Source organism: Acinetobacter sp. TY2, assembly GCF_046269225.1.
Classification (GTDB): domain Bacteria; phylum Pseudomonadota; class Gammaproteobacteria; order Pseudomonadales; family Moraxellaceae; genus Acinetobacter.
The window spans coordinates 1-49,561 of the sequence record NZ_JBJZOR010000026.1 but is presented as its reverse complement, the minus strand read 5'-3'; the positions used below and the strand labels follow the sequence as shown (position 1 = coordinate 49,561).

At 36.8% G+C, this 49,561-nt stretch carries 62 protein-coding genes and 3 pseudogenes; 11 read left to right on the top strand and 54 right to left on the bottom strand.

Annotation, left to right across the window (positions count from 1 at the left end; genetic code table 11):
• Positions 1-67: 67 nt before the first annotated feature.
• Positions 68-685, top strand: a pseudogene (locus tag ACK1JC_RS14220) (MFS transporter); the annotation flags it as partial.
• An 848-nt stretch (positions 686-1,533) separates the two neighbouring features.
• Here ACK1JC_RS14220 and ACK1JC_RS14215 read toward each other — a convergent pair.
• Positions 1,534-1,698, bottom strand: a complete 165-nt coding sequence (locus ACK1JC_RS14215) for a hypothetical protein (RefSeq protein WP_409512527.1) — start codon at positions 1,696-1,698, stop codon at positions 1,534-1,536.
• A 351-nt stretch (positions 1,699-2,049) separates the two neighbouring features.
• Here ACK1JC_RS14215 and ACK1JC_RS14210 point away from each other — a divergent pair, with 351 nt between their 5' ends.
• Positions 2,050-3,036, top strand: coding sequence for a site-specific integrase (locus tag ACK1JC_RS14210; RefSeq protein WP_409512526.1), 987 nt, complete (start codon positions 2,050-2,052; stop codon positions 3,034-3,036).
• A 414-nt stretch (positions 3,037-3,450) separates the two neighbouring features.
• On the opposite strand, the gene arsH is transcribed toward ACK1JC_RS14210, so the two are convergent.
• Genes arsH through ACK1JC_RS14195 form a run of 3 tightly spaced genes read right to left on the bottom strand, consistent with a single transcriptional unit; the run spans position 3,451 to position 5,526 of the window.
• A complete protein-coding gene (gene arsH, locus ACK1JC_RS14205) occupies positions 3,451-4,155 on the bottom strand; it encodes an arsenical resistance protein ArsH (RefSeq protein ID WP_409512525.1) in 705 nt (234 codons plus the stop codon).
• 4 nt (positions 4,156-4,159) lie between these two features.
• The gene (gene arsB, locus ACK1JC_RS14200; RefSeq protein ID WP_409512524.1) at positions 4,160-5,200 is read right to left on the bottom strand and encodes an ACR3 family arsenite efflux transporter; all 1,041 of its coding nucleotides are present in this window, start codon (positions 5,198-5,200) and stop codon (positions 4,160-4,162) included.
• 2 nt (positions 5,201-5,202) lie between these two features.
• Positions 5,203-5,526, bottom strand: coding sequence for a metalloregulator ArsR/SmtB family transcription factor (locus tag ACK1JC_RS14195; RefSeq protein ID WP_409512523.1), 324 nt, complete (start codon positions 5,524-5,526; stop codon positions 5,203-5,205).
• 84 nt (positions 5,527-5,610) lie between these two features.
• On the opposite strand from ACK1JC_RS14195, the gene arsC reads away from it, so the two are divergent.
• From arsC to ACK1JC_RS14170, 5 genes are all read left to right on the top strand, one after another.
• Entirely contained in the window at positions 5,611-6,039 is a 429-nt protein-coding gene (arsC, locus tag ACK1JC_RS14190; RefSeq protein WP_409512522.1) for an arsenate reductase (glutaredoxin), read from the top strand.
• Positions 6,040-6,344: 305 nt separating this feature from the next.
• A complete protein-coding gene (locus ACK1JC_RS14185; RefSeq protein ID WP_409512521.1) occupies positions 6,345-6,992 on the top strand; it encodes an SOS response-associated peptidase in 648 nt (215 codons plus the stop codon).
• 81 nt (positions 6,993-7,073) lie between these two features.
• On the top strand, positions 7,074-7,688 hold the full coding sequence (locus tag ACK1JC_RS14180) for a LexA family protein (RefSeq protein ID WP_409512520.1): 615 nt from the start codon (positions 7,074-7,076) through the stop codon (positions 7,686-7,688).
• On the top strand, positions 7,685-8,980 hold the full coding sequence (locus ACK1JC_RS14175) for a DUF4113 domain-containing protein (RefSeq protein WP_409512519.1): 1,296 nt from the start codon (positions 7,685-7,687) through the stop codon (positions 8,978-8,980). Before ACK1JC_RS14180 ends, ACK1JC_RS14175 begins: the two co-directional genes overlap by 4 nt.
• Positions 8,981-8,996: 16 nt before the next feature.
• The gene (locus tag ACK1JC_RS14170) at positions 8,997-9,242 is read left to right on the top strand and encodes a hypothetical protein (protein WP_409512518.1); all 246 of its coding nucleotides are present in this window, start codon (positions 8,997-8,999) and stop codon (positions 9,240-9,242) included.
• Positions 9,243-9,544: 302 nt separating this feature from the next.
• Here ACK1JC_RS14170 and ACK1JC_RS14165 read toward each other — a convergent pair whose 3' ends face one another.
• The 50 genes and pseudogenes from ACK1JC_RS14165 to ACK1JC_RS13920 form a co-directional block, all read right to left on the bottom strand.
• Entirely contained in the window at positions 9,545-9,742 is a 198-nt protein-coding gene (locus ACK1JC_RS14165; protein WP_409512517.1) for a hypothetical protein, read from the bottom strand.
• Positions 9,743-9,807: 65 nt separating this feature from the next.
• A complete protein-coding gene (locus ACK1JC_RS14160) occupies positions 9,808-10,035 on the bottom strand; it encodes a hypothetical protein (RefSeq protein ID WP_409512516.1) in 228 nt (75 codons plus the stop codon).
• A gap of 96 nt (positions 10,036-10,131) precedes the next feature.
• Entirely contained in the window at positions 10,132-10,347 is a 216-nt protein-coding gene (locus ACK1JC_RS14155; protein ID WP_004649268.1) for a cold-shock protein, read from the bottom strand.
• A gap of 548 nt (positions 10,348-10,895) precedes the next feature.
• Positions 10,896-11,447 carry a lysozyme gene (locus tag ACK1JC_RS14150; RefSeq protein ID WP_409512528.1) on the bottom strand — a complete coding sequence of 184 codons (552 nt, stop codon included), beginning with the start codon at positions 11,445-11,447 and terminating at the stop codon, positions 10,896-10,898.
• 245 nt (positions 11,448-11,692) lie between these two features.
• Positions 11,693-12,007: a hypothetical protein gene (locus ACK1JC_RS14145; RefSeq protein WP_409512515.1), complete on the bottom strand. Its 315-nt coding sequence runs from the start codon at positions 12,005-12,007 to the stop codon at positions 11,693-11,695.
• A 68-nt stretch (positions 12,008-12,075) separates the two neighbouring features.
• On the bottom strand, positions 12,076-12,813 hold the full coding sequence (locus ACK1JC_RS14140) for a hypothetical protein (protein ID WP_409512514.1): 738 nt from the start codon (positions 12,811-12,813) through the stop codon (positions 12,076-12,078).
• Between the two features lie 2 nt (positions 12,814-12,815).
• Positions 12,816-14,501: an SGNH/GDSL hydrolase family protein gene (locus tag ACK1JC_RS14135; RefSeq protein WP_409512513.1), complete on the bottom strand. Its 1,686-nt coding sequence runs from the start codon at positions 14,499-14,501 to the stop codon at positions 12,816-12,818.
• A gap of 48 nt (positions 14,502-14,549) precedes the next feature.
• Positions 14,550-17,357, bottom strand: a complete 2,808-nt coding sequence (locus ACK1JC_RS14130; protein WP_409512512.1) for a host specificity factor TipJ family phage tail protein — start codon at positions 17,355-17,357, stop codon at positions 14,550-14,552.
• The gene (locus tag ACK1JC_RS14125) at positions 17,354-17,674 is read right to left on the bottom strand and encodes a hypothetical protein (RefSeq protein WP_409512511.1); all 321 of its coding nucleotides are present in this window, start codon (positions 17,672-17,674) and stop codon (positions 17,354-17,356) included. Before ACK1JC_RS14125 ends, ACK1JC_RS14130 begins: the two co-directional genes overlap by 4 nt.
• Positions 17,674-18,162, bottom strand: coding sequence for a DUF1833 family protein (locus ACK1JC_RS14120; protein ID WP_409512510.1), 489 nt, complete (start codon positions 18,160-18,162; stop codon positions 17,674-17,676). Before ACK1JC_RS14120 ends, ACK1JC_RS14125 begins: the two co-directional genes overlap by 1 nt.
• The gene (locus ACK1JC_RS14115; protein WP_409512509.1) at positions 18,159-18,626 is read right to left on the bottom strand and encodes a hypothetical protein; all 468 of its coding nucleotides are present in this window, start codon (positions 18,624-18,626) and stop codon (positions 18,159-18,161) included. The genes ACK1JC_RS14120 and ACK1JC_RS14115 overlap by 4 nt, the downstream gene beginning before the upstream one ends.
• Positions 18,626-22,498 carry a tape measure protein gene (locus ACK1JC_RS14110; protein ID WP_409512508.1) on the bottom strand — a complete coding sequence of 1,291 codons (3,873 nt, stop codon included), beginning with the start codon at positions 22,496-22,498 and terminating at the stop codon, positions 18,626-18,628. Before ACK1JC_RS14110 ends, ACK1JC_RS14115 begins: the two co-directional genes overlap by 1 nt.
• 67 nt (positions 22,499-22,565) lie before the next feature.
• The gene (locus tag ACK1JC_RS14105) at positions 22,566-22,724 is read right to left on the bottom strand and encodes a hypothetical protein (protein ID WP_409512507.1); all 159 of its coding nucleotides are present in this window, start codon (positions 22,722-22,724) and stop codon (positions 22,566-22,568) included.
• A 223-nt stretch (positions 22,725-22,947) separates the two neighbouring features.
• On the bottom strand, positions 22,948-23,295 hold the full coding sequence (locus ACK1JC_RS14100) for a hypothetical protein (RefSeq protein ID WP_409512506.1): 348 nt from the start codon (positions 23,293-23,295) through the stop codon (positions 22,948-22,950).
• A 90-nt stretch (positions 23,296-23,385) separates the two neighbouring features.
• A complete protein-coding gene (locus ACK1JC_RS14095; protein WP_409512505.1) occupies positions 23,386-23,937 on the bottom strand; it encodes a hypothetical protein in 552 nt (183 codons plus the stop codon).
• Between the two features lie 129 nt (positions 23,938-24,066).
• A complete protein-coding gene (locus ACK1JC_RS14090; protein ID WP_409512504.1) occupies positions 24,067-24,411 on the bottom strand; it encodes a hypothetical protein in 345 nt (114 codons plus the stop codon).
• Between the two features lie 16 nt (positions 24,412-24,427).
• Positions 24,428-24,733 (bottom strand): DUF4236 domain-containing protein, encoded by a 306-nt coding sequence (locus ACK1JC_RS14085; protein WP_409512503.1) that lies wholly within the window; start codon positions 24,731-24,733, stop codon positions 24,428-24,430.
• 7 nt (positions 24,734-24,740) lie between these two features.
• Positions 24,741-24,911: a hypothetical protein gene (locus ACK1JC_RS14080; RefSeq protein WP_409512502.1), complete on the bottom strand. Its 171-nt coding sequence runs from the start codon at positions 24,909-24,911 to the stop codon at positions 24,741-24,743.
• A gap of 343 nt (positions 24,912-25,254) precedes the next feature.
• Entirely contained in the window at positions 25,255-25,731 is a 477-nt protein-coding gene (locus tag ACK1JC_RS14075) for a hypothetical protein (protein ID WP_409512501.1), read from the bottom strand.
• Position 25,732: 1 nt separating this feature from the next.
• Complete coding sequence (locus ACK1JC_RS14070) at positions 25,733-26,644, bottom strand: phage tail tube protein (protein ID WP_409512500.1); 912 nt, start codon at positions 26,642-26,644, stop codon at positions 25,733-25,735.
• Between the two features lie 90 nt (positions 26,645-26,734).
• A complete protein-coding gene (locus ACK1JC_RS14065) occupies positions 26,735-27,166 on the bottom strand; it encodes a hypothetical protein (RefSeq protein ID WP_409512499.1) in 432 nt (143 codons plus the stop codon).
• 1 nt (position 27,167) lies between these two features.
• Positions 27,168-27,578, bottom strand: coding sequence for a hypothetical protein (locus tag ACK1JC_RS14060; RefSeq protein ID WP_409512498.1), 411 nt, complete (start codon positions 27,576-27,578; stop codon positions 27,168-27,170).
• Positions 27,575-27,955 carry a hypothetical protein gene (locus ACK1JC_RS14055; RefSeq protein ID WP_409512497.1) on the bottom strand — a complete coding sequence of 127 codons (381 nt, stop codon included), beginning with the start codon at positions 27,953-27,955 and terminating at the stop codon, positions 27,575-27,577. Before ACK1JC_RS14055 ends, ACK1JC_RS14060 begins: the two co-directional genes overlap by 4 nt.
• Before the next feature lie 27 nt (positions 27,956-27,982).
• Positions 27,983-28,357, bottom strand: coding sequence for a glutamate 5-kinase (locus tag ACK1JC_RS14050; RefSeq protein WP_409512496.1), 375 nt, complete (start codon positions 28,355-28,357; stop codon positions 27,983-27,985).
• Complete coding sequence (locus ACK1JC_RS14045) at positions 28,358-28,729, bottom strand: hypothetical protein (RefSeq protein WP_409512495.1); 372 nt, start codon at positions 28,727-28,729, stop codon at positions 28,358-28,360.
• Between the two features lie 2 nt (positions 28,730-28,731).
• The gene (locus tag ACK1JC_RS14040) at positions 28,732-29,109 is read right to left on the bottom strand and encodes a hypothetical protein (RefSeq protein WP_409512494.1); all 378 of its coding nucleotides are present in this window, start codon (positions 29,107-29,109) and stop codon (positions 28,732-28,734) included.
• A 3-nt stretch (positions 29,110-29,112) separates the two neighbouring features.
• Positions 29,113-29,622 carry a stress-responsive nuclear envelope protein gene (locus tag ACK1JC_RS14035; RefSeq protein WP_409512493.1) on the bottom strand — a complete coding sequence of 170 codons (510 nt, stop codon included), beginning with the start codon at positions 29,620-29,622 and terminating at the stop codon, positions 29,113-29,115.
• 39 nt (positions 29,623-29,661) lie between these two features.
• Complete coding sequence (locus ACK1JC_RS14030) at positions 29,662-30,606, bottom strand: major capsid protein (protein ID WP_409512492.1); 945 nt, start codon at positions 30,604-30,606, stop codon at positions 29,662-29,664.
• A gap of 9 nt (positions 30,607-30,615) precedes the next feature.
• The gene (locus ACK1JC_RS14025) at positions 30,616-31,380 is read right to left on the bottom strand and encodes a DUF6651 domain-containing protein (RefSeq protein ID WP_409512491.1); all 765 of its coding nucleotides are present in this window, start codon (positions 31,378-31,380) and stop codon (positions 30,616-30,618) included.
• A 100-nt stretch (positions 31,381-31,480) separates the two neighbouring features.
• Positions 31,481-31,791: pseudogene (locus ACK1JC_RS14020) on the bottom strand (Gp49 family protein).
• A gap of 318 nt (positions 31,792-32,109) precedes the next feature.
• Positions 32,110-33,237, bottom strand: a complete 1,128-nt coding sequence (locus ACK1JC_RS14015; protein ID WP_409512490.1) for a minor capsid protein — start codon at positions 33,235-33,237, stop codon at positions 32,110-32,112.
• Positions 33,238-33,239: 2 nt separating this feature from the next.
• The gene (locus tag ACK1JC_RS14010; RefSeq protein ID WP_409512489.1) at positions 33,240-34,652 is read right to left on the bottom strand and encodes a DUF4055 domain-containing protein; all 1,413 of its coding nucleotides are present in this window, start codon (positions 34,650-34,652) and stop codon (positions 33,240-33,242) included.
• Positions 34,652-35,944, bottom strand: a complete 1,293-nt coding sequence (locus tag ACK1JC_RS14005) for a terminase large subunit domain-containing protein (RefSeq protein ID WP_409512488.1) — start codon at positions 35,942-35,944, stop codon at positions 34,652-34,654. The genes ACK1JC_RS14010 and ACK1JC_RS14005 overlap by 1 nt, the downstream gene beginning before the upstream one ends.
• The gene (locus tag ACK1JC_RS14000) at positions 35,904-36,425 is read right to left on the bottom strand and encodes a DUF2280 domain-containing protein (protein WP_409512487.1); all 522 of its coding nucleotides are present in this window, start codon (positions 36,423-36,425) and stop codon (positions 35,904-35,906) included. Before ACK1JC_RS14000 ends, ACK1JC_RS14005 begins: the two co-directional genes overlap by 41 nt.
• Positions 36,426-36,483: 58 nt before the next feature.
• On the bottom strand, positions 36,484-37,125 hold the full coding sequence (locus ACK1JC_RS13995; RefSeq protein ID WP_409512486.1) for a putative metallopeptidase: 642 nt from the start codon (positions 37,123-37,125) through the stop codon (positions 36,484-36,486).
• The gene (locus ACK1JC_RS13990; protein ID WP_409512485.1) at positions 37,085-37,561 is read right to left on the bottom strand and encodes a hypothetical protein; all 477 of its coding nucleotides are present in this window, start codon (positions 37,559-37,561) and stop codon (positions 37,085-37,087) included. The genes ACK1JC_RS13995 and ACK1JC_RS13990 overlap by 41 nt, the downstream gene beginning before the upstream one ends.
• Before the next feature lie 42 nt (positions 37,562-37,603).
• The gene (locus ACK1JC_RS13985) at positions 37,604-38,200 is read right to left on the bottom strand and encodes a hypothetical protein (RefSeq protein WP_409512484.1); all 597 of its coding nucleotides are present in this window, start codon (positions 38,198-38,200) and stop codon (positions 37,604-37,606) included.
• Positions 38,201-38,610: 410 nt separating this feature from the next.
• The gene (locus ACK1JC_RS13980; RefSeq protein WP_409512483.1) at positions 38,611-39,240 is read right to left on the bottom strand and encodes a hypothetical protein; all 630 of its coding nucleotides are present in this window, start codon (positions 39,238-39,240) and stop codon (positions 38,611-38,613) included.
• Positions 39,241-39,374: 134 nt separating this feature from the next.
• On the bottom strand, positions 39,375-39,545 hold the full coding sequence (locus ACK1JC_RS13975; protein WP_409512482.1) for a hypothetical protein: 171 nt from the start codon (positions 39,543-39,545) through the stop codon (positions 39,375-39,377).
• A gap of 947 nt (positions 39,546-40,492) precedes the next feature.
• Complete coding sequence (locus ACK1JC_RS13970; RefSeq protein ID WP_409512481.1) at positions 40,493-40,927, bottom strand: hypothetical protein; 435 nt, start codon at positions 40,925-40,927, stop codon at positions 40,493-40,495.
• A 4-nt stretch (positions 40,928-40,931) separates the two neighbouring features.
• Positions 40,932-41,327, bottom strand: a complete 396-nt coding sequence (locus ACK1JC_RS13965) for a hypothetical protein (RefSeq protein ID WP_409512480.1) — start codon at positions 41,325-41,327, stop codon at positions 40,932-40,934.
• On the bottom strand, positions 41,324-41,671 hold the full coding sequence (locus tag ACK1JC_RS13960) for a hypothetical protein (protein ID WP_409512479.1): 348 nt from the start codon (positions 41,669-41,671) through the stop codon (positions 41,324-41,326). Before ACK1JC_RS13960 ends, ACK1JC_RS13965 begins: the two co-directional genes overlap by 4 nt.
• A complete protein-coding gene (locus ACK1JC_RS13955; RefSeq protein WP_409512478.1) occupies positions 41,668-41,952 on the bottom strand; it encodes a hypothetical protein in 285 nt (94 codons plus the stop codon). Before ACK1JC_RS13955 ends, ACK1JC_RS13960 begins: the two co-directional genes overlap by 4 nt.
• Positions 41,949-42,692: an ATP-binding protein gene (locus ACK1JC_RS13950; RefSeq protein ID WP_409512477.1), complete on the bottom strand. Its 744-nt coding sequence runs from the start codon at positions 42,690-42,692 to the stop codon at positions 41,949-41,951. The genes ACK1JC_RS13955 and ACK1JC_RS13950 overlap by 4 nt, the downstream gene beginning before the upstream one ends.
• Positions 42,689-43,585, bottom strand: coding sequence for a hypothetical protein (locus tag ACK1JC_RS13945; protein WP_409512476.1), 897 nt, complete (start codon positions 43,583-43,585; stop codon positions 42,689-42,691). The genes ACK1JC_RS13950 and ACK1JC_RS13945 overlap by 4 nt, the downstream gene beginning before the upstream one ends.
• A pseudogene (locus ACK1JC_RS13940) lies at positions 43,582-43,942 on the bottom strand (hypothetical protein). Before ACK1JC_RS13940 ends, ACK1JC_RS13945 begins: the two are co-directional and overlap by 4 nt.
• The gene (locus ACK1JC_RS13935) at positions 43,939-44,235 is read right to left on the bottom strand and encodes a hypothetical protein (protein WP_409512475.1); all 297 of its coding nucleotides are present in this window, start codon (positions 44,233-44,235) and stop codon (positions 43,939-43,941) included. The pseudogene ACK1JC_RS13940 and the gene ACK1JC_RS13935 overlap by 4 nt, the downstream one beginning before the upstream one ends.
• Positions 44,232-44,474, bottom strand: a complete 243-nt coding sequence (locus ACK1JC_RS13930; protein WP_409512474.1) for a hypothetical protein — start codon at positions 44,472-44,474, stop codon at positions 44,232-44,234. Before ACK1JC_RS13930 ends, ACK1JC_RS13935 begins: the two co-directional genes overlap by 4 nt.
• Positions 44,475-44,620: 146 nt before the next feature.
• Complete coding sequence (locus tag ACK1JC_RS13925; protein WP_409512473.1) at positions 44,621-45,118, bottom strand: phage regulatory CII family protein; 498 nt, start codon at positions 45,116-45,118, stop codon at positions 44,621-44,623.
• 58 nt (positions 45,119-45,176) lie between these two features.
• Positions 45,177-45,425, bottom strand: a complete 249-nt coding sequence (locus ACK1JC_RS13920) for a hypothetical protein (protein ID WP_409512472.1) — start codon at positions 45,423-45,425, stop codon at positions 45,177-45,179.
• Between the two features lie 116 nt (positions 45,426-45,541).
• Here ACK1JC_RS13920 and ACK1JC_RS13915 point away from each other — a divergent pair, with 116 nt between their 5' ends.
• The 4 genes from ACK1JC_RS13915 (at position 45,542) to ACK1JC_RS13900 (ending at position 49,418) form a co-directional block, all read left to right on the top strand.
• Positions 45,542-46,324 carry a helix-turn-helix transcriptional regulator gene (locus ACK1JC_RS13915; RefSeq protein ID WP_409512471.1) on the top strand — a complete coding sequence of 261 codons (783 nt, stop codon included), beginning with the start codon at positions 45,542-45,544 and terminating at the stop codon, positions 46,322-46,324.
• Between the two features lie 250 nt (positions 46,325-46,574).
• Entirely contained in the window at positions 46,575-47,573 is a 999-nt protein-coding gene (locus ACK1JC_RS13910; RefSeq protein WP_409512470.1) for a hypothetical protein, read from the top strand.
• Positions 47,573-48,733 carry a hypothetical protein gene (locus tag ACK1JC_RS13905; RefSeq protein ID WP_409512469.1) on the top strand — a complete coding sequence of 387 codons (1,161 nt, stop codon included), beginning with the start codon at positions 47,573-47,575 and terminating at the stop codon, positions 48,731-48,733. The genes ACK1JC_RS13910 and ACK1JC_RS13905 overlap by 1 nt, the downstream gene beginning before the upstream one ends.
• 1 nt (position 48,734) lies before the next feature.
• Positions 48,735-49,418 (top strand): hypothetical protein, encoded by a 684-nt coding sequence (locus tag ACK1JC_RS13900; RefSeq protein ID WP_409512468.1) that lies wholly within the window; start codon positions 48,735-48,737, stop codon positions 49,416-49,418.
• Positions 49,419-49,561: the final 143 nt, after the last annotated feature.

The window sequence follows — 49,561 nt, the reverse complement described above, 5'->3', positions numbered from 1 at the left end:
TTCTTGCTCATGGTAAACTCCTGATGAGTGTGTTTAGTTTACCAAGTTAAAACCTCCTGTTTTTTCAGCACACATCAATAGTCCTCTTCAGGCAGGGCTGTATATTTTCCCATTTATGATTTCGGTCAGCGTTGGAGCATTGGTTAGCTCACCATTATTAAATAAATTTGGGCCGAAAAAAGTTGCCGTTGTAAGTTTATTACTAAGCGCGATATCAATGTACTTCCTATCGAATATTAGTCTGAATTCAACATATCTAAATGTCGTATTTTGGATGGTATTGTTAGGGCTAAGTATATTATGTGCTTTTTTAGCTGCTACATCTGCAATTTTATCAGGAGCACCAATAGAGCAAGCCGCTTCTGCAGGAGCAATTGAAGGGATGTCGTATGAACTAGGTACAGGTTTAGGCGTCACTATATTTGGTCTATTGGCATCATATTTCTATATGAAAAATATAGATTTTAAGCAATATTTAACCTCAGAACAGTTTGATATTGCTAAGAGTTCTATCGGTGAAACATACCAAATTATGTCTGAAATCAAACCTGAGAATGTCGAGCAAGTTATAGCATCGGCTAATTCTGCCTTTCTCATGTCACACGAGTCTGTATTAGTTGTTTCTGCATGGATTCTATTTATATTGAGTATTGTCATTGGTTTTTTTTGGAAAGAAAAAAAGTAAGTTTTCTTATTATATGCAACAGCTTTATACAACGTATCTGTAGCGCTCAGCGCGTAAAAGATTAATAATTTAAGCCATTGTTTTATATATAAAAATTCAGCCTATACATCTAAGTAAACCACTAAACTATAATTATTTTAGGTTCAAATCCCATTTTTAAAGAGCACAAACAATACGAATGACTTTTCAGATAGACCCCACTCTATCTGTTCAATCATACATTGATGAACAGATAAAAATAATCCTTATTTATTAAAATTTTAAATACATTACTTCTGTTACCCTAATATTTTAGATTATAAAAAAGTTACTTTCGAGTTATCAACATTAAGCCATTAACATCATGATTTTTTTAATAACTAATTAAATTTATGAATATCTTAGCAATCTTATAAAACCACCAACTATTTTATTAAACATTAATAATTTAAATTTAAAACTTGGCAATTTAAATTTGATTTTTATTTAAGGACTCATAAAAAAACAGTAAAATACCTCACATTATTCAATTCCCTTACTCTTTACATCAAATCTCATCACTTTGCATCAAAATCAATTATTTAATATGCCTGAAAGCCTTTTAAAACATGGGATTTACACTTGATTTCTGCATGTATCAACAATGAGACCTTTAGTAAGTGCTCAAGCTGGAGAGGAAACTGAGTTTGAGCTAGCTTTAAAATTATTAAAACTTCAAATTACACTTAAAAACTTATAAAACATTAGGAGGAATAACAGGAGTGGTACCTAAAATAACAAATACAAAAAGCCCAACATGGTGTTGGACTTTTATTATTTATAAGACAGAAATTAGCTCTAAATTCTTTCAGTTTTAGATCAAAGTAATCTTACAGTGCCGGTGTATGGGTCGGGACTTGATGTACAGGATTTACTTTTTCAAATGCCACTGCAATATTCAATAATGTTGCTTCATCAAACTCTCGAGCAATATATTCAATATTAACGTTCATTGGATATTGACTACGGCTAGATATAACAGAACTTGAAGGCATTGAAAAAGAATGCTTTTATTTTTGAGTCTGTAAGCGAAATTACTTGTTTTGGCATTTTTTGCGTTACAGCTTTAAATTACTCTATACAACTTAATACGGGTTTTTATTGTTATGTCTATTATATACAACGGGTTTGTACAACTTTATACATAGTATTTGGTGCGCTCAGCGGGCACTTTCGGTATTTTGGTGTTTTATCACTTTATCTAATTTTACCTAATTTTTTCTTTATTATTAATTATTTAATATTCAATAATTATTTAGCTAGTTACATGTTACATCATTATTCCTTATTATTCCCTCTAAATAGATTACGCCAAATTTACGCCACGACATCTTAGAGAGAAATTTATGGCCACCTTTCGACAAAGGGGTGATGCTTGGCGAGTTGAGATTAGTGTGAATGGTACTCGGGAAAGTGCAACATTCGATACTAAGACTCAGGCTCGCGCATGGGCATCAAAACGTGAAACTGAATTAAGAGAATTATCACGCGGAAAGCTTCCTGATTATACATTAAATTGTGCAATTGATAGATATATAGAAGAAGTGTGCCCTAAGCACAAAGGATGTGAATCTGAAATTAAAAGATTCAAAGCTTTTAAAAAAAACTTTCCACAATTATGCAAAAAGCATATTGCTAAAATTACTACCGATGATTTCGTTGTGTGGCGTGATAAAAGACTTAAGTCTGTAAAGCCTGCCTCGGTACGTCGTGAAGGAAATATACTGTCCGCCCTATTCACTGTTGCTCGCACAGAATGGAAGTGGGTTTATAACTCACCTATGAGCGATCTAAAAATGCCACCACCGCCAGCACATCGTGATAGGCGTATAAGTGAGGATGAAATAAATCGATTGTGCCTTGCTACGGATTTTAATAATCAAATACCTGAAACTTTCACTCAGCAAATTATGATTGCTTTTTTATTAGCAATTGAAACTGCAATGCGTGCAGGTGAAATTCGTGGTTTAACTTGGGATCGTGTATATATAAAAAATAGATATGTCACTTTAAATGAAACTAAGAATGGTACCAAACGACATGTACCTCTTTCAAAACGTGCAGTTGAATTGCTGGAGTTGATGAAAGGTTTAAGCACTCATCAAGTATTCACTGTTAAGGATTCGAGTTTTGATACTCTTTGGAGAAAATTAAGAGATAAGTGTGAAATTGAAGATTTACATTTTCACGATTCAAGACATGAAGCTTGCACAAGACTTGCTCAAAAACTAGAAGTGTTGGATTTGGCTAGAATGATCGGACACAAAGATTTAAGAAGTCTAATGATCTACTACAATGCGACTGCAAGTGAAATTGCGAATAGATTGGATTAATGGGAAGATAAATGAATCATATTTGCTTTTGTGAGAATCAATTTTATATACATGATACGCAAGTCTTATTGTTGTTTTGACTAGATTGTCATTACAGTTAAAGCTTTCACATAAAAATTCCGACCAAATTAAAGTGAGTGATTAGTATTAATTAGTAAAGCTCTCATCAGAGGGCTTTTTCAAACAATTTACGCTCAACAACACGTCTATTCACAAACTCCTACATCACCCTACCACCACCTTTATTTGAAACAACAAACTGAGGCATATTCAATGTAGCTTGATAAGCTGACATGCCTTACAAAGAAACCATGGCAGTGCGCTGAACCCTATCATGGTTTCATATAATACATAGGTACTTAAGGATAGATTTAAAGCATTTAACATCAGTTGTATTATGTTAATTTTGGTAAACTAAATACTGCTTTGATTTACACGCTTAGATAGCTCTTCAGCACTTTCAACTCTTTCAGAATAACGATCAGTCAAATATGCAGACTGCCCTCTGGTTAAAAGCGTAAATTTATACAACTCTTCCATCACATCGACAATTCTTGTGTAGTAAGAAGAGGGTTTCATACGTCCATCTTCTTCAAATTCTAGAAAGGCTTTGGGGATAGATGATTGGTTTGGAATTGTGATCATGCGCATCCAACGACCTAAAATACGCATCTGGTTTAAGCTATTAAAGGACTGTGAGCCACCACTGACTTGCATCAAGGCTAAAGTCTTTCCTTGCGTGGTGCGAATCGCACCCCCTGCCAGTGGAATCCAGTCAATTTGCGATTTAAAAATAGAACTCATCGAACCATGACGTTCAGGTGAACACCACACCATACCTTCCGACCAAGCCAATAAATCATGCAACTCTTTGACTTTAGGATGTTCAGTATCGGCATCTTCAGGTAAAGGCAGCCCCTTTGGATGGAAAATTTTTACTTCAGCACCAAAATACTCCAAGATCCGCCCTGCTTCCATAACTGTAAGTCTGCTGTATGAGCGCTCTCGGTTTGAGCCGTAAAGCAATAAAATACGAGGTGGATGATCAAGCGCTTTGGCTTGAACTTTGTCTAAAGTCGGTTGTTCAAGAAGATTTAAATCTACATTTGGGAGAGTCATAGCGTTATACCTCTTTAAAAACTTTTTTTCTAAGCCACAGTGAAACACTCACCAAAGCAATCAGTACGGGAACTTCAACCAATGGTCCAATGACTGTTGTAAAAGCAACAGGGGATGCCAAGCCAAAGGTTGCAATGGCAACAGCTAAAGCCAATTCAAAATTATTCCCTGCCGCAGTAAAAGAAATAGCAGCAGTTTTTGGGTAATCATTACCCATCCACTTACTCATAAAGAAACTAATGAAAAACATTAGGACAAAGTAAATTGTGAGTGGAATTGCAATTCTGAGTACATCGAGTGGCAAACTGACTACTTCACCGCCTTTCAAGCTAAACATAGCCACGATGGTAAATAACAGGGCAAGTAGACTGAGTGGACTAATTTTAGGAATAAATTTAGTTTGATACCAAAGCAATCCCTTTTGCTTGACGAGAATGGATCGAGTTAAGAAACCCAGTAAAAAAGGAATCCCTAAATAAACTAGAACTGCATGGGTAATTGTCCAAAAGCTGACATTAATGATTTGCGCTTCCACACCAAAATAAGGTGGTAAAAAGGTCAAAAATAGCCAAGCATAGGTACTAAAAAACAGAATTTGGAAAATACTGTTAAATGCGACCAATCCTGCAACATACTGATTATCACCACATGCCAAGCCATTCCATACCAAGACCATAGCAATGCATCGAGCCAACCCAATCAGAATGACACCTGTCATATATTCAGGATAAGATTGTAAAAAAATGATGGCTAAAGCAAACATTAAACACGGTGCAATCAGCCAGTTTTGAACCAAAGATAAGGTAAGTGTTCGTTTATCTTTAAACACTTGTGGCAAGGTCGCATAGTCCACTTTCGCAAGTGGTGGGTACATCATCAAAATTAAGCCAATCGCAATCGGGATATTGACCGAATCAATACTCATCTGATCTAAAGCAACCGATGCTTGAGGAAAGAAAACGCCAATCCCTACACCCAATGCCATTGCAATAAAAATCCAGAGCGTTAAATTACGATCTAAAAATGAAAGTCTTGAAGTAGACATAATTACTCGCAATGCACCGAAATTGACGAATGAGCAAGAGGATTGCTCATGATGCCGTCATTTTGATTTGAGATAATTCTTAAAACATCATTTGCCCATTCAGGAAGATTTGGGTTCAAGCGGTAATACACCCATTGCCCTTGTCTTTGATCAAGCAAAATGGAAAGATTTCGGAGCAAAGCCAAATGGCGAGAAATCTTAGGTTGGCTGAGTTGCAACTGTTCTGTCAGTTCACATACACAAATATTTTCTTTGGCCATAACTAACTTCAAAATGTCCAAACGTGTAGCATCAGAAAGACACTTAAAGAAATCTGTTTGATTCATTTTATTATTACTCAATATATTTACTATTGCGAATATACGCATATCCATATATAAATGCAATATTGTTTTGCACTGAGAAAAGTCATGTCACAAAAGATTAAGATTTATCATAACCCTGCATGTGGTACTTCAAGAAATACGCTCGAACTTATCCGAAATACAGGGCAAGAGCCTGAAATAATTAAGTATTTGAAAACACCGCCTAGTAGAAAAGAATTAATTAATTTAATCCAGAAGTCTGGGTTATCTGTGCATGAAGCAATGCGTAAAAATGTTGAACCTTATGAGAAGTTTAAACTCGATCAACAACACTGGAATGATGATCAATTGATTGATTTTATGCTTGAATATCCAATTTTAATCAATCGCCCATTTGTGGTGACAGATCTTGGTATTAAATTATGCAGACCATCTGAGTTAGTGCTAGATATATTATCTGCCCCTCAACTCAATGCGTTTAGTAAAGAAGATGGTGAAATAATCATTGATCACGATGGTAAAAGAATTAATTAAATTTCGCGTTTTCAATATAAATATTTAAATTGTGGTGCTTTCATACGAGAAAGCCCTCTAAAGGGCTTTCTCAAATAACTTCCGTTCTACAGTACGACGATTCACAAGCCCCTGCATCACCCTACCATCACCTTTATTCCACATATTGAATTAGGCATCCGCGCCGCGAATTGCAAAAAATTATAATTCTCATCCAAAACCACCTTATAAAATATATTGCACAATACTCCGCAATACTAGATTGGGCTTTAAACGTAAAAAGTAGTTATATTGTTCTTAGCAATGTATTCAGTTGAAATATAGCCATGTGTTCAAATTATCACTTCCCATCAAAGAAAAATTTACGGCTTCTCGGTGTTGATCCTGATCATTATGATCTTGATTTAAAAGAGCACGTTTACCCTTCTTATCACGCCCCAATCATCATGAAGGGTGCAGAAGGTTTTGATCTTGATATTGCCAGGTTTGGATTACTTCCCAAATGGGCTAAAGAATTCAATTTTAGTAATCACACTTATAATGCGCGTACTGAATCTGTCGCTGAGAAACCAAGTTTTAGAAATGCATGGAAATATAGTAAGTTTTGTCTTATACCGGTTCAAGAGTTTTACGAACCAAAATACATCAATGGTAAAAGTCACTGGTACACGATCAAGCGCAAAGATGATCAGCCATTTACCGTTGCAGCAATATATGAGGATGCTGAAATAAGAGAATCAAAAGTACGATCATTTTCAATGCTTACGATCAATTCTGATCATCATCCATTTATGAAGCAATTTCATGCACCTGATGATGAAAAGCGCTCAATCATCGTTATTCCCGAACAGTATCGAAAAGATTGGCTGAATGCAGATCATGACCATGCACATGAGTATTTTTTCGAAATGGCTGATGATTATTTAACTTTTCCACGCGACCAACATATTACAAATAATTTAGAACTCTTCTGATTATCCACAACTTTTAAATTTGAATTTATTTTAAGCAGTCTTTAAAATCTTGATTACGTAACGTATTCAAGTGATATTCCAATGAAAATCGAAAGTGATAGCACATCAAAGCCTAGGCTCTCAAAGTTAAATGAGACAAGCCTAGCTCACCTAAAAAATGCTAAAATCATTGATATTAAAAGAGATAATTCAAGATTCAATCATTTAGCAGCCATTTCTAAAATATCTTCATTTCAAGCACTTACTAAGCTTTCTATTCCTTTAGTGCTGAATAAAATTGCGGCAGGTTTCCCCTCACCTGCTGAGGATTACATCGATAAAAATTTAGATATGAATGATCTTCTAATCTCAAATAAAGAAGCGACTTTTATTGTCCAGGTTGAATCACTATCAATGAAAGATATAGGCATACATATCAATGATTATTTGATCGTTGATAGAAGTATTCGCTCACAGCATCAAGATATCGTAGTTGCATTCATAGATAATGATTTCACCGTTAAAAGAATGATGGTTACTCAACAAATGTCACATGAAGAATTATTTGATGTTTTTCAGAACGAAATAGAATTTAGTGATTTACCCAGTGTTTGGCTCAGGCCTGAAAATATAGAATGCAGTCCTATCCTGCCTCGCAATGAACAAGAACTGGTCATTTGGGGTGTGGTCACAAAAGTAATTAAGAACTTCAAATGAAACATGAAGAAAAGATATTTGCACTTATTGATATCAATAATTGCTATGTCTCGTGCGAGCGTTTCTTTGATCCCCGTCTAAACAACGTTCCAGTAATCGTACTGAGTAATAACGATGGCTGTGCTGTGGCACGTAGCAACGAAGCTAAGGCTATGGGCATAAAAATGGCTGTCCCTTTGTTTCAGATTAAAGATATTGTTCAAAAGAATAATGTTCAAGTGCTCTCGAGCAACTATGCAATTTATGCTGAAATGTCTCGTCGCTTTCATTCAATCCTCGCCAGTTATGTTGCTCCACATGAACAAGAAATTTATTCGATCGATGAATGCTTTTTAGATTTAACAAGTTTTAAGAATAATTATGATTTAGTTGAGTATTGCCAGGGAATGCGAGAGCGGATTTTCCAATGGATCGGTCTGCCTGTATCGATAGGAATTGGTAGATCCAAGACTGAGGCAAAGTTAGCCAATCACATGGCTAAGAAAGCTAAACGATTTAATGGTGTTTGTAATTTGGCAACAATGAACCCGAAGCACCGTGATTATTTCTGGTCACTAGTTGAAGTAGGCGAAGTTTGGGGTGTGGGTAGAAAGCAGAATAAAAAGCTCAATGAAATGGGAATTCAGACTGTTTTGGATTTATCTAAAGCGAATCCACCTATCATAGGCAAACTATTCACAGTTTGCATGCAAAGAACAGTCTTGGAGTTACAAGGCATCTCATGTATGCCGATTGATGACCAGCCTAAGCCAAAGCAACAAATCGTAGCTAGTCGTTCATTCGGTGTGAAAATCACTGAACTTGCAGACTTAAAAGAAGCCATGTCGAAGTATGTACAAGATGCTGTAGGGCGTTTGAGAAAAGAAAAACTATTATGTGGTGTGATTACAGCCTTTGTTCAATCTAATCCTTTTGATCCATCCGTACCCTATTACAGCAAAGCTCAAACCTACAAGTTTGCCGAACCGACAGATTGTGTACTAGATCTGGTTGAGGTTGCTTATCTATTACTTGAGAAGATTTATAAACCAGGTATCAAATATAAAAAATGCGGTGTGTTTTATTCAGAGTTAATTGAGAAATCAAACTATATTCCCGACCTGCTATCAGATCATGAAAAAAGAACTCTAAATGAGAATTTGATGCAAGTTTATGAGAATATTCAGATGAAGTTTGGTAAGGCTAAGATTTCTGTAGGCCCGTGTTATTTCAAGGATCGTAAATGGTCAATGAGCCGAGATATGTTGTCTAAGAATTATTTTACAAAGAATGGATTAATTAAAGTTCATTAAATATAGGAGAAAAATCATGCAAAAATTTAATGGAAATATTCCTGATATTCAAAAATTAACTAATGAGAATCTGACCCAAGAATTAATACCAGCTCGATTTATTCCTGAAACCCCACCTGAATTTGAGGGTGAAAATTTCAAATATGTTTTTGAGAGTTCAGATTCTTTTAACCTGACTTATGATGAGCTGGTTGAGATCGTGTCAAAGGCACGTAATGCTGGGCCTAGAATGATTCCTGTACTGGGAACAATTGGCGATTAGAACAAAATAGCTCTACGGAATATATAATCCATAGAGCCTCTAAATCAAATTATAGATTATATTTTTGCTTAAAGTGTATTAAGTTCATTTAGAAAATCTTTATTTTTAGCTTATATATTTTTCAGTTAATATAACTTAATCATTTATAAATTCAAAAGCAGATTTTTATATTAGCTAGACATGGCTACCAGATATCTTAATGCCATTAAATTTTAAATTTAGCGCTGCACAAGCATCATGAATATCTTTTACTTTATAGCCAAAATCATAAGTAGCACGAACAGCGACAAAATTACGATTATTTATACAATTTTAAATATTTTTCCACTCAATGTACTTTGAAAAAACATTTCAAAACTTGGTCGAATATCCTCACCATCAACGGTGATATGTTTTATATTCGAATGAGATTGCGTGTTAGCAAAGAGATGATCTACTGTTGCTTGAATAGAGTGTTTAATCCCAAACTGATCTTTCACACTTAGACTGTGCTTAAGCATATATATACCTTTAATAAAAATGTAATGTAAAAAATCTAAGTTATTAATTTATTTTAATTTTATATCTAAATAACTTTATGATTTAATTTAAATAACTGATTTGGAGAAGTGTAAAATGTACGACCATCTAAATTTAAATCAACTTCGATTCCAGACTCAAGCAGAACTCTTTTACTGACTTCAATTTGTTTAAAACCTTGTCGTGTATTTTGCATTTTATTGAGGGGAATTAGCGAAACAATAATTTCAGTACCATTTTTAGATTTTGCAATTAAATCATTTATTTTTAACAACTTGTATCCTATATTTTAGATGTTTTTCAATTTTTGAAAAAAATTAAAGTATAAAAAAGCACTTGTCAGTGCTTTTTTATTACTGCCTATTATTGCTTAGATAGCAACAATATTTACAGCATTCGGTCCTTTTTGACCTTGAGCTACACTAAATTCAACCATTTGGCCTTCAAGTAAGGTTTTAAAACCTGAACTTGCAATTTCGCTGAAATGAGCAAAAACGTCTGGACCTGATTCTTGTTGAATAAAACCGAAACCTTTAGTTTCGTTGAACCACTTTACAGTACCTTTAACAACATTTGAGTTTGACATAATATATCCTACTAATTTTTTAATAATTTTTTAATCATTTTACTGACTGGGTATAACTTTGAAAAATAATAAAGAAACGACTTAAAATCTGAAAAAACGAAGAATTATGACTAAAACTGCGACACTTAAAGAAAATTTACCGGGACAAGACTTTTTTCTAGCTAAGGTGACTATACACTAAAAATATAAAAAATCAAGTTTTCTTATATATATATTCATTAAACTTATAAAAAAGATATCTCAATAAAAAATGTAATAAAATCAGATTTTTATTGTAAATACAACAAAGTAACGCTAATATTTTGATCTAGTAATTTTGATAAGTATTGAATGCGATTATATAATTCTGTAATAACAATATTAATGTTTTTAATTTCGGGAATGATGATTTTTTCCCATACGCAAATCATATATCAACCGCCAAATTTCACCGTTTTAATTATTACTAATTAGCAAATATTTAATAAAAAACCGCCCAATAAGCGGTTTTTTTGAAGAAATAATAAGTGTCTTTATCTCACATAAAGACACTTATGCAAAAAACCCTTTTAAAGGGTTTTCTCAAATAACTCCCGCTCAACAGCACGACGATTCACAAGTCCTTGCATCACTCGCCCACCACCTTTATTCCAAACAGCAAACTGAGCAGATGCACCCTTATAATCTAATGCATTCAGCCTTTTGAGCAATGTCGATTCTTTAAAAGCGCCTGTACCAATATTGTAGGTAAGCGATACCAATGCATCGAACTGATTCTGATTGATTGAAACTGTTACAGCACTATCCACAGCGGATTCAAACTTCTTTAAATCATGTGCCATATAAGCTTTGGCTTGCGCTTCGGTGCAAGTATCCCCTTTTCTAACCTTGATACCATTTGGATAAATCGTAGTACCGAAACCGATGGTCCAGACTCCCACACCGTCATCATAAGCTTTGAGTTTTAAGCCCTCAAAACTGCAAATTAAAGCAATACCTGTTGTGCTGACTGTCTTTGCCTTTTGTTGAAATCCTGCAACCAAGTGATTAATCTGATCAACTTGCACTTGCGATAAAGATCCACCCGCTAATTTCCGAAAATTACTAAAGAGATTCGCCAAATTATCATCCGTATTCGGAACAGCTGTAAAGCTTTGTACCTGGTGCAATTGTGGCTGATAAATCTTACGTCCGATAAAGGCTAAAAGTGGCAGTACTGTACCAATAATAATTGGCTCATACTCTTTCGGTACCATTTCAAAATCTAAAGCCCATTGCAATGCAGGAATAAGCACAAGCAATAAAAAAGCCCCCAACATTGGGAGCTTTACGGATAAGTGCTTGAATGCACTTTCATTGATTAATTTCATTTACTGTCCTCTCTATGACTTTGAATAATTGCCATATCTTGTTTAAGTTGATTAATTGAATTGATGGTCCATGTTCCACCTGAAATTGCTACACCAAGCACAATACCAAGCCCCCACTTCAACATGGCAATTGCACCCTGGGCTTTGTGGTTTTGCTGTTCTAGTGCCTCCACTTTTACTCGTTGCTGATCAAGTGCTTGGTGGTAGCCTTTATTAATTGCGTTTGTTTCCACCAATTGCTCAGATACTTTTTGCAGTTTATCTGCGACTTCATTTAACTTTTTCCACAGTGATGCACTTGGTTCATTCACATACGCCCCCTTATTTTTGGCAATAAAAAAGCACCCTAGTGGGTCCTTACTTAATTTGAATTCTTATACTAAAGATTAAACGAATATGTCTGATTTAATTCTAAAGCTAAAGAATCTACATATTGCTTTAAATCAGTTTCAGATAAACTCAAGTTGTGTACTGCAGCATATGCAAATATTGAATGATCCTCTTGATTACCTAGACCATGTTCATTTGCCGTGCTGCCAATTCCAATATTTGTAAAATTATGAACTTCTGTTGTACACGCACTTGTTCCAGCTAATGATGCTCCCTTTGTTCTCGTAGCGTATGAAAATGAACCGTTATTCCGTGAAAGCGCTAATACCACCCAACGATTTTTTTCAATATTATTATTGAACTCAATTTTTGTCAGAACTCCAGTTTCAGGATGTGGATAAAACACTACATTTTGGGAAACAGTAAATCCTACACCTCGACCTAAACCTGTAAATCCTGCTGAAGTATAATTCGATATAGCAAAGTTAAATTGAAAAATATCAATAATCGGCTTTAATACCACAATCATTGTGAAGTTAGTTCTATCAGTAACACCCGTATCGATATAATTCGACTTACCCAGTTTTACACCTTTTTCTTGAAATACTGGGGTTCCTATAATTGTTGCAAGTTCTCCTGCTTTATCTTCAGTATCATCTTCGGTGAAATTAAATGCTGAAAGCAATGCTCCTCTCTTTTGTATAGCGACAGGGATTGCAAGTAAATTTAGATTAAGGTAATTCAATCCGGCTGGTAATGAATCTCCAATTTTTAAGTAACTGTTCATGCTTAATCTCCCAAAAATAAATTATAAACTCGTTTAGCAATACGATAGGCACCAGCATTAGTGACGTGTAGATCATCAACCCACATTCCATTATTTTTTTCGACTATGTATGAATTCCAGTCATCATACATATTGTAATATTCACCACTAAGTTCCTGAGCAAGCTCAAAAACTGCGTCTCTGAATTTAATTAAGGGTGTGAGCTCTGGAGCATTTGATCGAGCAGGTGCTAATAAAATCACAGCACAATTTGGTTTAATTGAACGATAGCCTTCAATGATTTTAGTGATACTTGATTTATAACTTGCTACGGATTTACCTAGTCTGTAATCATTCGTTCCTAAGATGATGAATACAACATCAGGGGCTAGCAATGATGAATATTTTTGCTGATAAAGTGGTGATACTCGCGTGTAATCTTCACCAGTTGCACCACTATTTCCCACTTTATTAACTTCTACACCAAATCCAGTTGTCTTTCGTAAATGAAACCCATGAATGGTAACTGTCCCTGATAACACTTCAATTGATAGACTATTTATGCCTGATAGACCTGAAATCGTGACTTGTTCAACTGAATCATTTGTAGTACTTGATGTGACATTTACAGCATCGTTGGCATTTAATTTATAACTAAATGCACCACCTGAATTTCCATAAAATATAGTGAGTTGATCGCCAAACTTTATATTCGTTACATTAATTTTTGAACCTACAGTACTTGAAATTGCAGTTTGCCCATCTGGCCCACAACCATACTGCGGTAGTGCTGTTGTTGCACTAATATCAAAAATTGACCACGTCCCTGTTTTTGAGACAGCAACATCGTCAATTTGGTTTTGCCATGCGCCAATGTTGATCCATCCTGTCCCTGCAGTCCCGTAATCGTCCCTTAAAAGCGACGTAAGTGCAGCAGGAATGGGCGTATATTCAGTCCAGCTATCGCCTGTAATTACAATACTTAGTTGAGTTTGTTGACCTGTTTTTAATTTTGCAGACTTTGCTCGCCACTCTGTTAAGGTACGCCCATCTGTAGAAGTTTTAATTTCTGTTTTGATATCGGGAACAGGCAAACTAATTAAACTTGCGATTAGATTCACAGCTTCTTGTGTAATACCTGCAAATTCAAGCTTGCCATTATTCAACCAAACTGGAATTTTACCATTTTGATCAACAACCAAAGGAATAATGGATGTGCCTTTAATTAGACCAATACGTATTTCATCTGCTACTTGCTTTGCAGAGTCTGGATGAATCCCAGCAAACGATAATTTTCCTTTATTCAACCAAATTGGAATTTTTTTATTAGAATCAACAACTAGTGGAATTATATCTTTAACTGAGCTACGTCCAACTTTTTCATCTAAATTTTCAATGGCAAACTCTTTTGCTAAATCCAATTCACTCAAACCGGTATCAGTCCACACACTATTTTCCCACAACCAAATCTTCTTTGTATCAAGTGCTTTAGCTGCCTTTTTTGTTAAAACTGGAATGCTTGCAAGTAGTTGAACTTCCGTTTTAAAAGGCTCAAAACCACCTGTTTCTATGACTTCCTGAACTGCTAAGGGTAAGGACTTAAATTTATCTCCGAATCTTGGAGTAATGATGGCTTTTGTATTTAAGGCTTTACCTGTGTCATCAATGTCACGTTCTAAATCATTAAATTTTTGCTGTGTGAGTGTCATCAGTTTTCCCCTGACATTAAAAAACCACCCGAAGGTGGTTGTGAATCTTTAGAAAAAGCTGTGGTCTTTTTCATAATATTGATCTGTGTAATTGACGCACTTTAAAGTGTTCGTTGTATCAGATTGTCGTGACATTTCAGACATGATAAATGCTGTGGTTGCCAGTTCTTCAGCAACAACAATCTGATAAGTCGTCTTAATAAATTTTCCGTCTTCAACAACAAGTGGTAAAAGCGGTGGGCGAGTCAAAATCACTTGATCTGTAAATTCACCTGGCCGCACTTCAATAATATCGACAGTCGCATCTTTTATTTGCAATTGAATAAAATAATCATCTGTTTCAGTCATTTCAGTTTCTTGTGAAAGCGTTAAGACCAAGCCATCTACTACGAGTACTTCACCATCTTGCGTTTTTAAGTTAGAGCTATCGGCAACTAGAATTTTATTGTTTCTACGTAGGATTTCAGACTCATCCATCGCTGTGAACTCACAAGATAAATACTGATACTTAATCTTATTCCATTCTCGCCATGCTCTTGTTTTTGCTTGGGCCTCATTTCGAATACCTGATGTTTTGATCTGCATCGTATTCAGCGGAAATTCAACATCAGATGCAATATAAGTCACTCTCGTGTCATCAATAGGACTTGTGTACTCAACCTCAACACCATCATAACCATCTTTATTGCCCGAACTTCGAGTGCGTTTACCTGATTTTATAACCTTATTTCGATGATTAAAAAGCAAGACCGCATTCTCTTGCGGTTTTTCAAAATCAATGCGCAACTTACTGCCAAATCGATAGCCTTCACAAAACATTGTACTGGTGATCATTCCTGCCATTTCTTCAAATGACAAATTATTATCATCAATCGTATGTGTAAATCCTGTTGCATCTGTCGATCCAAAGTATTCATTCACCCACTGCTCTTCAGCAAGAATCTGATCAATATCAATTTCATTAATCGTTCTGCGTCCATTTTTAGCATCAAGCGCAAGATGAATCAGTGCTTGTGCACCTGATGTTGTTGCTGTTAAAGCGCCTTCGCCATTGAGTTTCAATTTCCGAATGAGATTAAAATTCAATTTTCTTGACTTCACAGACATCGCACCGTCCGTACCAACCACTTTTGAACGCACCACTGTCCAATTTTCATAAGTGGCTTTTTGTGGTGTCATTGAAGCAAATACATCTTCAACTTTCACATCTGTCTGAACATTCGGCGCAATACGCACATTGGTTTTGCAAATACGGAAACGCACTCCCCCAATGATGGGAAGACTGATCGTAATTGTTTCACCAAATGGCACTTTTTCAGACTTACGATATTCTTTTGAATGTGTATAAACATGGCCAAATGGCACGCCATCCACATCAACAGACTGATACTCAATGAGCGCTGTCTGCCAAGCTTCAGACACACCACCCCTTGAGGTTTGTCGCCATAACCCATTTGGAAAAAATAAGTTAAAGGTGATGCTTTCAGCATCGCGCATTAAAATCGTGTGCCAACCCACCCATTTGTTTGTGATTTTATCCAAAGCAATATCAGCAGTTTGAGCAATCGTACTTTGGTTTGGCAGTCCGTTTAACTTTGCCCAATCCGAATTGACTAAACTTGGGTTTTTCAATTCAATCTGAGTTGTAGTCACTCGATCAATCGAATATGAGTCAGACAAGATAATACTGTTGGTGTTTTTATTTAATGTTACACCTGCATTAATGGTTTGATCATTTTTAATAAATTGCCAATTCGGATTTACGTTCAATGCATTGAGTAGACTGATCACATAGTGAAATCCATTTGCGGTTGTGCTTTTAGATACTCCGCTGACTTGGTATTGACCTGATACATCTTTATAGCTCACCTGCTCAGTCAATCCGACCATTGTTCGAATCTCAACAAGCGCACCTGTTAACAGTAATCCCTGATAGTTATTCGGATTGAGTAAGTCCAAGTCTGATTCAATCACCACCGTTTTATTGGTTTTAATCATGACTTGACCCGACAAAACTGCATCCAAAATACCGAAATCAGCACCAATCAATTCAATATTGTCATCTTTCGCAAAGGTCTGAGTGAAGTCTATCGTCGAGCGTGATTTGATTAAATTTGGGTGCTCAAAATACAGATCAGATGACTCAATAAGCGTGTCGTTTGGTTCTTGTAGACTCTGCCCATTAATTGAATCCGAGTGACTGACTGCAAGTGGTAAATCAGTGAATGCTTCACCCGTGCTGTAAATTGTATTATTTGTATTGATCGCTACACCTGGATCAAACACCGCAACCGATGTGCCTGAAATATCTTCGACATCAGTTTCACCATCTCGACAGCGATGAATTTCAAAGTAGCCAACACCTATACACAACAATTGGTATTCAATTTTTCGACCGTTTTCATAAACAAAATATGGATTTGCAATCAAGTCAGGTGTGGCGTTGGGGTTACCTAAAATCTCAGGAACACGCCCACCCAAGCGCACCTGATTCTGCCGATCCCCAAGTTCATTATTAGGAGATTCATTGGCCTGCGCTTTTATTTTAGGCATTGTTGCATAAGTATAAATACTAAATGCTGCTGTGATTGCCATTACAATCCACATAGCGATTGAGATCGGCTCATCTGGATAAATCACAACATAAAAATCCCCCTCAAGGCTTTGTAATCTCTTGATTGATCTTACAGATGTTGGGGTTACATCATTTTTGCTTGCAACACTTTTATGATAAATACGTGCTTTCTCTGGAAAGGTTTTGAATTCTTTCTGTAAATACTCACAAACATCATCCACTTCTGAATAGGTGTATTCATTTTTTTTGAATGGATCAGCAATAATAAAGACACGGTTCATTGATAAAATCTCACATTACTGAATCCGATTCGGACATGCTCAAGTGGTGCATTTTGAGCACCTCGAAATCCCAAGTGCCAAATACGATTGTTAAAAAAAAGCCCAACATGTGTTGAGCTTCTTTCATTTCTTGAGAAAAATACGATGCAGGGGCTGATTGGCTCAGTGATTTCTTCAAAGCCATTGCCTTTTTTTAAATGCTTTTGCATGCGCTTCGCTAAATCTTCACCCGTGAGCATCTTCCACGCTTCACAAGCAAACTCATTACATCCGTAATTTAGTTTGTGCGTGCGTGACAATAAACTTTCAAGATTCATTAAACACCTCTCAAACAGGGACAATTTTCACGTGTATAACGCTCACCTGTCCCCACGGTATTAAGTTCTTCTGCTTTAGCATCAAAGGTTACAACACCATAATCATCACTATTCACATCTGTAATTTTCAGCGTTTCAAGCAAAATCATTGGGTAATTGAGATCATCATCACGATAGATCCGATACTTAAATGTTGCAGGTATCATGTAATCAGATTGATTGACCGCATTTTTAAGCGCATCATCGTAATCATTAAAAGTGATACTTACTGCTTGATCTAAGTCAGCAGTGACATTTGATCGATCAACACGAAATGCAGCATATTCATAAAAGTATTCGATACCATCTTCATGCTTAACTGAAATACCCTCTTCATCACTATTCACAAATCTGAAAACTTTTGTGAAGTTGGGATGTGAAATTTCAATCACATGCAAATCAGCAATATCACCTGTTGCATCTAAGAAAAATGAAACTAAATCGCTCATACACCCACCGCATTAGGCAACCAGATATTCGGGATTTTCTCAATATTGGTGTAGCGATCTAATAGATGATTATTTCCAAGCAACACAAGCAGTAAGTCATTGTCAATATTGCGTAACTTCGCTTGAACTTCAAAAGTTGTGGACACCTTAAAGATCGGTCCATCTTTTGAATCAAGGTGAAATTCAGAACGAAACGCACATTTATATTCAGCAAGTTCAGCATCATCAATCATCAGCATGGCTAAAAATGGCATTGCAGGATTCATCGCCCAGACATTAAAAAAAGCTACGAGATAATCGTAGCCTTCTTTTTTAACCGTGAAATTCACACTGACAATATGTGAATTACGTTTTCGACTTCTTCGATAACGAGATGGTCCACCTTCCAATTCTTGCACAATCACATTATTGCCATGCGTAACTGTATAGCCCGACTGCTGAACACAGTAAGCGAGTTTATTCATTACCGTCTCCGTTGAGTATTAAAACCTCGACTAATGCCTTTGGACATTGAGCTATTAGGGTTTTGCAGTGAATTATTGATAAATCCTTCAACTTCATCAATTGTGATGTAGGTTTTGCCGTCTGCGCCCTGCGTTGCTGAAACTTTCGTTGATGCATTGTTGTTAATTACGATCTGAGCACCTTGTTGTTTGCTATTTGAAAGATAGTTCTTTAAATCAGCATTGGTTCGACTATCAACAACACGTTCACCCTTATCTAAAAGCCATGTTCCTTCTTTCGGTACATTATCAATACCATCGTGTGCCATACCTTGAAGACTTACAGATGAGATGGTTGCAAGTGCTGGCATTAAAGCCGCCATTACGGTCATGCCTCCTGCAATTTTTTGAGGTAATGTCATTGCGCTTGGATCAGCAAACGCCTGAGTGTATGCGGTATGTGCAGCAAGAATAGAGGACGCAATTGAAAAACCTTGCTGTAATGCAAACATCGTACGATACATTGTGGATTGTTCACCTGCGCCATCTTTTGCAGACTGCGTAAGTTGTGAAAATGTTGTTTGCGCGTTAGAGAGAATCCCACTCAATAGACTTAATTGCTCTTGCTGTTGAGTTTTAGCCAAGTCCCGTTCAAGTAGAGTGTATTTTTCATTCAGCTTCAACTTACTTAATCGAAAGGATTCTTCTGCGTCAAGCAACATCTGCTTGCGAACTGCATCATCAGTAATGATTTTATCCTCATTGATGTTGTTTACATTTTTATCGTAATTCTCACCAAGCCTTTTAAAATCATCTTTTTTCTGATTTTGAAGTGCCCAAGCACCATATCCACCACCCATGATAGCTTTGGCTTGCATATTCAATACTTCAGCTTGCAACTCTGTCAAAGGCTGACTAAAAGCCACTTGATATTCAGCAATTTTGAGCTGTTGAGTTTTGCGATACTCATCAATCTCATACTTTGATAAGGCATTAATTCCATTCATTACAAGTTGCTTTTGATCTTTACTGAACTCCTTAGATGCATTGGTCACAGCGCGATTGATCTCAGCCTCTTTATTAATTCGCTCTTCACCAACCCATTTCCATCCATTAACTTGCTGATCAAGCTGAAGCTTTGCTAGATAAGACTCATCTGAATATCTAAGGTTGATTTGATCAATCAGTTGGGTTTGTCCAAGCCTTTCAGCTTCGGCAATCTCAGTCAAACGATCTTTATTGCGAGTTATATCGGCATTAGAGTATTTTGCATTGAGCTGGTCAATTTCCTCCAAAGTTTTTTGTGCATATTTGGCTTGATCATCCATAGTTGAATCAAAATCTTTAGATGATCCTGAGTAACCATTAACACCTGCAACATATCCTTTAATATTTTTCACATACTGGCGATTCACTGGACCAATATTTGTACCCGCCGCAACATTACCTTCCCCCGCATGATATGCAGAAATGGCTTTATCCCAATCTCCAAATTTCTTATACAAAAGCTGTAGGTATTGCCCCGCTGCATCAGCAGACTTTCCTAGATCAAAAACATCATTACCGAATAGCTTGAATCTTTTGGCTGTAGAATCCAAAAATTGAAATCCACCCTTTGCTGTGCCGTATTTGGTTTGCGGTCCTACAGCATTTGAATGACCCCGAGATTCTTGCATGTGAATACCAGAAAGAAGTCCTGATGGAAGTCCATACTTACCTTCAATACCGTTAAAATTGTATTTCGCAGCATTTGCTTGAACTTTGGCATTCACCTGGATAATTTGTTGCTGTTTTTCCAACTCCTTAGTGCGATCCTTTTCCGTCTTAGAACGCTTATCCTCTATATCTTTCAATTGGGTCTGAACCGATAACTCCCTGCCCATTAAAGCAATGGTGCCTAGTGGTAATTGCTGATCCGATCCTATAAGTCCCATTGCTTCTCGATATTTTAAAACCATATCAGCAGACTCTTTTGTATATCCTTGAGCATAGAGTCTTAATCGCTCTTCGTTAGAAGCGATATTATTGAGAGAATTGCTTATAAACTTTTGAATATCAGCATCTAAGCCTTTGACTTTTTCAGACGTTACTACAGCCTCTTTACCTATTGCTGCCACACCTGTTGATGAGTTTGAAGCTTTATTCCCCATAAGCTCAGCATTAATGCCAAATACCTTAAGCGCCTCCTGAACCTTGGTTACAATTTCACGTTTTTCTTCATACAGCTTATTATCATCTCGAAGCTGCTTAAGCTGCTTTGGATCAATAAAATCAAGTTTATTTAATGCTTTGATTGCATCAACCTGACTCATTGTGCCTTCACGAACTTTGTTGGAAATTTCAGTAATCTGTAAGTTTCCACGATAAGCATTTTGCAATTCAATTGTATGAGCGTTAAATAAATAGTTTAAATCTCTTAACTCTTTATTTTGTCCTTTGAATGCTTCTTGTAAATCTGCTTGTGCACCTCTCTTTTGAACGCCTTGTAACTCAAGTAATTCTTGCTTGGTTTTACTCGCAATCTCAGTCTGTTCCTCAAGTTTCTTATTAGCTTCTGCTGTGCTATCACGCATAAGTAGATATCCAGCTGCAACAGCAGCAATCGAAATACCAATACCAATGGGTCCTGTCATTACACCTAATATTCTTGAACTAACACCCAAAGTAGCTGTTGCAGCGGCCGCCGATCGTGTTCTTGCTGCTGCTAAAGCAGTTTCAGCTATAGTCAATTCAGCAGTTACTTGAGCTTCTACTTGGCGTAATCCTGCCATGCGAGTTGTCGATTGAATTCGACCAAGGTCAGAAATTTGTCCCTTGAGTCTTTGAACCTCTAAAGCTTTTTCTGCTGCAATCGCAGCTAATGTGGTTTGTGTTCGCAAAACCTCAGCTTCTGCTGAAGCCAAGGCTGTTACTGCCGCTGCTCTTTCGGCCTGCACCGCTGCATATTGAATAATTGTTTGTTCAGCGAGTTGCTTAATCTTTCCATAACCCGCAACAGTGCTTGCATAAATTGCAGGAATATAAGTGCCAACCCAATATGCGCCGCCAATCATCGCGATATTTGTCACTGAATTTAAGTTTTCTGCGAGTGTCCCGAGTGAATCCGAAATTACAGTTGCAGCACCACTACCTTGCCCTGCTTCACCTACAAATTTGGTAACAGCATTACTTAACTGAGTAAACCCCTGACCAATGGTGAAGTTGGTTTTACCAAAATCTTCTTCAATCGAGCCTGACATTTTTTGAATTGCTTCAATCATTTTGTCTGTGGTAAGTAATCCTTGAGATGACATTTCTTTCAATTCAGCACGAGTTACACCCAAGCCTTTTGAAAATACCTCCATCAAATAGCCTGCATTTTCAGACATGGATACAAACTCATCGCCATTTAATGATGATTTATCAAATGACTGACCAAGCTGATATAGAGCAGCACTTGCGGCTTGAGCGCTTGACCCTGAATTACTTATTGATTTAGAAATTGATTCAGTAACTTTCGCAACCTGAGTCTGACTTAACCCTAATTTTTCACTGTTATATTGAATTTTTTGGTAAATTGCCGCTGTACCACCCCATGCCGCACCTGAACGTTGAGCAATATTAAAAGTATCTTTCATTGCTAGAGTGAGTTCTTTTTGAGTATCAGTCACCAAGCGTAAACGGTTGTTGAGATTGGTGTATTCATCCATCTTGCCAATCGCAGCACCAACAGTCACAACTCCCATCATATAGCCCGCAAGTTGACGACAGGCAACAGACATTGAGTTCATTGATGTGCTTGCATAGTTACCCGAGTTCTGAATACTACGAAGCTCACGATCTAATGCTTGAGCGTTTCTGCGTGCTTGTTCTGAGCTAATCTCAATAATAAGCGTACTGCGTTGTTCGGCCATATCACTTTCCTTTAGGCATAAAAAAACCTCCGTTAAGGAGGTAGATATGAAATTACTTTCATAAAATTTACTTTAGCGAATACAAAATTGCTGCCACTGATAGACCCAAAGTACTCAATGAAAGGATTAACAAAGCTATTCCTTGCAACATTCCCACACGATCAGCGCCTTTTGATGTCATTTTTCCATCTACCTTTAATTGTGAATTTGATGTATTCTTCTGCATATAGATTTATTTCCTCTTGTTCTTGCGTGATTCAACTGGAAACAAAAAAGCCCATGACTGCGAATCACGGGCTTTTTGCTTTTTTGGGTAATAAAAACCCCAACAATCCTAATTATCGGGGTTTTGTTTTGATCCTAAGAAAACCATACAAATTTAGCTCTCTTCTATAAGTGTAACTCTCTTAAAAAACCACCCGAAGATGGGTTATCAGGCTTAGTACTTTTTAATCAAATAATCCCGGGTATTGATCTAATGCTCTATAGCATGTCGAATTTCTACCTGTTTCTTCAAACTCTTCTTTTGCTGAAAATATTCCAAGTCTTGTAGCATTCGCCATGGATTTTTCACCATATTTCGCTATGCATTTCTTGCTTAGCTCATTAACAAGTTGCACCAATTCATTTCCTGAATCATCAGTTTCTAAATTACATTGTGCTTTGATTGTCATCACATAACCCAGAGTATCAGCATTATCTTTACAGTCCTCTAAGCTTGGATTATCTACGTCCAAAGCCCATGCATTAATTGCAGCAGTTGCAAGTAAAGCAGCTAAAATTGTTTTAAGTTTCATTATGCCCTCTTTAAAATATTTTCTATTAGTTTCAAGAAGATGGATTATACAAAAAAACCACCATTAAGGATGGTTTTGTTAAAGTAATACCTAAATTAATAACTTTTGCTGATAAGTTGCAGTAAACCAATCAAAACTTTTTACACACTCGATTAATTGTTGCTTTTCATCAGCCTTTACAAACTGCCAAGCCATACTCGAGCCATCAATAAAGTGATCATTCACTCTTCCCGCTATAACAGGATTCAATTTTTTGATTACGTCACCATACTCTCTCCACCATTCACGCGCCCATATCATGTGTGTTGCAAGGGCATGCATATTCTGTAGATCAGTATGTGAAAATTGCTTCTTCTCAGCATTACTAAATAAAGCAATCAAATGATGAACATATTCCACGGCGACAGGAATGGCATCGTAAGGAATCTCATTAATACTCAGTGTTCCAAAACGCTGATTAATGATTTTCCATGCATCACTTGAATTTAAATGTTTAGTCTTAGCTACAAGCATTGCGTGAGCATCATGTAATGGTCTGCGTTCTACCTTGGTTGTTTTGGCAACAGGAGCACCAACTTCTTTATCAAGTATGTCCAACACCCATTTGCGGAATTGCTTTGCGATTGCTGTTTTGGAAAACATTGCTATGAGGTGACAACCACGTAGTGAGAAAATGCGGATCGTTTTAGTTAAATTTTGGCTTTTCTTCGAGACACTCAAATTGAGGGTCTCGATATGATGCTCAAATATGAGAAGCATTAAAAAAGCACCCTAGGGTGCTTTTTTGGGTGGATTCCCATAGCAGATAGCTGCCATGTTATTTGCAAAATCAACGGATATCTTATCTTGGTATTCTTTTGTATCAAACCTAGGTTCTTTGTAAGCCCCAACAACAACTAAGCGATAAAAATCTAGGAGCTTGATAACGCCTTTGTCTTTTGATGCTGATTTTTCCATTCTATCAAGTGTCGCCATTTGCTCAGTTATGGGTGTTCCCCATTGACGCATCTGCATAATTGCGTGACTTAGTTCATACATCTGCTCACACTGTTTTGTAGCGAAAGTCTCGGCTGATGCAAAAAAACAAAATAAACCCAGCATCAAAATTCTTTTCATTGAAACGCTCTACCAATCACTTAAAAATAGCAAACAAAATAAATATAAGGCATACAATAATAATAACTAGGTTGATTAATCCTAATGTCTTATTGCCCTGTAAAGGTTGACCTTGCTGTGGTGAGGTAGCTTTCTTTCTTGGTGAATAAGATGAGTAAGATAAACCTGACCCCGGTATTCCAATCGTTGATCTAGTTCCTTTTTTGCTTATATTTACTTTTGCACCATTCTTACCAAGTGAAACGCTAGATATACCTTTCCCTGTTAAGTTGAGTTTAACCCCAGGTGCAAGCTTAATGCTTTTCCTGAATCTGAAGCCCATACATCACCTATTTACACACTTTTTTCGAAGCACTAATAGAACCATCATTGCAAACAAATTTCCCTGCCTGACAATGCTTAATTCCACCTTTGCCTCCAGAACAAGGTTGACGCCCCTTTGCTTCTGCTACTGAAACAAAACTCAAGCTTAAAATAATCCCTACTGCTAATATCTTCATTATTATCTCTTTTATGCTATTACATTTACTCAATGTAACAGATAATAATAAATTTGAGCAATAAAAAAGCACCTTTGGGTAGTTCTATGTATTTAAATTCACACCTTATTCCCTTCTAACCACTTCCCATCCAACGCAAACACACACTCAACAAACATTCTTTTATCCACGTCACAGCCAAAAATATCAAAATAGCTTTGAATATCCTGAAGTGATAATGGCTGATAAAATCCACCGCCATTCGGGAAAGCTATGAACTTTCTCGACTTGGCGATGAGATTAAAAGCATTGATGATGTGACTTGCGGTAAAGCTTGGCTTAAGTCGCTCAGGTGCCTGAATACCTAACTTTTCGTAGACCTCGGCTGTTTTCTCTTCGCACCACTGGATACCTCTTTGCTCGTAGTGCTTGAGGACTTTCCCACTTCTTCTTTAATCACTGCATTCTTTTGATCTCGCAACTCTTTAGCCTTGGCAAGAACAAATACAATAATATCGAAAGACTGCTTTGAACTTGTGCAAATCAGTTCAGATGTTTGATGCGAGTATTCAATCGGCTTTTTATCTTTACCAATTAAACCTGACCAACCAAGTAACAAGTGAGCTACAGATCGATTGAAGCCAAGTTTAGCTTTGATGGCACTTTCGTCTGTAATTTCTTTATAGCCGTTTAGCTCCTGTTCAGCTTGAATACCATTAAGCTCTAAGGCTCGATTAAATGATGGTTTATTGGCGCTTGCAATAAGTAGCTTTACGCCATCTTTGAAATCAAACCATTCAGACTTAAACTCAATCTTTTCTTCTTCGATTTCAATCAACATATTAAGGACCTACTTTTGGAATAAGAGTTAATGTTGGAGCTTCGTCAGCAACCGTGAATGAGAATTGAGTGGTTAGAATGTCACCTGCTTTACCACTTGGCAAAGGTGCTGAAAGCTGTAATTTAGGTAGAGATAATGTGTATTTATTACCTGCGCTGTCTTTTAAAGAGTATTCAAGCGAAATCGGCTCATTTAAGAATTGTTTTTCGTAAAGTTCAGCAGTGTTTTTAGACCAAGCAATCGTGAAGCTACCCGTGCCCTTCATGATGGTTTCTAAAATTGCAGATATATTATTTTCATAATCTAAGCATTTTTGAATCTGCATTGAATTATCAATAGTTAGATCAAGTTGTGTGACACACATCCCTGCTTTCTTTTGACCATCAATCAGAATATCACCGGTCGAAAGACTGGTTAAAACAGGTGCATCGACAGCAGGTGTTACGGTTCCTGTCGGTGCAACTTCATACGCTGTTCGCTTCATACCCATAATTGAGTATTTTGAAGTCACAATACCGCTGTCAGGAATCGACAAAGTCCACTGATTAAAATGACAACCTGTGAAAACTTGGTAGTTGTCAATATCCTTGAAACCACGCACCACTGAAAAAGTTTTACGTGTTGTGCCACCAAAAGTTAAAACATTGTTCACCCATTGATTAAATGCAACACCTTCGAGCAAATCGTCTTGAGTGCCGTATGCAAATTCACTTTCTAGGTCTCCTTGAACCTCAATACCTGTAACGAGTGTACCTGCAGCAATACGAGTATCTTTAATAGTTTGTGATTCAGTTGTAGTCGCTTTTGCATCAAGACCATTAGCTGTAAATGCAAAGGTTTCCCAAGTTGATGCAATCACACCCGGTGTTGCTTCAGAACCTACACGTGTGAGTTGCTTAGCTCCAGAACTCATGAAGTTCTCCTTATTTAAGGCATAAAAAAACCTCCATTGAGGAGGCAGTATGATTAGGTAATTAAAAAGCGCCCTTTTGGACGCTTGTCTTTAAGATTTGCTAGATGGGTAAATTGATGTAAATGGCAATTTGGTTATGTATCCCCCACATTGAGGACACTTATCATCAATCGTTGCGTAGTAAATACGCATGAGTTCTGAAATAGTTTTACTTTCAAGATCAGGCGGGGCTTTTGAGCACAATTTAATATTGTTTATCAACTCTAATTTTTCATTTTCAAATTGAATGAACTGTTTTTTCATTTGATAGAGTTCATTTATTTTTACTTTATTTGATCGCTTAACAATTTCGAACTCATATAATTCATGCGCTAGTTTTAGCCCTAAAGTTTCTGATGCATATTTTTGTGCGCTCTCACGATCATCAAATGATTTAACATGAGTGTAATTCGTATTTCTAGGTTCTGCATAATCACAGGTAAATAACTGGTATTCGCATAATTCTTCTGGCAATTCATTCATATCAATTCACCCGATAAGCTACATTCACATTATATTGATAATACCCATTATTCTCACCAGTATCCAAGATATTAGCCTCAAGCATTTCTAGGCGATTCACACTGTAGAATTGCAAATGATCAGACCATTTATCAGCGAGCAATGAAAGATCATTAGTACCTGAATTTAACGGTGCAAATAACTGAATAAAAACAATGCCAGTGGTTCGAGTGCAAGGCTTATTACCAATACCTGAAATAAAGCTCCCTGCATTTTTAACGGTAATCTTTACCCATATCTCACCCTTAGGTGGTTCAAAAGGCTTACCTTTAACAATTTGATTATTTGCGAGTTGAATATTGGTCTTTTTCATTCCTGTAAATGTACCAACACGGCTTAATATCGCTTGTAATGCTTCGGTATTGGTCATCATTTGTATTTCTCACAAACGTATTGGAATGTAAGCGAATACACTCCTAATGATGCTTGCTTGGAATGCCCATTTTCCAACGCAATCGCATAAGGTAAATTGTTACTAATAAAAACTCGCATTCCTAATCTAACATTTAGAATTTTCACCATTCCATCTGCAATAGCGGTAGCACCTGACTTATCTTTTTTCTGAAAGTCTTTGGTGTAATCCACACTACCAATTGAAACCCGATGATTACCACGAAAAGCTCCTGTATCTACAGGGCTTTTAAGTACAACACCCTGAAGCATTGCTGCTGTAATTTTTCTTTGCAATTCTGAGCCATCACGTAAGACTTGAAGCGTAAATTGTGATGGTCTTAATCCATTCCAACCCATAAATTTCACCCACCCCAAACCTTAAAACTATTCTTTCCGCAACTGCACTTTCCAAATAGCATTCACTGGATCAGCACCAATATTTACAACCTTGAACTCGCCTTTTACTGTGACCCATATATCATTAATCTGTGGCACACCATCAACTTCATTTTGTAACACAGTGGCTTTACAGTCCGTAACCTGATAATCATTAGGCTTCACCATATCTTTGTGATACGAGCCAAATAAGACACCACGACCACTATAAGTTTCATTTCCAATAATAGGATAGGTCTGTGTAGCAAAATCCATTTCGCCACTGTAAATTATCTTAGTACATGTAAATTCTGATACAGCATCTTCTAAATCAGTACTGAATGCTTCGGCAATGTCAGTTTGCAGTTCGTCTCTTAAACCCATTTAAGCCTCACTTTCTTCATACATTGCAAATAAGTCTTGTGCGATTGATTGAATTGAATAAGCTTCGAACTCTGTGCTTGGATTATTCTCACCCATTCGCTGCCTAACTCTCTGCCATATATGCACAGCTTCATGAAGCAATAAACCGTGAATTTCTACAGAAGTACGTTTTGATGTATCACCTATCTGCACAATGGCAAGAGAATCATCATTATAAAAGTTTACCTGAGCATCACATCCATTCGACATGAATACATCAACATCATTCATATTATCGAAGAGTATATCCATATGAAGCTGATTACGTGCCAATGTATATTTAACGTGTTGGAATGGCGAGATATACCACTCAGGCACATAGTTGTTATTCATTGTTAGCGTCTCACATTAAAGCTAAACCCACTCTTCGGTTTTAAGCCATCGACTGAATCAATAAAAGCTAAAGCAATCTGTTCAAAGCTTGATATGGCTATAGATCCATCTTGAAATTCTTTTTCAGACTCAACCGAATCAGCTTTAACTTTCTTGCGTTTTAAAGCTTGATCTTGTCCGTTATAAATAACTTTAGCCAAAATACCTTTGATGATTTCACATGAAGCTAATTTTAGATTTTCATGGACTGGATCTGGGACAAATCCAACTTGGTTTTTCATCCAAATATTCGATAAGAGAATAAGTCGAGCCTTATCACTATCTGGTGCAAAATCCGCTCCAAGATTAGATTCAGCTTCAGTAATAGTGATAAAGCTCATGGGTTATTCCTTTAGTGATTCCGCCTGAATTGCTTCTTCAGTGGCTTTGGCAGTCTTAGCTTCAGCAGCAGTTGGCTTTTTAGCTGCGGCTTTAAGTACTTTAATTTCTGCATCAGCTGCTAACAGAGTTTTTTCAGCAGTGAGCACTTGATCTTTAAGCTGTGAGTTTTCCAAATCAAGAGCTTTGATAACTTCACGTTCTTTACCTAGTTGTTGCTTTAAGTCATCATTTTCAGCAACCACCTTTTCGCATTCAGCTTTTGCCTGATCAATAATGGTTTGAAGTTCTGGCGTGATACTGACTTTAACATCAACTGTTAGCGGTTTAGCTTTCGGTAGCTCACGCTCTTCAACAGCAATGTCGAGTTTTTCATAATCGGTCTTAATTTGTAGATAGTCACCATAGATTACGACCGTCTGAGCATTTGATTCAGGCTTTAAATAATATTCAGGGTTCTGAAATGAACCTTGCTCATCAATTCCTGAACTTTTCTTTGCATAGATAATTTTCATTTCTTTCTCACAAAAAGAAAGAGGGCTAATGCCCTCTATTTATGGTGTACCTGACAGATCAAGCAAGGTACCTGCAGTCATCTTGTTGCTCGTAGCGTACTTCTTCCAATTTGCATCCGCACCAAGCAGTGCAAGTGTTGGATTTGCACCTTTTGATGAATCCCAAGAGTAACCAAGCAGATCTAAATTGAATGTACCTTCAGCACGCATACCGATTGCTAAGTTTTCTTCATCATTGATATCGTATGCACGGAAGCCTGGTGCTTGTGATTCAGTTACAGTTAATGCACCTGCCTGTAAGCCAAACGCATCATTGTCACCTACTAAATCAGTGACTAGAACAGGTTTACCCAATGTTCCTGGTAATCCACCATAAATCACAAGTTCAGATTCACCATAGACTTGATTGGTCAGTGCTTCATCAACAATATCGAAATATGTATCAGAGTTCATAACCCATAGAGAGATGCGCCCAAACTTGTCACCAAATTTACGCATGCCTTTGGTTAGGGCTTTACGACCATCAGTAGCGATACTACCTTTAGCAATCATATCAGGGTTGCTTGTGATAGCTGCTTTAAGTGCTGTTAGACCATATTGCAAACGACCTGCAACTAATGCATCAGCTAAGTCATAACCGATGATCTCAGCAAATTCTTCAGGTGAACGTGCACGGCGTTTAAATGCCTCTTCAGTGGAAGAGTATGGACCATATTTGTATGGAGTTTTCACCCCAACCATTTCACCTGCACCAATCTTTTTAGGTGTAACTTTTGCTACTGAGTTCACATCACGATGCTCAATACCACCACCAACGCGATAGAACGATTTTTGACTAAAATCCCCCTGAATAACTTCGTTCACATAACGAATCGCACCGTTTGATGCTTTGTTAAATACATCAAGGTTATCTTGCAAGCGTTCCAAGTACGCTGTTTGTGCCAATTGATTATAAATAACCATGTCACTGTTAACTGTAGTCATTACGACTCCTTATTTTGGAAGTTTTAAATATGATTCTTGACCATGTGCTTTTAGGTAATCTGACTTGTCTTTAGCAGTCATATCGCCACGTTTAAGCCCAGAGTTCTGACCACCATTATTTTGGAATCCACCGCCACCTGATCGATTACCGTTGAGAATTGAATCTTTATGTTGGTATCCATCAACCAGAGTTTCTAAAGCTTCGTCAAAATCAGCAACTTCACCTGGGCGAGCACGTGAATAAATCTTTTGACCATCTGCACCAACCGCCACAACTTTTCCATCTTCAATTTGGAAGTTCTTCCCAAAAGTGGCTTGAATCATGTCAACTGGCACGGCGATATTGTCCTGAATGAACTTAGAACGAGCGAAACCACCCCCAATAAGTTCGTTATGCAATTGCGACTGAAATGCATCACGCTCCTGAACAATAGGAGCATATTTATCTTCAACAGCTTTAATTGCTTCAGCTTTTACTTTTTCGACTTCACCAGCATCCACCAGTTTTTTATCGTCAAAGTTTTTTAAGGTTTCAAGTGCTTTAATTGCAGCTGATGGGTCTTCAATACCTGCAAATGCTTTAAGAGAGGTTTCAGCAGTTTCATAGCGTTCACGATTGGTTTTAGCCTCACCATTTAAACGACTGATTGTTGCCACTGTTTGCGGTGCATCATGAGCAACTTCTTTACCGTCATCATGAATATACAAAGGCAAACCTTGTTCGTTTACTTCCGCATAAGTCTTGTTTTCAATCGTTACTGTTTTAAGTTTCATAAGTCATCCGACCCTTTTTAAGTGAGCATCCGCTCGTTGCGCCCCATTCATCCGAATTTCAGGCAATAAAAAAGCACCTCGGAAGGTGCTGTTATTTGTTTTAACTATTGGCAAATAGGCGGTAGCCTTCCAGTTCCCATAGCTTGTTTTCTGCATGCTTTTCAGCATTACTACGCGCCAAACGTTCGCCGATATCAGCATCAAAGTTTTCAGCATTCACACATGCACTAAAACCTGTAGCCAAGAAAATTTGCCATCAAGAAAGGCGTGGACAAATGTGGATGTTGTTCCACCTGGTTGTTGTTCTACTGTGTAAGTTACACGATCTTTTAAAGCATCAATATGTGCTTTGGTTACACGAGGTGCTACAGCTTTTTCTTGCAATTCTTGCTCAGTTACTACTTTAGACATTTTCTTTCTCACAAAAAAAGCGCCCTATTGGACGCCGTTGGTTTTAAATTAATTACTTTGGGTTGAATGATCGATCTCTGAAATCAGTACCATGAATTTTATCTAATGATTGTGCCTCTTGGTGAAAGCTAGGCTTTAATGCCAGTGACGCAATCCAAATATCATTGCGACATACAGGACAATTCAGCACATATACCGTTTCATTTCGGTCTGTCTTTGCTTGCGCTTCATTCTTTTGGAATTCAAGCACCGAATGACACTTACCACATGAAGTTGTGTAGATCTGCAATTCAGGCGGCGTGCCTCGACTAATTATTTTCATTGTTCACCCAATATATTTTTGAAGGTTTCTTTATCCAAAGCCTTAAGCTCAGCCAATGTATAACCGCGCTTATTCAATGGATCTGCGAACTTATCTAAGCTGTACTCGCCTTTTGTGTATAACTCATATTTGGATTTACCAAGCCACTTACGCTTAAATCCATCATCTTGATCTTCAAACCAAGACTTAAATGATGTATTGGCATCAACCTGACCGATCTTGCCGTCACGCTGATCTTTGGGTATATCCTTCACAGATCTGTTATCAGCCACAAATGGACGCTTTCCTGCAACGTCACCATCCTTATCACAACCCACATAAGTTGTGCGATTATTTGGATGAACTGGAAAGCGTGGTCTAGATGGATCATTAACGTGAAATAACTTGCCATCTACTGAAGCACAGTACTTGCAAGTACGACCATCCAAAGTTGCAACAACTTTTACATATTCATAACCAAGCGCTTTGTATGTATCAATGTACGAGGCATTACTTACATGACTTCGAGCTGTCCGAACTTGACGTTCAATGACATGCCTTTCAGATTCAAGCAAACCATCTTTATAATCATTTGCCTTTTTACCTTTTATTCGCTGAACAATCTGCTGATTGGTTTGACCTTGTGAAAATCCATCACGAATGACGTATTCCACTTTCTTACGCAAACTAGCGGCAATATCAGAAAAAGGGTAATCGACTAACTGACCGCCTGAAAATGGCATCTTCTTGGCTTTTTGATAGATCTTCTCACCATCTACGGTGAGCTTTTCACCCATCAATTTGATGGTATACCCCGCTTCATACACCGCTAATGCAACAGCCGACTGTTCAAAGAGCGACAATAAGTCAGAATTCAATGAAGAAAACCACTCATTCAGAATGGTTTTGATTTCTTCAATATTAGAACTGGACTTAGATTTACTTAAAAAATTAAGACCCCGTAGAGCCTTACGCTCTGAGTCGGTTAGGTCTTCAAATAACTCGCTTAATTTAAGTAGCTGCTCATTAGACAACTGATCAAAGACTCTGATTAGATCATTTACGTTATGAGAGGATGCCCTGAATAAATACGCTTGGTGCTGTGACAACACATCAAGTAAGGCTTTCTGTGCTTCAACATTCATATCTACTCATCCATATTTATAGCACCATCATTTGCCTGCTCAATCAGTTTCTCTATTTCCTCCCACTTATCTTCAGGGAATGTGCCTGTTTGTTCGTACTGATACCAAACTTTCATTGGGAATCGACCGCTAAGACACGCTTCATAAATCAACTTAGATCGAACAGCATCATATTTCTGCTTATTAAAATCTTGAGAAATAACATAAGTCAGTTCATCAGGCTTAAGATCATGATTTGGCAATGCAAACTTCGCACACCAACGCAAAGCCATCTGAAATGCTTCACTAATATTTGAAACGGCGAGAGACAATACTGAATGCTGAACAGAATCCTCATTATCAGCCTGTGTGGCTGTTTTATTGGCAGAACCAACCTCAACCAACCGAGCACCCATTTCCTTCATCTGCGCCCATTTATCAGTCATGAGTTGTTTAACCAAATTATTCTCTTTGGCTTGAACTACATCGACTTTTGCAGGGAAGCCTTTGCGTGAACCAACCGACAATCCCTCCTTTTTCACAATTTCGTATTGCTCATGAGTGATTTCAGGCATACAGATAATCGGCTGACCAACAATAAACCCCGATTCTTCCACGTCAGCGCTATTACGATAATGTGCAAGGCTCAAGTCCGTCAATTCAAGTAAAGGTGCATTATATATTTCATCTGTATTATCTATAGCGCCACAAAAGGTAAATGGAATGTAATCCCAATGTCTACCATGATAATCAGTAGGTATGTATTGTGGTCCCTCTACCCAATTGCCTTTATCGTTTTGCTGATAGATTTGAACTGTGTAAATGAAATCACCCTGACCTGCATCTTCTAGTCGCAATAATCGATACTGATCCTTGGTTTCACGCCCAAATCCATCTGCTGTACGAGTAGCTACTGATTCCAATATTTTTACAAATGAAAGCTTCTTTTGGTTCCCGACAATAATATGGTCCCAATCGTGAACAGACTTAGTATTTAATACATGAATCATGGGGAAAGCATTTTTCTGCTTATCCTCGGCACGACTTCGACTTGGTCCCACTTGCGGATAATCAACGTAAATACCACAACGGTAGTTACGCTGAATCAAATCCAAAGCTCGTTGTGAGTTTTGATAAATAGAACGCCCAGAACCATCAGAGTTTCGTTCTAAATACTCTAGATCATCGGGTCGCTTAAAGTCAGGCAGTTTATTGAATGCTTGGCCGACATTACTCTTATGAGTTCGACCCGTTACCCCGTAAAACACGGCGCGATCTAGGTATTCTTTATATTCATCATCAGAAAATGTTATAGGCTTGGGTAGATAGATTTTACCCTTATCTTTAACTGCTTTCTGCCCCTTACAAACATCATCTACTTTTACCCAAGCGTCAATATTCGCACTGTATTCAGCGTGCTTTGATGTAATTGTCATTATCTTCGTCCAAAAATAGGGATGTCGCGGATGCTTAGCACTGGCTTAATAATTGGGAATCTCTTTGCTAATGGGTAACCACCAGCATCACCAACATGGTCTAAACCTGATTTCTTATCAGGCATACCAAAATCGTCATACACTTGCTGCTCAAGTGTTTCCGTAAAGCGTGGACACTTATTAGTATTTACCAATAATGTACGTTCACCATCACCATTTAGAATCAATGCATTTACGGAGTTAATACGGTCTTTAATAGCAGGGTTTGTTCCACTAACCTCCACCCTAAATCCTTTATCACGTAAAATTTGATGATCCGACTCACTGCTATTTTTTGATGATGTTGATTGTCCTGCAGCATCTGGTATTACAGTCATCTCATGAAACGGGAACCTTTCAATAAGTAATGTGGCCATCGTTGGTGTATCGCGCACTCCAACCATCTCATCCAAAGCCAATGGTTTACCGTCACGAATGACATAAATCACGGCGGCCATTTTTAAGACGTTAAAGTCCATACCTATGATTAAGTTTTCATGTGGCTGAATCTCTTCATCGGTATGATTTAGCTTTCGATCAAAATCAGGGTAGACCGCACCACTCGTTAAGTTGACGAATTGCCCACGTAAATACGCTGAAATCAATTGCGGTGGATATGACTCATATAGTGATGAAATATAATCGTCTGGCAAGTTGGCTTCATTGTCATATGTAGAAGCCTGAATCATTCCATACAGTGCACGCTTTGCAGGGGTTAAATTTGCCTCTTTCACAAACTGCTGATGCGTGAACTTAAATCCTTCAGGTGTGGTTGCAACATCAATACCATTGATTAGACCAGGATGTTTCACACGCATACGAGCAATGATCTTACGCCATGCCTGTTGAGCCTTAACCGTTGGCATGACATCCAACTCATCAATCAAAGCACGTCCGATCTTAAAACCTACAATCGTTTGAGGCTTTTCCATAGATCGACAAATGATTGTGCTTCGATATTGACGACCGTAATAAATATCAACTTCTTTATTTGATTCATAAATCTTAGTCTTTAAACCCCAATCAAATGCCACTTCATCAATGGTTGGAAAGAAGATATCTCGAATCTGCGGATAGGTTGGTGCAAAATATCCAAGTGGCACCTTAGGAAATTCCCATGACTTATCGCAAAGACTTGAACAACCTACCCATGTTTTTCCTGATCCAAAACCAGCAACAAATGCACGGAACTTGTTTTCTAGCTTTAAGAAATTAGCCTGAGGTACATTCAGGGTCGGATTGATGTTCGGCATTTGATTTACTCGCATCCACGACCTGTATGGTCACTTTGACTGGAGTTGGATCATCAGCCCCCTCACCATCACCATTTTTAATCTTGTCTATTTCAAGCTGCTTTAGTTGAATGTCTAGAAGCTGAATCTCATAACCCTGCATTTCATCCTTAAACTGCCGAATTAACTTCAGTCTCAATATCCTATTCATTTTAGGATCGTCATAGATTTTTTGAAGCTCAGAAAGACGTACTGCTTTATTAGCCAAAGGGATTCCAAAAACATTAGTTTTGAAATCACTTCTAGTTTTATGAAATAAGTCCTTTAATTTTTTGCTGAGATTTCTACCTGTGGACTTGGTTGGGTCATAAGCCGACACCTGTTGACGTTCAATTTCAATGTTAAATTCTTGTTTTACAGCATCAGCTACCTGTTGAGGTGTTTCAAAGCAAGCAAGAGACTGAACTATAAAGATTTTTATAGGCTCCCTTAGTGTTGCCATAATTACCTCTTTGTAAAACTACGTAAAACAAAATAGCCAAAAAAAAGAGCCTTTCAGCTCAATTAATCAAACACGTTCCGCAGCACTTGGAAATATTTAAATCTGAAACGAATGGCGCATTTTTCGAAATCTCAACCATACGCTTAACACTTTCATTTGCTCCCCACCGCTTAATAACTCCGAAGAACTCTTCCACATCGTGACCTGCTAAATAATGCTTTGGTAGGCCTGTCATCTCGCTATAAATTGGTTCGCCATCTTCATCACGTTCTACGCCTATGTGATACAGCTCATGCTCAATCAAAGCACAGAACTCACGGTCATTCGAGTTTTCACAGAAGCTCGCATCAACAGTAATTAAGTACACTGGCACAAATCCAAACCAATCTCGCATCTGCTGTTCTTGACGAGCCTTACGCCATCCACCTTGATTAAACATCACTTTTTCACATTGGCCTAAGACCATACGCTTTTTAGCCATACATGCAGATGATGCCCATGCAAATGCTAAAAAAGTTTCATCATCGTGAAGTAACTCTGCAAGGTGGTCATGATCAGGGTTATGAAGTGCCCCACCAATAGTTAAGAAGTTTTTTAATACCCATTCCTTTAGATCCACGGCGGGTTCTAAGCGTATTGTTTCCTCTTCCTCTGCTCGATCAATTAGATCCATCGGTGGAAATGGTCTGATCTGTTCCATTGAATATCTGCCTCTTTAATTTTTTGAGCCATCCGCTTGCACGATCAACATCAATCTGCACTGGGCCTAACTCATCAATCTTGTATCTCGTAGCAGATTCAATTCGAACTACTGTAAATCCCATTGCTTCAGCATCATCGTAACGATCCAAGCTCCAAGCCTTATTCGCCAATTTCCCACCGCGTCCACCAGACCAAGGCCCACCAGAAATTTCAACTAAAATTCTGTACTCAATAAGATGAAAGTCAAAACGCCAATGCTTTGTAGATTTGAATTGGAATTTCTTTTCATATTTAATTTCAAGAATTTTTAATGATTGCTCGAAATCTTCTTCAGCTTCTAAATATTTTTCTTTGGCTTTGGGTAGTGGTTTAGTGCGTGACTTGGTTTTTAGTGGGCGTTTCTTGGTTTTCCAGAAATAAGTATCAGCATCCATATATTACGCCCATAAAAAAAACCACCCGGAGGTGGTATACATTTACTTAGGTGACATCAATAGCTCTCGACCATCTTGTAAATATACTTTAACTTCTCTTACGTTATGTGGATCACAGTTCAAGATATATCGAACCGATTGACCATACCCCAATGGGTTTTCACCACTGCTATATTGTATAGGGCAATTTCCCCTATTGACTTCAACTCGATCAACTTCTACATGATCAGAAAGCGATAAGATGTCAAGGTAGTAAGTCGTAACAATTTGACTGTTAACAACAGTAGAATCGACATCGACTCTATACTCCATCCTCACATCACTCTCTGACACTTCATCTTCGGGAGCTTGGTTAGCATCATAATACTCAGTAATAAAATCTCGTACTTCCTCAACTGCATAACCATTGATATTTTCAAGATATTTTTCAGCCAATTCAGTCGTATCAGGGGACTTTGATACATCTTTAGAAATTACACGCAACTTTTCAAGTTCTTCGCTTGTAATATCGTTTGGTATATGGGCTTGCACAACCGTAGTACTTTCTTCTGATATTTTGTTTTCAACAACAGGCTTTTTCTCACAACCCACTAACAGTGTTATCAAAAATGAACTTAAAACAATTTTTTGTATTTTCATAATGCACTCTCTTTAATTTACTGCATTATAATAAAAATTATTTTTTAAAATAGATATTTAAATAAAATCAATCTAAAACTATAAATTGATTTCAGCAACCACACAAAGCCACTCGTAAATTCTTAATCTGCTTTTCAGTCGAATCATCACATTATCAATTACAATTAATTGACTGTGTCTTAAACCAGTTCTACTTAGATCCAGATATTTTGACAGCTCAGCACTGCAAAACTCTAAGTATTGTTTTGCTAGCACTTTATCTGCCACACCAACATTGTTATTTATTCTGTGCCGTATAGGATTCGGCCTTATGATCTATATTCATTTTAAAGAATAACCGCATTTTTTAATTTCTTCATTATCAAACTTGCAATCAACATCTTGAGCAATGCAAATATCAAATAAGAAAATTAATAAAAAATGAAGTCAGTATATATATCATTTGGATTCATTATTCCCTTTGTCAAATAATTCAAGTTAATTGTTGGAAGTCCATCTCTTTCCACTATAACTTTTATATGATTTGAATTATAAACTTTATTAGCAATTGAATCATTAGATAGATCTTTTTGCTCTGGAGAATTGTACTTAACATAATTTAAATCAATATTCGGATCGTTATTAATTTCAATTTCCCATGCTAATTCTGATAAATGATCAAAAATCATTGTGACTTTACATTTAATGTTTTCTGTATAGCAATCCAACTCCACCAAATCTAAGTCAAAGTTATTGGGCGATATTTTTATTACGCCAATATCAGGATTATTATGAGCAAATATTGACACCCACCACTGTTTTATCACGTAAGTCTTAGATGGGGTAGATCCTTCGATAACACGATCATATTGTTCATAATGAAAATTAGGATTTTGCTTTGAATTTTTCCATTTTAAATTAGTCTCCTGAAAAAATTTAATAGAATTAGCCTCACCTATTAGTGCCTTTTTTTTCTCTGTCTGTACAGATATAAATAGACCGATACAGATTGCAATCACCAAACCCGCAAACAAAGTAACTTCAAATCTATTTTTAAACACTTCTATTTATTCCCTACAGCTAATTTTTTCAAATATATAAAGCCCACATATTTATGAACAAAAATATCCATAACATTAATACAATTATATCTAATTAAAATTCAAGTAATAATGAAATTAAAAATATCAGATGATTACTTTCGAGATGCATCACACGCCACCTTCAAACGCTCCATTGCATCCGGCAACATTGGTGCTGTCATCATGCCACGGTAATTCATACATTCAGGTGTTTCTTTAAATTGTTGAGGCTGATTACTCATACAACCCGATAAAAATAATGCTGAAAATAAAATGTACTTCATTATCTCATCCTATATTTTTAATGAATTTAAGTTTAAATAATTTTTAGCAAATACTGTGTAGGAATTTGGCACGCAATACAGGCTTCGAACCGGTGACCACCCTGCTCCACCCAACTGAGCTAATAGCCCATAATAAAAAAGGATGTGGTGATCTGCCACACCCTTGCCTTAGATTACGATATTGATCAGCTCGGCAACTGATCTACCGCTACTCAACACAATAAACTTCTCAAAGTTAGCTATTGATCTGCTTTGTGTCTTTCATCTTCATTAGTCGGGGTGTCACCCACAATTTGAGGCTCTGAGGCTAACTCAATGTGTGACGAAATCACATTGGATTCAAACCAATTTATACGGCTGGTTTCAGCATCCCACCGTTTGCGCTTTTAGCTAGCATACCAAACACGTATAGCAGCGTCACAAATCCAAGTTGCGCTAAGGCTTACCTACTTCATAATCATTTCCTTTTTTCTAATTTAAAAAAATTCAGACATTAAAAAAGCCCCACATTCCTGTGAGGCTTTAGCCTTTATCTTTTGCGCTGATTAAGGATTATGTTGCTTTGAATTATACCAATAACACCACTTTTTAATAAAAATAAGGAATATCTAAAATTTTAATAAAAGATACCTAAGCGCCTTTTCACATCTTCGGATTCAGTAAAAAAAGTCCTATCACCGCACCAAGTAATACTACCGAAAGAAATAAATAAGTATTTAAGTTGTTAAAGCTTTTAATAAAATTCCACATTAGCTATCCCTCGAAATGGCTGTGGTATTTTAATGAAATGTTAATTATCTGCAACATACCAATTAGTATAATAAATCGAACTTTTCAATAAGCAAAAAAATACCCACTTTCTAGAAGTAGGCATGGAAAACTAAACTGTGTGGATTACCATAACTTCGTCCACTATAGCAGAAATATGCCATATCCTGTCCGGACAGTCAATTGATTCTTAATCGCTTATCGTGTCCATTTAAAAAGTATTTCCCTGCAAAAATCATACTATCTAATGCTGTTCTACCTAATTGGAATTCATGTTCCATTTGACGCAAAGACATACCACGTACATTTTTTTCAATGAAAAGCTTTACTGCTGCTTTAGCTGAATCACAGATGCGACTTGAGTATTTTAAATCAATAATAATTTTTCGTACTTCATCCGCCTCAAAATCATCAATTTCACAAATCAATTGATTCTTACGTGGTGCCGCCCCTTTATTGTTCTCACAGATCAACCAATAAATTTGATTCACGCCTAAGCTATCCGGCTCATTCCCTGATTTCATGCGACAGGTCTGAATATATGCCCCGTACTGCTTAAACCATTCTTCAGCTGTGAACTTAGACCAATCCATCACTTTAACCATCGCATTCATCCCATCACCCCACTAATCGTCTAATTTCTTCAATCGCCAAACCGCTTTTAACCTGCTCAGTGCTATACCGATACACTGAATAACCCAACAATTGAGCCGAGTTATATTTCTCCATATCCCCTAAATATCCCTTTGCCCTCGTATGCCTCCCATTACTCCAGATCCCACCTTCAACCTCGATCAAAATCATTTTGCCTACCAGGTGGAAATCAGCTCTCCATTTCCTTTTCGGATCGAATCTAAACTCCTGCTCAAATTCGATCTTGTACGCTTTCAATTGCTGAGATAACTTTGCCTCTCCCTCACTGACAGTCCGCTCTGCTTTAACCGTGATGCGACGTTTAACTTGCTTCTTTGGTGCATAAAGCTTTTTGTATTCAGCAAGTGAAATACTGCTCAAAGAACTCTCTCCAACATTGCTAAACAAGAACGGTATGCAAATGCATATTCTTGATTTTGTTTCTGAACAGCTTCGCTTATTGATAATCTCAAACTTGAAAGTAAATGGAGATGTAAGCTGTTTAGCTTTGACCATTTGCACTTGTATTCCTCAAGTTCCTTTTCCACGATCTCCAATCGCTCAACTGCTTCAACGTGTGTGATATGGTTAAAGCACTCGCCGCCATATTTGCAATGACCTACTTCGGGACAATCCTGTGCAGCGTTTTGACAACGGTTAATTGCTTCTGCATAGGTATTAGGATCGAGGCTAAGTAAATCCTGCTCACAAGATATTCTCTTCATGCTGTCACCCTTAAAGTCGTTGTTTTAATTACACCCTTCTTTAATGCCCATGCCACACAAATCTCACAACGACAACCGCGCTTGGTATACTGCGTATTCGTGCCGTGCTTCACTTCATCAACTAGATTTACAGCCTGCTTTACCACACCACCACGCGCTAAGAATTTTTCCATTTCTGTTTCTAGATCTTCACGTAAATGACGCTTGGCCACTTGTTGTGCATGTGTTATATCCTTTCCAATTCGAACTGATTGAATGCGTTGATTTAGAATTTCATTCATGCTGTACCACCTGTTCGAGAATCAGCCCAATTACATTCAACTACAGTTAAGCCGTCATGTTGAAAGCGTGACCATAGACGATCCCCCAAATCCATCACTAATTCATCCCTGGTCATATTTGAAATCAACATGGTTGGTTTACATGCGTCATAACGTGCATATAAAACTTTGTGTACAAGTTGCAGTCGATTCTCAAAACGATCATGCAATCCGTACTCATCAAGAATTAACAAGTCCACATCCGTAAAGCGGTAAATCGCACCGGCTTCGCTGTCATCGGCTTTTGTCCATGCATTGGCAATCTCATTCGCCATATCTTCAGAAGTGACGTAACGAGCGTATTTACCCTTGTCTAAAATGTTTCTAGCCGAAGCGCAAGCCAAATGGGTTTTACCTGTGCCTGTACGACCCACCATGATTAAATTTCGTTTAATGCCAGAATTGAAATCTTTCACGAAAGATGCACATTGCGATTTAGTGTGTTGCTGTCCATTGTTTTGCACCATGTAATTTCCAAAACCACTTTCAACATGTCGACTTGGGATCTGAGCGCCTTCAAAGTGTTTTTTACGAACCATGGTATTCACAGCATGAGCATGTTCTTTTTGACTTTGAGCTACTGAATCAATCGAACATTGTTTACAGTTGATGTGACCACCTAGTTTCACCATCACGGTTTGGTGTATCGGGCAAATCTGATTTGAAGATTGGATATCAAATCCGTAAAAATGAGTGTTCATATCAAATCTCCACAATCAATATCGTCTGCAGGTGCATGGTGATTTATCTCACCCCATGCGTCGTTTACGTTGCGGTTGGTTGCTTGAGTTTTTTTGTTATCAGTGCGTACTGATTTTTTCGCTGATGGTTTGCGCTTCACCCATTTGACAAAGTGAGAATACATTTGAGTATCGGTGATCAATCCTAATTTCAAGCGTGGTGAGTAATGTGAGTTCACCTCAAGTAATACCTGGTCAACCTGATCTTGAGTCATTGGTTGTTCACCAGAGCGTTGCAGCCAAGAATTCAGAGAATGCAAATCAGGTACCCAAAGATTTAAAACTTCATCAACCGAATTTTCAGGTGAATTCTCTTGTGTATTTATATCTGTAGTAATCTCTGTAGTAGTCTCTGTATTTGTCCCCTGTTTGAAATGGGGAGGGTCTACCTTTTGAAATGGGGAGCCTCCCTCTTTTGAAATGGGGAGGGTGGTCATTTCAAAAAGTACAGGGGTAACTAGCTCAAGAAATAAAACATTGTTATATTTCTGATTGTTAGACTCAATTGTACGAAAATGACGTTTGATTACCCCAAATTCCTCAAGACGATCAAAAGCCTCCTTCACTTGTAGTTTTGAGAAGCCAAATTGATCAGAAAAACTTTGATATGAGCGCTGCAAAAGATCCGCTTTAAACTTCTTTTTTACGCGCACAATTTGCCCAGTATACTCATCTCGCACCACCGTTGGACGATGCCAATAGATGACTTCTGAGAGTAAAATAATGGCATTTAAATCAGGTTTCCCATTGCTCATTTTGAAAATTTGATACCAATGTGCAGGGATAATATTCCCCTCAAAATGCGTATTCCCAATTTGATCTACAACATCATGCCCAGTACTAAAATGATTCACTTAACACCCCCACACAGCTTCACCAATCCACGCATTTCTAACTGTCGAATAATGCGTGGTGGGATAAATTCGTTTTTGATCTTGTACCGGGTACGTGATTGCTCTTTGACCTGAATGAGCGGTTCGCCATCTTGCATTAAACGGCGAACTGTTATGGCTTGCCCCCCCCATTTGAGTTGTGTGCTCGATGAGGTAGTATTTTTCCTGCGCTGCTATCGCATCATTCATTTTTGACAACGGCATCACAGCAAGTTCTAGTGCTGTGTAGATGCGTACCGGCTCAAGTAATGGAATGGCTGTTTCTATCGGTGCTTTTGATAACTTGGCTTCTTGCCCTCTTTTTGCTGAATATCTCATTGACCACCAACCTTAGGTTTTACATACCCGCCAAATGCTTCTATCGTTTGAGTCTTAATCAAACTCGTAATAACTTGATGTGCTAACCAAATAGTGATTTTGAATCTGTACGCCATCTTCTGAGCCAACTCTTCTTTGGTTACTGCAGCGTTGTCTTTGTTGTAGCCACGACACTCGAGGTTTGCCCTTTTGATTTCATAAACTTCGTTCAACACACGCAATGCAGGTTCATAGAATGACTGCACACTTTGCTGTTGTTTAAACTCAGGTTGTCTTTGGAATTGACTATTCATGAAACCTCCGCTAAAGCTTGTTCAGCTTCGGTTAAACGGCGGTTGGCATTGAGCTCTGTGGCTGATGCAGGACGAATTTCTTTTGGCACCACCGTTCGCCCCCATAGACCATCTGTTACTCTAATTTTTCCATTTGGATATAAATACTTAACATCTAATAATTCATTGCTAAAATTTGTGAAATAGTTCGTGAGTACAACCACATCCCCAACTAAAAAGTCATTATTAGTTAATTCCAATTCCGCCGAATTCGACCGAATTAAACAAGTATTACACTGCTCTTCTTTAAAATCTGTGCACTTGTTAGCGCATGGATGTTTTGGTATATTTGATTTCATATTCGATGCTTCCTAAGTTTTGAATTACTAAAGCCTGATCTCATCCATCAGGCTTTTTCTATTTCAGATCCTGATGTGTATTTCTTCATCTGTTTTAAAGCTGCTTGCTCAACAGCTGTTGCCAATTCAACTAGGTTTTGTGTGAGTTGGTGGATTTCTTCATATTCTTGCGGTGTGATAACACCATCCTCATACGCCTCATAAACAACCTTGTTAGCCTTCCCTGACTTAATGTTGTGTTGCATCATTGCCTCAAAAATCGACAACTCATGATGCTTACTACGGTCACAAGTCACAGGCACTAAAGCAAAACCAAGTTCATGCGCCCAAATCTTTAATAGCGCAGGGTTTTGTGTGTAATAAAGAATAGCTTCGAGTTTTTTTAAACTTGGCAGATGATTAGGCATATTGATATTTGCGTAATTGCAAATAGTGTTATGTGAATCCCCTACTACTTGAGCAATATCCTTGGGCGTAAAACCAGGTGTCTTACTAATCATTTGCCAGATTGCATTCTGTGCTTCACGACTTAAATTAATTTCCATTTGTGAAATCCTTGTTTTGTTTCACGTTTATTTAAAACATTGACCGAACGATAATTATCTAGGCAGATATCTGCTGATTTCGTAAATAATCAAAATCAGCTTCAGGGCACAATGAATCACATTGGACTTTTCCTTCACTTGCTTTATCAATGCGAATGGCTAGAGGTGCTCCACATTTTTTATTTACATAGATAATTTGTTGAAGATTACCGACCGTAGTTAGGCAATCTCTAGCGAAGTTTTGCCGCCCTTCGGGAGAGAGCTTTAATAGATAAGCCTTAAGTTGTTCTACGTTAGATTGAGACATCTCTGCCCCCTTATTAAATATATTTAGTAAATACTAATTTTAATTACTAAACATGTCAATAAATCTTTAGTTTTTGCGAATTTACTTTTTACTAAAAACTAGGTGAAATACTAAATATGGATAAAATTGCTTTAAGACGCAGAAACTTGCGCACAGCTATCGATGCTGCTAACAAAAAATTAGGATTTAAGTCGGATATAGCCTTTTGTGAACACTACGACTTAAATGCTAGTCACATATCTCAACTCATTAATGGGCATGGGAGTTTTGGTGAGCGTGCAGCAAGAAATCTAGAGAAAAAGATAGGTTGGCAGGAGGGTTTGTTAGATCAACAAATTATTTCGGATATCGAATCTAATGAGACCCTAAAAATAAATACCAATCTACAATCTAGCGGTGACATTCATTTTGCACCTGTTGAATTTAGAAGTGCCGATACCATAGGTCGTCCAACTAATGTCCGCATTCCGATTTTCAAAGATGTAAAAGCATCTTGTGGTACGGGCATAACGAACTTTTTAGAAGATGCTAGTGAGTATCTAGATATAGATCCTCAAATATTAAAATTAATGGGTATTCAGACTAGTCCCGCAAATTTAAGAATTATCTATTCGGCGGAGTACAGCATGTACCCTACTGTTGCCCCTGATAGCCCTTTATTCGTTGATGTTTCTGATAGAGACCCTGACACACTGAAGAATGGCAATGTTTATGTGTTTACGCATAACCATGAGTTGAGGATGAAGCGTATTTTTGTGAGCTACTCAGGCTCGAAAACAGTAAAACTAACAAGTGATAATCCCGACAAACTACGCTATCCAGATGAATTCATAACAAATGAACAACTTAATGAGATTAACTTTGTTGGGCGCTTAGAATTGGCTTTGGTTAAACCTTAAACAACAGTATATAAAATGTAAGAATTTAGAGTTAAGCCAAAGGAAAGTTACATACAAATAGCGCTGGAATTAGTAAGCCAATTAAAATTCAACATAATTTCAGTTGGTATAGAACCTTTTTTGATGATTCAAACTACCAACTATCATCAATATATATCAAGCAAACAAAAAATGAATGCTACAAGTCTACCTTCGTGATTACTAAATTGTATCGCGCTATTTAATTGAAAAACATAGGAGTATATCTTTAGTGAGTGAAGTTGATAATATTGGTACTATGGCTGAAAAATTAGCCAATAAAGTATTTAAAAATTTTGGTTGGAATAAAACAGGCGGTTGGAATTTCAATTGGACTTGTGAAAAGATCAAAGAGCATAAAAAAGAACAGGTTAAAACACATCCTGCTGATGTTGTTTTTCATTATGCTGACCCCTATTCCTCTAAGAATATTTATCTACACACCGACTTAAAGAGCTACGGTACAAATACTGTTAACAATATGAAACTAGAACCTATCATTAATAGTTTAGGTCAGCAAATTGAGTGTGCTGAAATAAGCCAAGATTGGAAAGATAAATACTTAATTAAAAATAAAAGTTATGAAATACATGGTTTGCTTTTTATCTATAATCATGACAAAGATGCTGAAGTTGATTTCACTTCAAAACTAGCTAATTTGAAATATAAAGAAATTAAAGTCCCACAGAATAAAAAAGTATTTATATTGGATCCAAAAGATATTGGTTGGATAACAGACATTAGTAATCAAATTTCTATTTTTAAATCTGATAATGAAATTAAACCTGATTTTTCGTTCTTTTATGACCAAAGAACTTATAAGGCAATAGACCAGTTTCAACGAATAGCTACAATTGAAATATTAAAATCTAACTATATAATCATTAAAAGTTCAAAAAAATCTAAAATAGATAATTTGAAAATTTTTTATAGGGGATTAGGTGAAACTGAAAATGAGTTCCAGTATCTTTTAGATACATTAAGACATAATGGTTTTTTAGAATGTACTGATAATAATATTACAATATATTTCTACCATGAGTGTCACTCAAATTCTTCATTAAATTTTACTAATAGTAAAATTAATTATATTAACAAATTTCTAAATACAGAAACTGAATTTTCTATTGACATACAAACTTGCATAGAAAGTATAACCGTTGAAGCACTACTTCATGTCGATAATTCAGCTACTTATAAAGAAAATATTATTGGCTTAGGAGAGCGTTAATGTCATATTTAAGTTTCGATAGTTTAGTTGTTTCTGATCGTGAAATCGTAGATATGCTTGAATCGCAAAGACAACGTGTCTCTAATGCAAAAATGCTAGCTTATTTAAGACAGCGGGGAATTATTTGTTCTAATAGTGATTCTAGAGAGACTTTGGTTGAATACATTGCATCGCTTAGTATTGATTGGCATTTGATTGAAGATATTCTAAGTCTTGCACAATCTACTGAAAATCAACAAAAAGTTACAGCTCAAACAATAAAAATTTCAGATAAAGGCGCACTTGATAAAACATTAAAAGAACTGGCTGAAATCTATAATCATAAGGGCTTTGTTATAAATGAAACCCAAAATAGTTTCGATATAGATTACTCTAATGAAATAATTGAAAAAAATAATACTCGCTTAATTCAAAGAAAGAGTAAAGATGAAAAAATCAACATAAAAGTCAGTGGCGATGAAGTAACTATTTTAAATACTGTAGGAGAAGGTACTGAGCCAGTAATGCAAAGGCTTATTCATGAATTAGAAAAAAATACTAAAAGTACTATTGAAACTAGGATCATTGATTTTTCATCAATTTATGACAGTGAAATTATTAACGATTTTTTCTTGAATTTAATTGATCTAGACGATAAATATATTCGTGATGATGTTATTAGAATTAAATTCAATAATTTTAATTCTAATAAAGTGAAAGAAATAGATTTTGAGGATGACTTAGAAATATTAAATGAATTAACAATAGATGAAAATATAGATAATGATGACCAAATTTCAATTTTAAAACCAAAACCACAGAATAATTTAGGTGATATTAGATCTGCACTACTATCTGGTTCATCTTTATTAACTAGTGATTTTTTTAAAAAATTCGCTGATCAAGGATATTTTATTAGTCTTATTAGGTGGAAAGTTAGGGAGAAAAATCAACCATTTCGTACATATGAGTTTTCAGCTAGTTTTGATCAATCTGATTTAAGAAAATCTTTTATTTTTGAAGCAAATAAATATTATAAATATGACAAAAGTACAGGTTCTGCCCAAAAAACACATCAAAAATGGAAAGGCAATGAAAAAAATCAAATGGAATTGAAATTGCATAAAATTGCCCTATCCCTTTATGATCAGACAATATTAAAATCTGCATCTGGTGGCTAAAATGGATAAGTTTAAATTTTATATACTTAAAATTCACCTCGATTGTAATGATGTATCCAACTTGCTTACTGCAAATAATGATGAATTTTATGGCATAAAATTCATCAAAGAAGATCAAAATTATTTGAAATTTAATTTTTATGAAAGAAAAATATTGGAAACTACTTATATTGATAAAAACTTCAATGAACAAGTAATTGAACATTTGAAAACTGATGACTTTCATTTCTATATTTTTAATTATGGATCAATTAGTTTTCTTGCTCTAGAGAATCCTTCAAGGAATATAAGTTTTTTCAAAAACTTTTTATCTCAAAAACTTGATAATAAAATTAGTGTAATAGGTATTGAGCTAAATCCATTAGCATTATTTGAGTTTTTAAGGGATATAAAAGACCTTAATTTTACAGTTGCTTCTTTAGAGGTTAAAGATCTGCAGCTATCTACATCAACTATTGCAACTTTAACTATGAAATCAAGTGAAAATTTATTCAGCATTTTTCAAGATTTTCTACAAACTGACAAGTACATTGTATCCAAAACTATCCTTATGAGCTCATCAAAGTTCAAAGGTAAATTACTTCTAAGCAATGACTGCTCATTAAGCTTGCAGATACATCAACAAGATGAATTTTTGGATCTTTTTTTATTATTCTTACGTACTCACCTTAATCAAAATCAATAATAAAAACCCACTTATGTGGGTTTTTATTTACCTAAAAAATACTATAATTCGTTAACCTATGACAAGATGATGTGTGCTGAAAAAACAGGAGGTTTTAACTTGGTAAACTAAACACACTCATCAGGAGTTTACCATGAGCAAGA

Coding starts and splice junctions, on each gene's coding strand:
- ACK1JC_RS14215 (WP_409512527.1), bottom strand. CDS start 1,698: ATGCCTTCAAGTTCTGTTATATCTAGCCGTAGTCAATATCCAATGAAC.
- ACK1JC_RS14210 (WP_409512526.1), top strand. CDS start 2,050: ATGGCCACCTTTCGACAAAGGGGTGATGCTTGGCGAGTTGAGATTAGT.
- arsH (WP_409512525.1), bottom strand. CDS start 4,155: ATGACTCTCCCAAATGTAGATTTAAATCTTCTTGAACAACCGACTTTA.
- arsB (WP_409512524.1), bottom strand. CDS start 5,200: ATGTCTACTTCAAGACTTTCATTTTTAGATCGTAATTTAACGCTCTGG.
- ACK1JC_RS14195 (WP_409512523.1), bottom strand. CDS start 5,526: ATGAATCAAACAGATTTCTTTAAGTGTCTTTCTGATGCTACACGTTTG.
- arsC (WP_409512522.1), top strand. CDS start 5,611: ATGTCACAAAAGATTAAGATTTATCATAACCCTGCATGTGGTACTTCA.
- ACK1JC_RS14185 (WP_409512521.1), top strand. CDS start 6,345: ATGTGTTCAAATTATCACTTCCCATCAAAGAAAAATTTACGGCTTCTC.
- ACK1JC_RS14180 (WP_409512520.1), top strand. CDS start 7,074: ATGAAAATCGAAAGTGATAGCACATCAAAGCCTAGGCTCTCAAAGTTA.
- ACK1JC_RS14175 (WP_409512519.1), top strand. CDS start 7,685: ATGAAACATGAAGAAAAGATATTTGCACTTATTGATATCAATAATTGC.
- ACK1JC_RS14170 (WP_409512518.1), top strand. CDS start 8,997: ATGCAAAAATTTAATGGAAATATTCCTGATATTCAAAAATTAACTAAT.
- ACK1JC_RS14165 (WP_409512517.1), bottom strand. CDS start 9,742: ATGCTTAAGCACAGTCTAAGTGTGAAAGATCAGTTTGGGATTAAACAC.
- ACK1JC_RS14155 (WP_004649268.1), bottom strand. CDS start 10,347: ATGTCAAACTCAAATGTTGTTAAAGGTACTGTAAAGTGGTTCAACGAA.
- ACK1JC_RS14140 (WP_409512514.1), bottom strand. CDS start 12,813: ATGAACAGTTACTTAAAAATTGGAGATTCATTACCAGCCGGATTGAAT.
- ACK1JC_RS14135 (WP_409512513.1), bottom strand. CDS start 14,501: ATGACACTCACACAGCAAAAATTTAATGATTTAGAACGTGACATTGAT.
- ACK1JC_RS14130 (WP_409512512.1), bottom strand. CDS start 17,357: ATGAACCGTGTCTTTATTATTGCTGATCCATTCAAAAAAAATGAATAC.
- ACK1JC_RS14125 (WP_409512511.1), bottom strand. CDS start 17,674: ATGAATCTTGAAAGTTTATTGTCACGCACGCACAAACTAAATTACGGA.
- ACK1JC_RS14120 (WP_409512510.1), bottom strand. CDS start 18,162: ATGAGCGATTTAGTTTCATTTTTCTTAGATGCAACAGGTGATATTGCT.
- ACK1JC_RS14115 (WP_409512509.1), bottom strand. CDS start 18,626: ATGAATAAACTCGCTTACTGTGTTCAGCAGTCGGGCTATACAGTTACG.
- ACK1JC_RS14110 (WP_409512508.1), bottom strand. CDS start 22,498: ATGGCCGAACAACGCAGTACGCTTATTATTGAGATTAGCTCAGAACAA.
- ACK1JC_RS14105 (WP_409512507.1), bottom strand. CDS start 22,724: ATGCAGAAGAATACATCAAATTCACAATTAAAGGTAGATGGAAAAATG.
- ACK1JC_RS14100 (WP_409512506.1), bottom strand. CDS start 23,295: ATGAAACTTAAAACAATTTTAGCTGCTTTACTTGCAACTGCTGCAATT.
- ACK1JC_RS14095 (WP_409512505.1), bottom strand. CDS start 23,937: ATGTTTTCCAAAACAGCAATCGCAAAGCAATTCCGCAAATGGGTGTTG.
- ACK1JC_RS14090 (WP_409512504.1), bottom strand. CDS start 24,411: ATGAAAAGAATTTTGATGCTGGGTTTATTTTGTTTTTTTGCATCAGCC.
- ACK1JC_RS14085 (WP_409512503.1), bottom strand. CDS start 24,733: ATGGGCTTCAGATTCAGGAAAAGCATTAAGCTTGCACCTGGGGTTAAA.
- ACK1JC_RS14080 (WP_409512502.1), bottom strand. CDS start 24,911: ATGAAGATATTAGCAGTAGGGATTATTTTAAGCTTGAGTTTTGTTTCA.
- ACK1JC_RS14075 (WP_409512501.1), bottom strand. CDS start 25,731: ATGTTGATTGAAATCGAAGAAGAAAAGATTGAGTTTAAGTCTGAATGG.
- ACK1JC_RS14070 (WP_409512500.1), bottom strand. CDS start 26,644: ATGAGTTCTGGAGCTAAGCAACTCACACGTGTAGGTTCTGAAGCAACA.
- ACK1JC_RS14065 (WP_409512499.1), bottom strand. CDS start 27,166: ATGAATGAATTGCCAGAAGAATTATGCGAATACCAGTTATTTACCTGT.
- ACK1JC_RS14060 (WP_409512498.1), bottom strand. CDS start 27,578: ATGATGACCAATACCGAAGCATTACAAGCGATATTAAGCCGTGTTGGT.
- ACK1JC_RS14055 (WP_409512497.1), bottom strand. CDS start 27,955: ATGGGTTGGAATGGATTAAGACCATCACAATTTACGCTTCAAGTCTTA.
- ACK1JC_RS14050 (WP_409512496.1), bottom strand. CDS start 28,357: ATGGGTTTAAGAGACGAACTGCAAACTGACATTGCCGAAGCATTCAGT.
- ACK1JC_RS14045 (WP_409512495.1), bottom strand. CDS start 28,729: ATGAATAACAACTATGTGCCTGAGTGGTATATCTCGCCATTCCAACAC.
- ACK1JC_RS14040 (WP_409512494.1), bottom strand. CDS start 29,109: ATGAGCTTTATCACTATTACTGAAGCTGAATCTAATCTTGGAGCGGAT.
- ACK1JC_RS14035 (WP_409512493.1), bottom strand. CDS start 29,622: ATGAAAATTATCTATGCAAAGAAAAGTTCAGGAATTGATGAGCAAGGT.
- ACK1JC_RS14030 (WP_409512492.1), bottom strand. CDS start 30,606: ATGACTACAGTTAACAGTGACATGGTTATTTATAATCAATTGGCACAA.
- ACK1JC_RS14025 (WP_409512491.1), bottom strand. CDS start 31,380: ATGAAACTTAAAACAGTAACGATTGAAAACAAGACTTATGCGGAAGTA.
- ACK1JC_RS14015 (WP_409512490.1), bottom strand. CDS start 33,237: ATGAATGTTGAAGCACAGAAAGCCTTACTTGATGTGTTGTCACAGCAC.
- ACK1JC_RS14010 (WP_409512489.1), bottom strand. CDS start 34,652: ATGACAATTACATCAAAGCACGCTGAATACAGTGCGAATATTGACGCT.
- ACK1JC_RS14005 (WP_409512488.1), bottom strand. CDS start 35,944: ATGCCGAACATCAATCCGACCCTGAATGTACCTCAGGCTAATTTCTTA.
- ACK1JC_RS14000 (WP_409512487.1), bottom strand. CDS start 36,425: ATGGCAACACTAAGGGAGCCTATAAAAATCTTTATAGTTCAGTCTCTT.
- ACK1JC_RS13995 (WP_409512486.1), bottom strand. CDS start 37,125: ATGGAACAGATCAGACCATTTCCACCGATGGATCTAATTGATCGAGCA.
- ACK1JC_RS13990 (WP_409512485.1), bottom strand. CDS start 37,561: ATGGATGCTGATACTTATTTCTGGAAAACCAAGAAACGCCCACTAAAA.
- ACK1JC_RS13985 (WP_409512484.1), bottom strand. CDS start 38,200: ATGAAAATACAAAAAATTGTTTTAAGTTCATTTTTGATAACACTGTTA.
- ACK1JC_RS13975 (WP_409512482.1), bottom strand. CDS start 39,545: ATGAAGTACATTTTATTTTCAGCATTATTTTTATCGGGTTGTATGAGT.
- ACK1JC_RS13970 (WP_409512481.1), bottom strand. CDS start 40,927: ATGAATGCGATGGTTAAAGTGATGGATTGGTCTAAGTTCACAGCTGAA.
- ACK1JC_RS13960 (WP_409512479.1), bottom strand. CDS start 41,671: ATGAAGAGAATATCTTGTGAGCAGGATTTACTTAGCCTCGATCCTAAT.
- ACK1JC_RS13955 (WP_409512478.1), bottom strand. CDS start 41,952: ATGAATGAAATTCTAAATCAACGCATTCAATCAGTTCGAATTGGAAAG.
- ACK1JC_RS13950 (WP_409512477.1), bottom strand. CDS start 42,692: ATGAACACTCATTTTTACGGATTTGATATCCAATCTTCAAATCAGATT.
- ACK1JC_RS13935 (WP_409512475.1), bottom strand. CDS start 44,235: ATGAATAGTCAATTCCAAAGACAACCTGAGTTTAAACAACAGCAAAGT.
- ACK1JC_RS13925 (WP_409512473.1), bottom strand. CDS start 45,118: ATGGAAATTAATTTAAGTCGTGAAGCACAGAATGCAATCTGGCAAATG.
- ACK1JC_RS13920 (WP_409512472.1), bottom strand. CDS start 45,425: ATGTCTCAATCTAACGTAGAACAACTTAAGGCTTATCTATTAAAGCTC.
- ACK1JC_RS13915 (WP_409512471.1), top strand. CDS start 45,542: ATGGATAAAATTGCTTTAAGACGCAGAAACTTGCGCACAGCTATCGAT.
- ACK1JC_RS13905 (WP_409512469.1), top strand. CDS start 47,573: ATGTCATATTTAAGTTTCGATAGTTTAGTTGTTTCTGATCGTGAAATC.
- ACK1JC_RS13900 (WP_409512468.1), top strand. CDS start 48,735: ATGGATAAGTTTAAATTTTATATACTTAAAATTCACCTCGATTGTAAT.